Annotated in this window: 29 protein-coding genes and 9 pseudogenes; 18 read left to right on the forward strand and 20 right to left on the reverse strand. The window is 69.0% G+C overall.

Annotated features, from left to right (window positions below; translation table 11 throughout):
* Positions 1-306 precede the first annotated feature (306 nt).
* Complete coding sequence (locus ABZ904_RS38870) at positions 307-1,080, forward strand: class I SAM-dependent methyltransferase (RefSeq protein WP_361001539.1); 774 nt, start codon at positions 307-309, stop codon at positions 1,078-1,080.
* Between the two features lie 70 nt (positions 1,081-1,150).
* Here ABZ904_RS38870 and ABZ904_RS38875 read toward each other — a convergent pair.
* Positions 1,151-1,890, reverse strand: a pseudogene (locus ABZ904_RS38875) (IS5 family transposase); the annotation flags it as partial.
* A gap of 309 nt (positions 1,891-2,199) precedes the next feature.
* On the opposite strand from ABZ904_RS38875, the gene ABZ904_RS38880 reads away from it, so the two are divergent.
* The 5 genes from ABZ904_RS38880 to ABZ904_RS38900 all read left to right on the forward strand — a co-directional run bounded on the left by ABZ904_RS38880 (position 2,200) and on the right by ABZ904_RS38900 (position 7,791).
* Positions 2,200-2,403 carry a cold-shock protein gene (locus ABZ904_RS38880; protein ID WP_071365560.1) on the forward strand — a complete coding sequence of 68 codons (204 nt, stop codon included), beginning with the start codon at positions 2,200-2,202 and terminating at the stop codon, positions 2,401-2,403.
* An 86-nt stretch (positions 2,404-2,489) separates the two neighbouring features.
* Complete coding sequence (locus ABZ904_RS38885; protein ID WP_361001543.1) at positions 2,490-4,223, forward strand: DEAD/DEAH box helicase; 1,734 nt, start codon at positions 2,490-2,492, stop codon at positions 4,221-4,223.
* Between the two features lie 512 nt (positions 4,224-4,735).
* Positions 4,736-5,506 carry a hypothetical protein gene (locus ABZ904_RS38890; protein ID WP_361828863.1) on the forward strand — a complete coding sequence of 257 codons (771 nt, stop codon included), beginning with the start codon at positions 4,736-4,738 and terminating at the stop codon, positions 5,504-5,506.
* Between the two features lie 588 nt (positions 5,507-6,094).
* Positions 6,095-7,102 (forward strand): NucA/NucB deoxyribonuclease domain-containing protein, encoded by a 1,008-nt coding sequence (locus ABZ904_RS38895; RefSeq protein WP_361828865.1) that lies wholly within the window; start codon positions 6,095-6,097, stop codon positions 7,100-7,102.
* Between the two features lie 95 nt (positions 7,103-7,197).
* Positions 7,198-7,791, forward strand: a complete 594-nt coding sequence (locus ABZ904_RS38900; protein ID WP_359410511.1) for a hypothetical protein — start codon at positions 7,198-7,200, stop codon at positions 7,789-7,791.
* A 619-nt stretch (positions 7,792-8,410) separates the two neighbouring features.
* Here ABZ904_RS38900 and ABZ904_RS38905 read toward each other — a convergent pair.
* Positions 8,411-8,611 (reverse strand): annotated as a pseudogene (locus ABZ904_RS38905) (transposase); the annotation flags it as partial.
* Here ABZ904_RS38905 and ABZ904_RS38910 point away from each other — a divergent pair.
* Positions 8,587-8,748: pseudogene (locus ABZ904_RS38910) on the forward strand (glycerophosphodiester phosphodiesterase family protein); the annotation flags it as partial. The pseudogenes ABZ904_RS38905 and ABZ904_RS38910 overlap by 25 nt on opposite strands.
* Before the next feature lie 37 nt (positions 8,749-8,785).
* Here the strand turns inward: ABZ904_RS38910 and ABZ904_RS38915 are convergent.
* Positions 8,786-9,313, reverse strand: coding sequence for a hypothetical protein (locus tag ABZ904_RS38915; RefSeq protein WP_359410512.1), 528 nt, complete (start codon positions 9,311-9,313; stop codon positions 8,786-8,788).
* 149 nt (positions 9,314-9,462) lie between these two features.
* On the opposite strand from ABZ904_RS38915, the pseudogene ABZ904_RS38920 reads away from it, so the two are divergent.
* The 3 genes and pseudogenes from ABZ904_RS38920 to ABZ904_RS38930 all read left to right on the forward strand — a co-directional run.
* Positions 9,463-9,902: pseudogene (locus tag ABZ904_RS38920) on the forward strand (IS5 family transposase); the annotation flags it as partial.
* Between the two features lie 675 nt (positions 9,903-10,577).
* Complete coding sequence (locus ABZ904_RS38925; RefSeq protein ID WP_361001555.1) at positions 10,578-11,162, forward strand: hypothetical protein; 585 nt, start codon at positions 10,578-10,580, stop codon at positions 11,160-11,162.
* A 480-nt stretch (positions 11,163-11,642) separates the two neighbouring features.
* Positions 11,643-12,794: a hypothetical protein gene (locus tag ABZ904_RS38930; RefSeq protein ID WP_361828868.1), complete on the forward strand. Its 1,152-nt coding sequence runs from the start codon at positions 11,643-11,645 to the stop codon at positions 12,792-12,794.
* Between the two features lie 57 nt (positions 12,795-12,851).
* Here ABZ904_RS38930 and ABZ904_RS38935 read toward each other — a convergent pair.
* A pseudogene (locus ABZ904_RS38935) lies at positions 12,852-13,147 on the reverse strand (transposase family protein); the annotation flags it as partial.
* Between the two features lie 374 nt (positions 13,148-13,521).
* Here ABZ904_RS38935 and ABZ904_RS38940 point away from each other — a divergent pair.
* Together ABZ904_RS38940 and ABZ904_RS38945 are read left to right on the forward strand one after the other, a co-directional pair.
* Positions 13,522-14,283 carry an SDR family oxidoreductase gene (locus ABZ904_RS38940; RefSeq protein WP_359407380.1) on the forward strand — a complete coding sequence of 254 codons (762 nt, stop codon included), beginning with the start codon at positions 13,522-13,524 and terminating at the stop codon, positions 14,281-14,283.
* A 320-nt stretch (positions 14,284-14,603) separates the two neighbouring features.
* Entirely contained in the window at positions 14,604-15,911 is a 1,308-nt protein-coding gene (locus tag ABZ904_RS38945; protein WP_361001562.1) for a vanadium-dependent haloperoxidase, read from the forward strand.
* Between the two features lie 151 nt (positions 15,912-16,062).
* On the opposite strand, the gene ABZ904_RS38950 is transcribed toward ABZ904_RS38945, so the two are convergent.
* The 4 genes and pseudogenes from ABZ904_RS38950 to ABZ904_RS38965 all read right to left on the reverse strand — a co-directional run bounded on the left by ABZ904_RS38950 (position 16,063) and on the right by ABZ904_RS38965 (position 17,418).
* Positions 16,063-16,476, reverse strand: a complete 414-nt coding sequence (locus ABZ904_RS38950; protein ID WP_361001565.1) for a cytidine deaminase — start codon at positions 16,474-16,476, stop codon at positions 16,063-16,065.
* A gap of 21 nt (positions 16,477-16,497) precedes the next feature.
* A pseudogene (locus ABZ904_RS38955) lies at positions 16,498-16,659 on the reverse strand (transposase); the annotation flags it as partial.
* A 249-nt stretch (positions 16,660-16,908) separates the two neighbouring features.
* A pseudogene (locus ABZ904_RS38960) lies at positions 16,909-17,013 on the reverse strand (CGNR zinc finger domain-containing protein); the annotation flags it as partial.
* Between the two features lie 9 nt (positions 17,014-17,022).
* A complete protein-coding gene (locus ABZ904_RS38965; RefSeq protein WP_359407368.1) occupies positions 17,023-17,418 on the reverse strand; it encodes a hypothetical protein in 396 nt (131 codons plus the stop codon).
* Positions 17,419-17,455: 37 nt separating this feature from the next.
* Here ABZ904_RS38965 and ABZ904_RS38970 point away from each other — a divergent pair, with 37 nt between their 5' ends.
* Positions 17,456-18,157, forward strand: coding sequence for a hypothetical protein (locus tag ABZ904_RS38970; RefSeq protein WP_361001572.1), 702 nt, complete (start codon positions 17,456-17,458; stop codon positions 18,155-18,157).
* Positions 18,158-18,790: 633 nt separating this feature from the next.
* Here the strand turns inward: ABZ904_RS38970 and ABZ904_RS38975 are convergent.
* From ABZ904_RS38975 to ABZ904_RS39005, 7 genes are all read right to left on the reverse strand, one after another.
* Positions 18,791-19,759, reverse strand: a complete 969-nt coding sequence (locus tag ABZ904_RS38975) for an NAD(P)-dependent oxidoreductase (RefSeq protein ID WP_361001575.1) — start codon at positions 19,757-19,759, stop codon at positions 18,791-18,793.
* Positions 19,756-20,895, reverse strand: a complete 1,140-nt coding sequence (locus ABZ904_RS38980; RefSeq protein WP_361001578.1) for a Glu/Leu/Phe/Val dehydrogenase dimerization domain-containing protein — start codon at positions 20,893-20,895, stop codon at positions 19,756-19,758. Before ABZ904_RS38980 ends, ABZ904_RS38975 begins: the two co-directional genes overlap by 4 nt.
* Before the next feature lie 112 nt (positions 20,896-21,007).
* Positions 21,008-26,428 (reverse strand): amino acid adenylation domain-containing protein, encoded by a 5,421-nt coding sequence (locus ABZ904_RS38985; protein ID WP_361828872.1) that lies wholly within the window; start codon positions 26,426-26,428, stop codon positions 21,008-21,010.
* Positions 26,425-28,371 carry a condensation domain-containing protein gene (locus tag ABZ904_RS38990; RefSeq protein ID WP_361828878.1) on the reverse strand — a complete coding sequence of 649 codons (1,947 nt, stop codon included), beginning with the start codon at positions 28,369-28,371 and terminating at the stop codon, positions 26,425-26,427. The genes ABZ904_RS38985 and ABZ904_RS38990 overlap by 4 nt, the downstream gene beginning before the upstream one ends.
* On the reverse strand, positions 28,275-29,765 hold the full coding sequence (locus ABZ904_RS38995; protein WP_361001584.1) for an amino acid adenylation domain-containing protein: 1,491 nt from the start codon (positions 29,763-29,765) through the stop codon (positions 28,275-28,277). Before ABZ904_RS38995 ends, ABZ904_RS38990 begins: the two co-directional genes overlap by 97 nt.
* Positions 29,766-30,145: 380 nt before the next feature.
* Positions 30,146-30,844, reverse strand: coding sequence for an FkbM family methyltransferase (locus tag ABZ904_RS39000; protein WP_361001587.1), 699 nt, complete (start codon positions 30,842-30,844; stop codon positions 30,146-30,148).
* Between the two features lie 67 nt (positions 30,845-30,911).
* The gene (locus ABZ904_RS39005; RefSeq protein WP_361828874.1) at positions 30,912-32,651 is read right to left on the reverse strand and encodes an amino acid adenylation domain-containing protein; all 1,740 of its coding nucleotides are present in this window, start codon (positions 32,649-32,651) and stop codon (positions 30,912-30,914) included.
* Between the two features lie 475 nt (positions 32,652-33,126).
* Between ABZ904_RS39005 and ABZ904_RS39010 the strand changes: the two genes are divergently transcribed.
* Positions 33,127-33,543, forward strand: coding sequence for an ANTAR domain-containing protein (locus ABZ904_RS39010; RefSeq protein ID WP_361001593.1), 417 nt, complete (start codon positions 33,127-33,129; stop codon positions 33,541-33,543).
* A 116-nt stretch (positions 33,544-33,659) separates the two neighbouring features.
* On the opposite strand, the pseudogene ABZ904_RS39015 reads toward ABZ904_RS39010, so the two are convergent.
* From ABZ904_RS39015 to ABZ904_RS39035, 5 genes and pseudogenes are all read right to left on the reverse strand, one after another.
* A pseudogene (locus ABZ904_RS39015) lies at positions 33,660-33,788 on the reverse strand (aldo/keto reductase); the annotation flags it as partial.
* A gap of 566 nt (positions 33,789-34,354) precedes the next feature.
* The gene (locus ABZ904_RS39020; RefSeq protein WP_359407344.1) at positions 34,355-35,227 is read right to left on the reverse strand and encodes a carbohydrate ABC transporter permease; all 873 of its coding nucleotides are present in this window, start codon (positions 35,225-35,227) and stop codon (positions 34,355-34,357) included.
* Positions 35,228-35,239: 12 nt separating this feature from the next.
* A complete protein-coding gene (locus ABZ904_RS39025) occupies positions 35,240-36,187 on the reverse strand; it encodes a sugar ABC transporter permease (protein WP_361001597.1) in 948 nt (315 codons plus the stop codon).
* A gap of 12 nt (positions 36,188-36,199) precedes the next feature.
* Positions 36,200-37,543 (reverse strand): extracellular solute-binding protein, encoded by a 1,344-nt coding sequence (locus ABZ904_RS39030; RefSeq protein ID WP_359407337.1) that lies wholly within the window; start codon positions 37,541-37,543, stop codon positions 36,200-36,202.
* Positions 37,544-37,775: 232 nt separating this feature from the next.
* Positions 37,776-38,837 carry a LacI family DNA-binding transcriptional regulator gene (locus ABZ904_RS39035; RefSeq protein ID WP_361001600.1) on the reverse strand — a complete coding sequence of 354 codons (1,062 nt, stop codon included), beginning with the start codon at positions 38,835-38,837 and terminating at the stop codon, positions 37,776-37,778.
* A 185-nt stretch (positions 38,838-39,022) separates the two neighbouring features.
* Between ABZ904_RS39035 and ABZ904_RS39040 the strand changes: the two genes are divergently transcribed.
* From ABZ904_RS39040 to ABZ904_RS39055, 4 genes and pseudogenes are all read left to right on the forward strand, one after another.
* The gene (locus ABZ904_RS39040; RefSeq protein WP_361001603.1) at positions 39,023-40,855 is read left to right on the forward strand and encodes a glycoside hydrolase family 2 TIM barrel-domain containing protein; all 1,833 of its coding nucleotides are present in this window, start codon (positions 39,023-39,025) and stop codon (positions 40,853-40,855) included.
* An 892-nt stretch (positions 40,856-41,747) separates the two neighbouring features.
* On the forward strand, positions 41,748-41,966 hold the full coding sequence (locus ABZ904_RS39045) for a hypothetical protein (protein ID WP_361001606.1): 219 nt from the start codon (positions 41,748-41,750) through the stop codon (positions 41,964-41,966).
* A 221-nt stretch (positions 41,967-42,187) separates the two neighbouring features.
* Positions 42,188-42,406: a hypothetical protein gene (locus ABZ904_RS39050; protein ID WP_361001609.1), complete on the forward strand. Its 219-nt coding sequence runs from the start codon at positions 42,188-42,190 to the stop codon at positions 42,404-42,406.
* 379 nt (positions 42,407-42,785) lie between these two features.
* Positions 42,786-42,878 (forward strand): annotated as a pseudogene (locus ABZ904_RS39055) (phosphate transport system regulatory protein PhoU); the annotation flags it as partial.

Below are 42,878 nucleotides of genomic sequence, written 5' to 3' on the forward strand. Positions count from 1 at the left end.
CCGGTAGCCAGCGAAGTTATCAGCCGTCCCGCCTTGTTCCCGTGGTGCGCGGTGTGGTGGGGCGCATTTACCACCCTGTCGGTCGACCCCGCTGGGGGTGTACGTCACCTCGCATACCGAGGTGACCGCCCTGCCCGGGACACTCGCGGCGTTCGGACTCGCGGGCGCCGTGTGTTGCTCGCAGCGAGCGCCGCGCCGGGTGGTCGACGAGCTCAACTTCCCAGTGGGGCCGGTGGGCGAGTGCCTTCCGGCCCGAGTCACACCTGGGTTCTGTCCGGCGGATCATGTGACTACTAGGCTGCGACGATGGAACGCGTAACCGACGTGCCCGAGAGTCTCGCCACGTCCGCAGATCGGGCCCAGGTCAATGACTACGACACCTTCGCCGAGGCGTACTCGGCGGAGAACGAGAACAACCTCCTGAACGCGTACTACGAGCGGCCCGCGATGCTGGCTCTCGCCGGAGACGTGGCCGGCCGTCGGATCCTGGACGCCGGCTGCGGCTCAGGCCCCCTGTTCGCTGCACTGCGCGACCGCGGTGCCGTCGTCACCGGCATCGACGCCAGCGCCGGGATGCTGGCGCTGGCCAGGCGGCGGCTGGGCGAGGACGCGGCCCTGCACGTGGTCGACCTGGGCGCCCCTTTGCCCTTCCCCGACGGTGCGTTCGACGACGTGGTCGCGTCGCTGGTGCTGCACTACCTGGAGGACTGGGGGCCGACGCTGGCCGAGATACGGCGCGTGCTCAGGCCCGGTGGTCGGCTGATCGCGTCGCTGGACCACCCTTTCGTGGCCTACACGATCACGGATCCTCGGCCCGACTACTTCGCGACCACCAGCTATACCTTCGACTGGACGTTCAACGGGCAGTCCTTCCCGATGAGGTTCTGGCGCAAGCCGTTGCACGCGATGATCGATGCCTTCACCACCGCCGGCTTCCGCGTTTCCGTCATCAGCGAGCCGCAGCCCGCCCCGGCCGCCCGCGAGCTGTTTCCCGACGACTTCCAGAACCTTTCGACCAAGACCTGCTTCCTGTTCTTCGTCGTCGAGGTACCGCCGCAGGCTGCGGGCTCGGACGACTAGCCAGTCGCGGATCACGAGCGGAGCGAGAGTCGGATCGAGGCTTTCGTTCCTTGTAGATCGTGTTGCCGACGCCCGCGGGTCGGCCGCCCCTGCTGCCGCGGGTCTGCGGGTCGGACCGCTGGGTTCTTCGGCTGGGGGATGGTGTGCTCGTTCAGACGTCGTCGCAGGTAGCGGCGGTTGCGGCGGGACGAGTACTCCTTATCGCCGCCGAGGTGGTCGGGCCGGGTGCGCGGGTGTCTGCCGCCCGGCTGGCCGAGGCGGATGCGTTCCATGATCGTGATGAGCTGTGGGGCATCGCCGCACTGGCTCCGGGTGACCAGCAGGGCCAGCGGGCGGCGCCCGCCCTCACCGACGAGATGGATCTTGTAGGTCGGGCTGCCCCGGGAGCGTCCGAGTCCCTCGTGGGGGCGGTGCTGCCGGGGTGCGTGTCCTTTCCCGACGCTCGCGGAACGCTCCTGCGGGCCGCGGAGGCGTGCTGGTGGGCCCCGGCAGGTGGTCGAGTCGAAGCTCACCATCGACCAGTCGATCCGGCCTTCAGCGTCGGCGTCGGCCAGGACGGCCGCGAAGATCTTCGCCCACGGTGCCGGCTGCAGACCAGCGTCTGCGCCGCTCGTGCATGGTCTTCCACGGACCGAAACGCGCAAGAAGGTCCCGCCCTGGCATTCCGGTGCGCATCCGGTACAACATCCCGTTGATGAGCCTGCGGTGACTGGCCCAACGGCCACCGTGCTGCACGGATCTCGGCAGATGTGGTCTGAGCCGAACCCACTCTGCGTTCGTCAGATCTCCCCCGCCCCGTGGCCATGCCAACGACCCGAGACCACGGCGGTCACAAGATCCGCCTGACAGGCCCCAGCCCGGTCCGCTTGGCTTCCTTCACTGCCTCCGGAGCCACGGTCACGTCTGTCATCAGGCGCAGTTGGGCAGCCCGGCTGTGAGAGGAGTCCGGCGCGTGCGATGTTGATCCACCACGGGCGGCCGGGCTGTGCTAGGGTTTCCGAGTTGCAGTTGTGGTACCCATGAACCTATGTGCGCCTGACGGGAATGTTTCTCCTTCAGGCGCATATTTTGTTTTCCGGCATCTCCGGATGGGGCCTCTGCCTACAGAAGAGGAAAGTCATGGCACAGGGAACCGTGAAGTGGTTCAACGCCGAAAAGGGTTTTGGCTTCATCCAGCAGGACGGCGGCGGCCCCGACGTCTTCGCCCACTACTCGAACATCGCGACCCAGGGGTTCCGTGAGCTCCAGGAGGGCCAGCGGGTCTCCTTCGACGTCACGCAGGGCCAGAAGGGCCCGCAGGCGGAGAACATCATCCCCGCCTGATCGCCCGGCGCATATCCGCTCACCGGGGTCCGCACCTTAATGGTGCAGGCCCCGGTTGTGCTGTTTCCAGGAAGGTAAGCAACCGCATGTCCCGCAGGCCCCAGAAGCCGAATCGGCGCGCCTTGTCACCCTCACCCCCCGCGACGTCGCCAAGAGAGTTCCGGCTACCGGAAAGCACGACACCCGCCCTTCCCGCCGTCGCGGACTTCGCTGATCTGGACATGCCCGCGGGACTGCTGAAGACCCTCACCGCGCAGGGCGTGACCACGCCCTTCCCCATCCAGGCCGCCACCCTGCCCAACTCACTTGCCGGCCGTGACCTCCTGGGACGGGGACGTACCGGCTCCGGCAAGACCCTGGCGTTCGGGCTTGCGCTCCTGGCCCGCACGGCCGGACTCCGGGCCGAGCCCAAGGCGCCCCTGGCCCTGGTGCTGGTTCCGACCCGTGAACTCGCCCAGCAGGTGGCGGACGCGCTGACCCCCTACGCGACGGCGGTGAACCTCCGGCTGACCACCGTGGTCGGCGGTCTGTCCATCACCAAGCAGGCCGCTGCGCTCCGGCGGGGCGTCGAGGTGCTCGTGGCGAGTCCCGGCAGGCTCAACGACCTCGTGGAACGCGGGGACTGCGTGCTCGACAGCGTGCGCATCACGGTGCTGGACGAAGCCGACCAGATGACCGACATGGGCTTCCTGCCGCAGATCACCAAGCTGATCCAGCAGGTGCGGCCCGACGGACAGCGCATGCTCTTCTCGGCCACCCTGGACAGCAACATCGACCGCCTCGTGCAGCGGTTCTTGACCGACCCCGTGGTGCACTCCGTGGACCCGTCCGCAGGAGCGGTGACCACCATGGAGCACCACGTGCTCCACGTCCTGGACGAGACCGACAAGAAGGCCGTCACCACGCGCATCGCCGCCCGTGACGGCCGGGTCATCCTCTTCCTCGACACCAAGAGGTCCGCCGACCGGCTCACCAAGCGGCTCCTGGCGGTCGGGGTCCGCGCGGCGGCCCTGCACGGCGGCCGCTCCCAGCCGCAGCGCAACCGCACCCTGGAACAGTTCAAGAACGGCCAGGTCACCGCGCTGGTGGCGACGAATGTCGCGGCGCGGGGCATACACATCGACAACCTCGACCTCGTCGTGAACGTCGATCCCCCCACCGACCACAAGGACTACCTCCACCGGGGCGGCCGGACGGCCCGCGCCGGCGGCTCCGGCAGCGTGGTCACGCTGGTCCTGCCCGACCAGAAGCGCGATGTCACCCGGCTCATGTCGGATGCGAGTATCCGCCCCCGGACGGCCCGCATCACCTCCAGCGACGTGGAACTGGCCACCATCACCGGCGCCCGCGAGCCTTCCGGCGTGCCCGTCACCATCGAGGTCCCCCAGCCGGCAACACCGACGACGTCCCCGTCCCGCCCGGACCGGAAGACCGGCACCGAGCCTGGCAAGCGGTCCGGCGGCCGCCGTCGCAACGGCGGCGGAGCGGGGGCGGCGACAGGTGCGACCCCCGCGACGGGAGGGCGGAGCTCCGGCCGCCGGGCCGCAGCCGGAGCGGCAGCGACGGGTGGCACCTCCGCAACCGGCGGACGCAGCTCTGCCCGCCGGGCGGCAGGCGGCAAGGCCGCGGGCGGTGCCGCCGGTGCGGGCGGCCGCAGTGCCGACCGCCGGGCCGGAGCCGGTGCGGGTACCGGCGCTGCCGCCGGGAAGGCAGGCCGTCCATCCGGCCGTCGCGCGGCGACCGGCGGCGCCACGGGCGGTGCCGGCAGCGGCGGCCGCGGCTCCGACCGCCGAGGCGGCCGCCGCATCTCTGGGACATAGGCGGCACCAGGCCGTTCGCCCTGTTGATCACCCCGCGGAGGCGGCGGCGTGGGTGTTCCTCATGATGATGTAGTGGCCGAGGAGCATGCCGCCCTGCTCCTATGGCAGGCGCGGGCGGCACGTCCGCACGGTCGAGGGCGAAGCGGCCCGCCGGTACCCGCAGCGTCTCGCCGGCATTTCGCCCAGGCCCCCGCCGGCAGCGACCTGCATCAAGTGCGGTGCCCGCCGCGGCCGGCAGTAGCTACAGGATGCTGCCGGCCTGCTGATCCATCAGGACTCCCGCACGGTCTGTACCGAGCTCATCCCCGGGGACGGCTGCTGGTACAGGTCGCCGTCCTGCACCAGTGGCTTGTGGAAACCGGACGTATTCGCGTAGACGTCCCGATTATTCAGCGCGAAGGCCTCACCTGGTGCCCAGGATGCCGCAGCCAGCCGCTGCTGCCGGCGGAGGCTGGTGGAACTTGTACTCGATGCCCATTGCCGGGTGGCACGGCTTGCGCCGGGAGGGAACCGTGGCTCTGGGTGGGCTCGTGTCCGAATACGGGTGGAAGGGAAACCGGGCGAGGTTCGCGGGGGGAATCATGCAGATTATCGAGGTGACCGGGTTTGCCGTTCGATCCGCTGTGATCACCATGAGGCGGAGAGGGACGCCACTCGAATTCGTGATCTTCCCGATGGTGCACGTGGCTTCGCCGACGTTCTACTCCCAGGTTCGCATCAGGTTGAGGGAATGCGACCTCATAGTCATGGAGGGAATTCGAGGGAAGTCGGCCGGGGTGAGTGCCCTCACGCTCGCGTATCGGTTCGCCCCACGCCGACGGCGTAACGGACTGCAGGAGCAGCGCGAGGAGCTGCTGCTTCCCAAGGACGTGCCGGTCATCAACCCGGATGTGACCGCGGCGGAGGCGATCGCGGACCTGAAGGCGCTGCCGCGGTGGATGTACCTGTTGCTCATGGTCGCGGCTCCCGTGATGGGCCTGGTGTTCGCGCTGCGTGGTCCGCGCGCCTTCCTTGATGAGGACCAGGTAGTCGAGGATCTGCCGTCGACGCTGCGGGCGGAGATGATGGCCGACGATCCTGTGGGGCAGGCGATGACGGGTCGGCGCGACCAGCGGTTGCTCGACGCGCTCGGCGAGATCCACGCGGAACGCAGCGACGAGTCGATCCGCGTGGCCGTCGTCTACGGAGCCGGCCACGTCCCGGCGATCGTCTCGGGGCTGAGGGACCGTTACGGGTACCGACCGCGTGAAGCGGAATGGCTTACCGTCCTCATCCCCGCGTAGATCGTCGGGCGAAACCGGTTCTGCGGGGTCCGGGAGACGGCAAAGCGGACTCCGATCTGCAGGATCGGTTCCTGGGGTTCGGACGCCATGTACTGGTTGCCATTGGGAACCCGTCCCAACCTGAGGCCACCGAGCGCCAGGCTGCCCGAGCCGCCCGGTCACCCATCAAACCGAAACTTTCACGACAACGGCCGCAGTCCTGGGGGTCCGGCGAGGAAGTGGGCCGCCGAGTTGTCGAGGTGAATGGCGATCGCCGGAATCCGGCGATCCTCCCCTGCGCGGGCGGGCTCCAGTGCCGGAGTCGGTGACGGTTGGCGCCCGGCGGATGCCTGCGACCGAGTCAGAGTGCTCCTCGACCCGGAGGCGCAGCAGGACCCGGCCTGGCCTGCTGACTTCGGCCTTGCCCGCGTGACACCGCTCATCTACGGCTGAAAACAGTCGAATTGGTGTGCCATCTGTGCGCTGCCCGTGTTTGGATGGCGGTCAACGCGACGGGGAAGCAAGAGAGTTGACCGTTGTGCCCCCGTCGTCTGCGACCAACACAGGGGGAATAACTTGACAGTGCGAAAGCTTCTCACCACGGGGGCTGTGGGACTGGGACTGCTCGTCACGGTCGCTGCGCCGTCAGCTTTGGCGGACCAGCCGAGTGACGGAATGCTGCGCGTCACCGTCGGCTCGCCCCGGCACCCGGCAGGCGCGCTCGCCGGCCCGGCCGTCAATGCGACCTGCACCATCAACCGCATCACCGTGAACCGCTTCAGCGAGTGCGAGTGGGTCACTGTCCATCTCGACGTCGTCAAGGTCGTCAACGGGCGTCCGGTCGTCGAGGGCACCGCCGACTTCGACGTGAAGCACCAGATGACCCTGAAGACCAACTCCGCCAACTGGAGTGAGAAGTTCAGCATCTCCAAGGCGAGGACCACCGGCCAAGGCAGGGGCGTTGCCGTCAATCTCGCCGCCGCCTCCGGAGGCGGTACCAGGGCCGCCGTTCACTTCCAGCAGGGTCATACCCTCGACAGCGCGGCGAGCGGCACCGTCGGCTACACGACCACCATCGCCCCGAAGAAGATCAAGCCCAAGGCGAAGACCACCTACAACTACACCTTCACCAAAGCCGGCTACAGCCCGGGCAGCGTCTCCTACGCCTCCGCCGTGTACCGGTGCGACAACTACTACGGCAGCACCCGAACCAACCGCTCCGGCTGCGCGATACCCCAAGTACCCACCGGCGTGAGCATGGTCGGCCTGGCCCGCATCGACGAAGGAATACGCAAGCTCCGCGCCCGCGGCGGCCACTACGGCGACCCCAACGGCGGCAAGCCCCTGCATTGGATGATCAACAAGACGCAGGAGAACGCCAACAGGACCGCGGTGTGCCCGCGGACCGCACCGCCGGACATGCGGCGCGCCGGCCGCACCTCGTGCGACGAGTACCCCTTCGCTTCCACCAAAGAGGGTGGCACTCACCTTCCTGCCAACCAGCGGGAGATCACCTGGGTCAAGACCCAGGAGAACAAGTCCCAGGGCGGACGCATCACCGCATGGCGCGGCCAGATGCACGTCATGGACGGCGACCCGTTCTATGTGATCGCCTGAGCCGCGACTACACTCCCCGCCAAGTCAGACAGGGTGCCCCCTCCCGCTTCGCCCGGGAGGGGGCACCCTGCCCCGTTCAAGGAGGCTCCCTCCCCATGCTGGTCAGCGCATCGTCGTTCACCGTCGAGCTCGGCGAAAACGGCTACCTCATCGGCTTCACCGACGACTACGCATACCCCTCCGAGATGCCCTTCGGCTGGCGCTGCGGCCCGGCCGCCGACGCCAACGCCGTCGTCCTGACCACCACCGACACAGGCCCTCTCCAGATCACCATCGAGGTCCACGACACCCCACCGGCACCCGAGACGGGCGGCGAATGGGAGCCCGCGGAGGAACTCAGCCTGCGCACCGACCTCCCCACCCTCTACCTCGCCACCCTCGAACAAGGCGACATCCTGGACGCGTGGCCGGAGGAGGAACCCACCCTCGAGGCCCCGTCCTCTTCTGACAGCCATGGCTGGATGCGGATGCGCCTGTACTGCCACGCCGACGACCCCGAACCCGGGATCGGCGACCACGGAGAACGCCACCTCGTTCAACTCTGGCCCGCACCCCAGACGCCACCCCTCCACCCCGACATCACCGAGGAAGACCGCCAGGCACGCGCCGAGTACGCCGCGGACATGGCCACGCCGGTGGAGGACTACACGGTCACATACACCTCCACGCACGGCGGCGAAGAAGACTGACACCTGCTGTGCCAGAGCCAAGGCCCCTCTAGGGCCTGTCCGATGGGTCACTGTGCCGTCGGCTGCATATCCCGATTCTTGAGCTACCCGCCCGGTCAGCCGGCAATGAGCTGCCGCCAACTTGAACTCGCAGCTCATGAGCCCCCCGGGACCAGGTCCCGGGGGCGCTCGGCGTGGTGGGGTGAGGGCGGTCACTCAAGCGCGGGAGGTGAGGCGCTTGACGAGGCGGACGACGAGACCGACCAGCATGGCTCTTCTCCTTATCGATGCGGGGAGTGTCAGGGACGGGTGGGGCAGGGCTGCGCTGGGAGTCAGCCGCGGCGCTTGAGCGCCTTGACGAGGCGTACGAGGAGACCGGTCAGCATCGCTGAACTCGCTTTTGGCGAGGGGTGGTGGGGTGACCGACTGGGTTCACGCTAGGCGTGCGGCCAAGGCCGCCGCGTCAGCCCGGCGGTGGAGCGCGGGTGGAGAAGTGGGTGGAGAGTGGGTTGATGTGGTTGATGCCGCCGGTGCCCACAGCGTGCGGGGCACGTCAGGCCCGCACGCCTGCCCCGATCCGACCCCGACCGCAGGAAGCGGGAGCGCGGGAGCAAAGTCCCGCGGCCGCGGCCCATGGCTTTCCATCCGCCGACCAGCGGCGATGCCTGTCGTATACCGTCTTCCACTTCCCGAATCGAGCCGGCAGATCCCGCCACGGGACGCCAGTCCTCAGCCGGAACAGGACTCCGTTGATCACCTGACGACGGTTCTTCCAACGCCCGCCCCGGCCGACGTTCTTCGGTAAACAGGGCTTGCCTGGTCGAGCGGGACCTCGCGGCACGTGTGCACCGGGGCGGCCATCTGCTGTCGGTGTGGACCCCGGACACACGCCGCTCCATGCGGCGTCTGCTCGGCCCGGGCGTGGACTCGATCACCACCAACCGTCTCGACGCGCTGCACGCGCTGCGCGGGCGCTGAGGCGGGTGGCGGTCCCGGGCCGTTCGGTCGCCGGGGGTCACGCTGCCGCGGGGGCCGGCCGGGTGACCCCGGCCATCAGCTCCTCCAGCAGCTTGATCTTCTTCCGGACGACATACAGCGGGACGATCCCGAACACCCCGAACGACATGTCGATCACCGTCCACCAGAACGGGATCCCGCGGATCGGACCGCAGATCAGGGCGAGCGGGATGATGCCCGCGCAGGCGATCATCCCGAACTCGACGACCCAGATGTTGCGGACGGGATCGCGGTAGGGCCCGTAGAAGGCCACCGCGATCACCAGGTGCGCGAACGCCAGCCAGTCCGTGCCGTAGAGGACGAAGGGCTGTTCGGCGTCGGTGGCGTCGAGTCCGCGGCGCACCCGCTCGATCCAGTCCATGAGGGCGGGCAGGTGCTCAGGTACGGACAGGGACCGCAGCAGATCCTCGGTCCAGCGCAGTTCGTGGACCAGGGGAAAGGCCGTGGCACCGCTGAGTACCAGGCAGACGACGAAGAAGACCAGCCACGCGCGGATGCCCCTCGACAGGGCCGCTCTGTCGCTCATGGCAGGAGCGTACCCCTCGAAATGAACATGTTCAAAAGTGGTTCGATGCCGACCTCGCCGCCCGCGTACAGGGGGTTGGGACACGAGAACGCCCTAGGTCCTGCCCGATGGGTCGCGTGACTCGCCTGGTGACGGATCGTTCGGTCGATGTGGGGCGGGGTGATCTTTCTCATGACGAGTGGCTCGGCTGGAACCGCATCTGACGAGGAACCGAGGGCGGGGCGGTCGTTGGCAGTGCCACCGCAGAGTGATCAACGGGATTTTGTTTCGGCAGCGGACCGGCCTGCCGTGGCGAGATCTTCCGCCGCGTTTTGGGAAGTGGAAGACGGTTCATGACCGTCATCGCAGGTGGTCGGCGGATGGCACGTGGGAGAAGATCCTCGGGGCTGTCCAGACCGACGCTGACGCCGACGGCCGGATCGACTGGAGCATGGTCAGCGTGGACTCCACCTCTTGCCGCGCTCATCAGCACGCGGCCGGGGCTCACACATGTCCACCGAGGGTCCCCGGCAGGCGTCGGCGACCGCGCCGACACCGCTCCGACGAGGGCCTGGGACGTTCGAGGGGCGGGCTGAACTGCAAGATTCATCGGGTTCCGGCAGTGACAGGACTTGGTTCTGGCATGCGGCGGCGTGGTGCCACGGCTTACTCGGCCGGCTTGGACTGCTGCTCCTCCGCGGCCAGTGTGGCCGTCTGCTCGGCCGCGCGGGTGCGAAGTAGTAGGTCGTACTCGATACTTGTCGCCGGGGCACCCAGCACATGTGGCCTGAACGCCCCGGGGAGTTGATGGGGTCAACCGAATTCCGGTGACCTGGAGGGCCGTGGTCCAGTGGCTCTTGATGGCGCTGCGGGCGGCGGACAGGGTGATGGTGCCGGCGCAGACGGCGTTCTTCAGCTTCGTTTCGACGCCGTCCTTGGAGTGCACGGCCTTGGGAGCCGGAGTAGGGCTGGGCCACGGGTCGCCGGGGTCACGGGGCGCGCCGGAACTGGCTGGAGGGGTTGGTCGACGAGCCGCGTCCGTGCCGGCCACGCACGGTCGGCGACCACGAAGTCGAGCAGGCGGTGGTCGACACGCTGGAGTCGATGCCGCCGAGGACGGGTTTCAGTGCAGTTCCTGCACCTCATCTACTCACACCCGGATTCGTGGGGCCAATAGCCTTGTGCCATGGTCGACGGGCATCGGTTACCGGCTGACGACGCGGATCGAATACGCAACGGGGCGGCGAACGGTGCACCGTCTCGCCGGTGGTACCGAGATCCGGCCGTGGTCGTGCCAGCAGTAGTAGCGATTGTCTCGGCGCTCATCGGGCTCGTTCCGTACTTCTTCCCCCAACAGCAGCCCGACAAGTTCAAGAAGTATGTCGACCCCGAAGAATGCTTGACGACTGCCTGGCCCGGACCTGGCACGGCGGTGCCACAGAAGGTTCAGGCCGGCAAGAACGTGGCCGGGTACGCGATCCTTCGACAGACACCCTGTTGGCGTGCACCGAAATCGCAACCGTCCACCCCCTTCAACCCCGCAGCCGGGATCTCGGTGTTGTGCTGGGTCAACGCCGACGACGTCTTCGACACCTCGAAGGTGCCCCGTTACAAGTGGTACTTGGTGGCTGACCCTGCCCACCCGGGCAAGACGATCGGCTGGACACCCCAGTGGCCCTACGGGGCACCTGCACAGCCTGTTCCGATATGCGGTCAGCACCCACAGCGGTCGCTGTCCCCTGTCTCCCTTGTCGCTGCCGCTCTGGCAATGATGGCAGTGATATCTCTGATCATCCTGGCAATCAGGCGCAGGCGTCGAAACGTGCCGCATCCCGAAGAGCCGCCTGACACCGATAACGAACAGCCGTAAATGGCAACTCAGTGGCGGATGTGCCAGTCAGGGTGCGTCCGCGCGATGCTGAGTGTGTTCTCAGCCAGGTCGTGCAGCCGAGGCGGGCGGGTAGGTCTGGGGTGAGACGGGCAGGCCGCGCAAGACGCACTGGCAGATCCGCAGGTCCGTGGATCAGCGAACACCTGCATCGGCACCTCGAGCCAAGCCTCCACGGCGTCCTGCGATGCGTCCAGTTCGGGGTCGCGAGTTCCGTCCGGGGCGTAGGCCCGGCGACCGGTCCGCGTGAAGCGGAAGATGCGACCGGTACCAGGCATGGACTGCGCCTGCGCGCTCGGTGGCGGTGCACGACCCTCGGCGAGGGTCGCCATCGCTCACAGCAGGGGTGCATGACAGGATTTCACCATGCACTGTGACGTCTGCGATCACGAGATGACGAAGTGGGATCGTCCGCCGTCGCGGTGGTGTCGTGAGCTCTGGATTTGCACATGGTGCTATGCGGTGACCCAGATCGGGACTCCGGACTACGAGATCAGCCGCCCCGGACACTGCCCCTGGGACATCCGGTGGGAAGCGGCATGGACGGACATGCTGCCGGACGCCGGTCGGCACGCATATGGCTACTTCCACAAGACGCTCTGCGGGATCGAGAAGCCGGACATGACCGGCTCGCAGTTCGGCATGTGGGGCGGCGCATACAGCGATGAATGCCCTGACTGCACGGCTGCGGCCCTCGCCATCGACGCGCGGTGGCCCGAGGAGCGACGTGACGGCTTCCGAGTGAGCGCCCCGGCCGTGCCCCAGCCCCGTCCCGAGGACGACGCCGGTTACGTCCAGCCAGTAGACGAACTCGGCCGACTGGACATCCGGCTACCGCAGACGCCGACGGGGCCGGAGACGCGCGTTCTTGCGGGTTCCCCTGCGAATGCGCCCGCCGAAGACGGATTCCGACAGATCGGCGATGGCCCTGAGGCGGTGTGCCTTCCGGCGTTCTGGGCCGGACATGGGATCGGACCCTACCGGCCGTACGACGAACAAGGGCGCACCTTCGCATGGTTCCAGGCATATCCCCTTGAGACGATTCCGCCGTTGGACGAGGAGTCCTTCGTAGGCGACTTCGCCTGGTTCGGCGAAGTCGGTGATCCGCTCGACTACCGCACGGCCGTGACGGATCCGATCGCAGCCGATCTGGCGAGAGACGGTCTCCCACTGCCCGCCGACTTCGTGGCGTTGATCACCCGAGCCAACCTGCACCGCTGCCTTGACCGCGTGGGCGGTGGTTCCTGGACCGATGTGACCGGCCCACTGCCCAGCCCTGTCGATCCGGCCGACCGCATGGTGCTCTTCTTCCGCGATCAGCAAAGCTGCATCATGTGGTACCTCTACCTGCACCACAGCGGGCAGTCCGGCGTCGTCTGCTCCGATTGGGATTTCACCCTGGAACCAGAGCTCAGGTACGGACCCGACGACGAGATCGTCCTACCGCGCCGCGAGATCTTCTGGACCGCCCCGAGCGTTGAGATCTTCGCCTACCGGTTTCTGGCCGAGGCGAGACTGGTGCTCGCGATCCACGACAAGAAGCGGGCCATCGAGCTCGATCCGGAGCTCCTTGCCTACCTCGCGCACTACGTGCCCGGTTCGAGCAGTGAGTGAGGGCTATCACGCAAGTGATCTCTGCGAGGGCTTGGACGCCTCGGAGAGTCGCAATGTTCAACCCGCCTGGACGAGGTTGTGAGGTCGGGCGATCCCGAGGACAGCATCGTGCACGCCATCTCCCTTGAGTCCGTAGTCGCGCAAGATCTTCCAGGTCTTCATCCAGGCGAAGACATCTCAACGCGGGCTCGGACTTGGTTGTGAGAACGGTTGTGCTCTCGCTTCCCACCTCAGAGCCCGCCGCCGGCGGGACGGCGGTGCGGGATCAGGAGACCGGTGCCACGGTAGGCGCCGTGAGCAATGGTTACGATCATTCCGGCTCCATTCCTCGCTCCGGATTCCGCCCACGCCTTGCGTCTCCTAGGGGTCCGAGCCGGCCTCACGCCTGGCGACGTACCCCTGTTCGGAGCAGGCGCCCCGGCTGCCCGCGGCTCAGGAGACACCAGGCCCAGTCCACCAGGCAGGACACGGGCGCCTGGACTGCCACCAGACCCACAGCCCCCGCTGCGGCGAGGCCGGAAAGCGCCCCCGCGACACCGTGTGTTCGCGACACGAGCCGCGCGGTGCCGGCCGGTCGTCCTCGCGGGCGGCGATAGGTGCCCGGCGGGCGGTGGGAGGCCCGAGGGACGACACTGGGAGCAAGGGCTGATACCCGGGAGGTACGGATGACGTGCGGCACACAGGACGATGCCTATGACGTGATCGTTCTCAGCCGAGGCGCTCGGTCGTGACCGCCGTACCCGGCGATTCCGGTGCCGGTCGCCGTCCCGTCCTTGCCGGTCAGACCGTCGTGCTGATCGGTGGCAGCGCGGGCATCGGACTCGAGACCGCCCGCCAGGTGCGCGCGGAGGGCGGCCAGGTGGTCCTGGCCGGCCGTGATCCCGAACGGTTGCGGCAGGCCGCGCTCGAACTCCGACCGCTGAGCACAGCGGCGCTGGACGCGACCGACACCGACCGCCTTGAGCAGTTCTTCCGGGAACTGCCCGGCCCGGTCGACCATGTGATGGTCACAGCCGGCGGCCCGGCCTACATGCCTTTGGCGGACATGGACCTCGCCGCCGCCCGGCGTGCGATCGACGAGCGCTTCGCCACGACGCTCGGGGTCGCCCTCTACAGCCGTGACAAGGTACGGGCCGGAGGCACGCTGCTGTTCATGGGGGGCACCGGAGCCCGCCGGCCCGGTGTCGGCATGGCCGTCACGTCCGCCCTCACCGCCGCTACGCCCGCGCTCATCGCCAACCTGGCGCTGGAACTGGCACCCATCCGGGTCAACGTCATCGCCGCCGGATTCGTCGATACGCCCCTGTCCGCCTCGCTGCTCGGCGATCAGCTCGATGCCCGGCGCGAGGAGCTGCGCGCCACGCTGCCCATCCGACGGGTCGTCGGCCCGGAGGACGTCGCCGCACTGGCCGTCCACCTCATGTGGAACGAGGCGCTCACCGGCGGAACGTACGACATCGACGGCGGTCAGCAGCTCATTTCCCGCTGACGCTCAGTAGCTCCCCGCCGCGGCTCCTGAGGCCTCGTCATCCGGGTGGTTGCCTCCCAGGAGGCGACTTCGAGCTGCTGGTGAAGGGGCAGGTCCCGCCAGCTCCCACCGGTGTTGCCGTGCGAGTTGGGCCCGGATGCAGGCAGGGGCGTCGGGTCGCTCATCGGGGGCCCGCCACGGGCCACGCTGTTGGCGCCCGGTTTGCGCCCCGGCGGCGTCAGCACCGGGGAACCGCATCTGCGTGACCATCCGGCCGTGTGACGGTTGTGTCGGTTATGCATGCCTCCACTCCGGGCAGACCGGCTGCCGTAGGCGCCGTCATGTCACTTCTCCTTCTGCTCGTTGCAGTCCTGAACGGCCCCCCGGCCACCGCCGGCGGCCACGCGCCGCCCGCGGCGGACCCGGACGTGATCCGTGAATGGAACACGATCGCCACCGACACCATCGGCACCAACCTCGGCGCCACCCGCCCCTCGGGCCAGGTGATCATCTGGCACGGGTTCGTCTCGGCTGCCGTCTACAACGCCGTGGTGGGCATCCAGGGCGACTACGCCCCCTACAAGTGGCAGGTGCGTGGCCCCTCCACCGTGTCGCCCGAGGCGGCAGCCGTGGCCGCCGCCCACCGCGTACTGGTCACCTATTTCCCCGCTTCCCAGGCGCCGCTCGACGCCGCCTACGCCGAATCCCTCGCCAGGATCCCCGCGAGCAGCGCCAAGACGCAGGGCGTGGCCTTCGGGGAGCGGGCCGCCGAGCACCTCATCGACCTGCGCGAAGGCGACGGCCGGGGTGCACCAGTGCAGTTCACCGCCCAGCCGGCGCCAGGCGTCTGGCGGCCCACCCCACCCAGCTACCAGCCCTTCATCGACCCGTGGCTCGGCGGACTGCGCCCGATACTGCTCGCCTCCCCGGCCCAGTTCCGTCCCGGGGCCCCACCCGCGCTGTCCTCGGCCCGCTATGCCCGGGACGTGAACGAGGTGAGGACCATGGGGGCGAAGACCGGGTCGCCCCGCACCGCGTTCCAGACCGAGACCGCCCTGTTCTTCGGGGGCAATCTGGGCGTGCAGATCCAGGGGGCGCTTCGGGACTACACGGCTCGGCACCACCTGGGGATCGCTGAGACGGCACGGCTGTTCGCCGCGGCGAACACCTCGGCCACCGACGCCGTCGTCGCTGCCTGGGACGCCAAACTCCACTACGGACGCTGGAGGCCGATGACCGCCATCCAGCTGGCAGACACCGACGGCAACCCCGCGACCCCGGCCGACCCGCAGTGGCAGCCGCTGCTCGTCACGCCACCGCACCCTGACTACATCAGCGGCCATGCCGCGGTCGCCGGCGCCGTGACCCGGACCCTGAGCGGGCTCCTTCGCACCATGCGCCTCGACCTCACCCTCTTCTCCGAGGCCACGGGCACCACACGGCACTACGAATACGCCGACCGGCTCAACGAGGACATGATCAACGCCCGCGTCTGGGCCGGGATCCACTTCCGCTCCGCGGATGTGGCCGGGTGCCAGGCCGGCAGCCGCATCGGCGTCTGGGCGGTCACCCACTACTTCCGTCCCCTGCGTTCGGCGCAGGCCGCGCCGACGGCACTTCCCACGTGCCCGCAGACCAGTACGCGCTGAGGCCCTGACACCTGCCCGGCCAGGACCGTCGGCGGGTGCGTGCCGAGGCGTGCACCCGCCGACGGTCCCGTCCCTCGTGCCGGGTAGTGCCACATCAGACACGTTCGCCCTGTTGGCCGGCTGGCGGTGTCAGCCCTGTTGAGTGTGCGGTCTACTCGGCCTCGAGTTGGTGGTCGGCCCAGATGTAGCTTTCAGGCAGCAAGTCGGTGATAGGGACCGTTCGGGTGCGGTCGCCTTTGCCGACAATGACCTTGAGGGCGGGGAAATAGTCGAGAAGCACCTGACGGCACCGGCCGCACGGGGGAACAACCCCGCGATCGCGGTCGCCCACCGCGACGATGGTGTCCAGCTCGTAGGCGCCCTGCGCGGCTGCTGCGCCGACAAGGACCAGCTCAGCGCAGGGGCCTCCTGTGAAGTGGTAGGCGTTCACCGCGGTGATGATCCGGCCGTCCTGGGCGCGGGCAGCTGCTGCCATGGTGTGGTTGTCGCCCCGGCAGCGCGTGCGAGCGACGTGCGCTGCAGCCTGGACGAGTTCGAAGTCGACGTGGTGGGGCTGCGTGGTCATCTTCTCTGCCTTCGTCGGGTGTCAGGCGACGTTTACCCGCGTGACCAGGGTGCGCAAGCGAATATCGGCGGTGTGCTTGTTCCGCCAGATGATGTGGCGGCGGATCATGCTGCCCTGCTCCTTGTGGCCGGCATGGTCGGTGCCGTCCGGGGTGAAGCAGCGCGGGGCGGTGAACTGGCCTTGATGCGACTCTTGGGCGTCCTGGTCCGTTGGCTGCATCGCTGCGACACCCTGGTGCCACCGCTCCAGCCGCGGACAGTGCAGTCCCATCGCCTACGAGAGGGCACTCGACACTCCGGCAACTACCCAGCCGTATGGCCCGTGTCCAGGGTTCCGGGTCAAAGCTTCCCTTGCCGTTCCGGCGATTTCGCTGCTGGCTGTCGGCCATTCGAGGTGGCAGGCGGAGTGGTCGTGGCTGGCGGCCTCTTCCGATCAGCCAACGGCCTTGCGGCGCGCGCGGTATGCGGCGACGGTGGTCCGGCTGGCGCAGGCGTTGGAGCAGAACCGCCGGGTACGGTTGCGGGAGTCATCGACGTAGTAGCGTCCTCAGGTGGTGGCGCGGCAGCGGCCGATCGTCACGGCCGGGTCACCGGAGACGACGTGCGCGAGTGCGGCGGCACAGCTTCGCCCGAGCCAGCGCACGGGGTCTTCGCCGTTCGGAGCGAAGTGCAGGTGCGGAGAGCCTTCGCCGTCATGGTCGTCGACCCGGATCAGCGGTGGGTGCTCTTCCAGCAGTGCGTTCACGGCGTAGATCGGCCCAATGTGGGAGGCGGCCTCGACGGCATCGCGCAGCCCGGGCAGGAAGGCAGCGAGCCGCTCGGCGTCCGGCTCTGCGATCCGGTGCTGGCGGAACATCTCCTGGCGCAGCTCGCTCGGGGCGTCACCGTTGACGAATTCGACCGCGAGGCGGGTCAGGTTCCCGATGTAGTCGGCGTAGTGCACTTGACCACCTACCTCCCGCACTCGAAGAGCAGGCACCATGACCACTGATGCCACCTACATGATGGACCGTGGACCCGCAGTCGCGCGAATGCTGCATCGCGTCGGCCGGTGGGACGAGGCGCTCGCCGTGCTGCCCACCGACGCGCTCGCGGAGCGGGCCGAGATCCTGGTGGACCGCTACTGGTGGCGGCTGGACGGCGCCGCGGCGGCCGCGAAGGCGGTCAGGGCGCTGTCGCCGGACGACCCCGTGCTCGCTGGATATTTGGGCGCACAGGTTCGCTACACCCGGTTGCTGTTCAGCCTGGGCCCACTTCCCGAAGACCTGCAGCAGGCCCGCGAGGCCTTCGCCACCGCCACGGCCGACGCCCGACTGGCCGGTTGGTCCACGTTCTGGCTCGGGGTGCTCGCCGACAACATCGACGGCGACAGCGCTGCGGCGCGACCTGCCTACCAGCAGGCACTTGGACAGGCCCGCGAGCAAGGTGACGCGCTGCTGGAGTCGTACGCCACCCGCCACATCGGCGCTCATCTCCTGGAACAGGATCGGGAGCAGGGCATCACCCTGCTGCGTCGGTCATACCACCTGCGGGCATCCCTCGGCGCTCGTCCGCAGACCGCGGCAGCAGCCCTCACTCTTGCCGGCGAGCTGCCTCCTGGAGCCGAGGCCGACCAACTCCGCGAGACAGCCGGTCTGACTGCCCGTGAGCTGGAACTGACCTGGCTGCTAAGCGCATTCTGACGTGGGTTCCCCGGCGGGCCCGGCGGCCGTCGGCTCCGGCACGTGGCTTCGCAGTCGCTCGTGCCATTGATTCGTCGGCACACTCAGCGGGCGAACCACGCAGCTCGCCAAGACGGAAAGATCCGCCGGACAGGCCCTGGACCGGTAGCGCTCCGCAATACGGGACCAAGAGCGCCGTGAAACTGACCCGATACCAGCGGACAGCGGCCCGCAGGAAACCCGCGAAAGGGGCGAGCCCCTCGAATTTCTTCTTGCACCTGGGCATGCCGGGGTTGCGGTGCAGCGGCAGCCGGTCCTTGATGTCCTCGAGCACCTTGGCGCGGGACTTGCCGAGTTCGCGTGTGCCCTGCTGCTGGGGTACGGCGCCCTCCCCGAGTCAGGGGACGGCACCCTCACCCGATGACCGTTGTGGCCCGCATTCGCCTCACGAGGTGGATGCCGAATCGCCCTCGCGGCGATTCGACCGAGTCCGGTCCTGCTGCGCAGGAGTCCGGTTCTCCTCGGCCGGCAAGGCCGGGGGCTCCTCGGGGGAATCCGGTGCACCGATCCGGGGTCGGTGAAGGCTCGGCGCGTTGACCCCGGCCGCCGGTTGGGGCCGGTGCCGAACGTAGTGGTTGAGCGGTGACGTCTTGGTCAGGAATCCGATTCGTCGCGGTTGACGGCAATGACGTCACGCGGCAGCCGGTCCGCGCGCAGGTCCGCCAGGTTGTCCAGGAACGTCTGCCCGACCGCGGCTGGTTCTCCGGGGAAGGCGAAGGCACGATGCGGTGAGACGACGAGATTCGGTACCGTCCACACGGGATCGTCCGACGGAAGCGGTTCGACCCGGTGCACGTCGAGAAAGGCGCCGCGCAACCCACCCGAACGCAAGGCCTCGTGCAGTGCCGCGTCCTCCACCGTGGATGCCCGTCCGACGTTGACCAGCACCGCGTGCGGAGGCAACACGGCCAGGACGTCCTTGTCCACGAGGTTCGCCGTCTCGGCGGTGCCCGGAAGGCAGCACACGACGTGGTCGGCACTCGCGGTGGCCTCGATCAAAGCATCGACGCCCACGGTCCGTTCGGCGTTCTCCACGGGGACCGCACCGGTCCGCGTGACCGCGACGCAGTGGGCGCCCAGCGCGGCAAGCCTGTGCACGACGGCTTGCCCGATCCGTCCCGCCCCCACGACGAGGACTGTCGAACCGTGCAGCATCGATGCCTGCGACGTGTACCAAGGGCGTTGTTGCGGACGCTCGGACAGCGCCGAGAAGTCCTTGAGCAGCATGAGCAATGCGGACACGGCGTACTCGGCAACGGACTTCACCGGCACCCGCGCCGAACCCGTCACCAGCAGCCCCGGCGCCGGACCCGCAGCGGGCAGGTGGTCCGTGCCGGTGCCGGTGAGATGCAGCCACCGCAGATTCGGCAGCAGTGCCAGAGCACCGGGCGGGAACTGGTAGCCGATCAGGACGTCTACGCCTCCTCGCACGTCCTCGGGCAGGTCGGCGATGGACTCGCCATGCAGCGTCGGGACTTCCTGATCGATGTATGGCACCAGCTTCGGTGCCATCTTCGTGTGCGCGACGAGCACTTTTGGATGCGTCCAGTCGACGGCGTTCACAGGGCGATGTTCCGGTCGGTCAGCAGTTCCGCGACCGGATCCGGGCTGCCTGAGGCGCTCAGTTCCTGGATGAGCGCACAGTTCTTCTTGATCTTGCTGGCGATCCAGTCCCGCAGCCATGCCGAGAGCTGCGTCGTGGTGAGCCCGGACGGTGCGATGCCGGTGATGACCGTTCCGGTGAGGGCGGCTCCGCCGACGTTCACGACGACGTCCGGGAGCACGATGTGGCCCGCCTCGCGCAGCATGCTGCGGGCCGGCTTGCTGATACTCATGTTCCCGCCTTCGACCACGATGCCCGTACGCACTGAGGACACCGCGGACTCGTCGATCGCGTCCGCGTTCGCGGCGAGCACCAACAAGTCCGCCCCGACCTTCAGCCACGCGCGGTCTCCGTCGTGGATGCGGACCGAGGACGGCAGCTTGCCGCGGTCGATGGTGCCGTCGGTACCGGTGCACTCGATCAGTTGTTGCACCGGCAGACCGGCCGGATCCTCGATCGTGCCCAGCACGTCGGCGACCGCGACGACCTGGTGGCCGGCGGCCACGAGGTGCAGCGCCGCTGCTCGGCCAACCGCCCCGAAACCCTGCAGGACGACATGTTGCGGGGTGCGGACCCCTTGTGCGTCCAGCGTGGCCAGCGCGGCCGTGGCCACACCGAACCCGGTGATGTCGGACATGGTCCGGTAGAACTGGCTCCATTCCACGTCGAGCCGGGTCGCCCCCGGCACACCGGCGATGTCGTAGCCGGCCGCGGCGAAGAACGTGTCCCGGTCGGCCTGGGTCGTCCCCTGGTCACACCCCAGGTACACACCTCCCTGCATCAGCGGTCGGGCCACTTGACCGAACGTCCGCATCAGGGCGTCGCGATCGCCGACCGTGCCTCGGGGGCGGATGCCCGCCTTCGCACCGCCGATCGGCAGGTCGGCCAGGGCCAGTTTGTGGGTCATCGCCCGTGCCAGGCCCGCGAGTTCGGCCGGGTCTACCGTGGCGGTCATCCGTGTGCCGCCCATGGCCAGGCCATTGACCGTGCTGTCCACGACCACCCATGCATCGGCGTCGCAGCCAGGCAGGGACAGCGTGGTGGTGAACAAAGGCGACGGCGCCTGCGTGGGATCGCTGTGCAGTAGCTGAGTCATGTCTTGCTGTCCTTCGTGGGTGTGAAGTGTGTTGGTCACGGCGTCGGCGGGCGGCGGGACGGTCGTCGTAGGGCCGATGCGGCCGCCGAGGGCGTCTCACGTCTGCAGGGCATCACGGGTGGTGAGCGGAGCCGGCTCGGTCTTGCAGAGCGTCCGCCTCGTCCTGGAGGGCATCGAGGTCCTCCGCGACGACGCCGGCGGTGGGAATGTCGGGAAGTCTGTCCTCGATGTGGCGCAGGGGGCGGTAGCGCAGCCCGAGGATGCCCCAGCAGGACAGCAGCAGTCCTCCGACCACCATGAGCAGGCCCATGCCGCGGCCCTGTCCCGTACCGCCCATGATCCACTGGAGGAAGTGGCTGCCGGCGACCCACGGCCCGAACACGTGGTTGTACAGCAGGGGGGTGAGCAGGAAGCCGAGCGGCATCAGTCCGGTGGCGAGCATCTGGTTGGTCGCCACGACGCGGCCTTGCAGTTCCAGGCCGACCTTCGCCTGCAGGATGGCGAGCCAGTGCGCGTTGAGGATGGCGGTGCAGACCCACCACAGGAAGAGCCCGACGCCCATGAGCACGGGTACGGGCCGCAGCCCGATCAGCGCGGTCGCCAGCCCCATCCCGATGGTCGTGCCGATCATGCCGTCGGCACGGCGCCGGGTGCCACCCCAGAGCGCCATGCTGAGGCCGCCGACGGCAGCGCCCAGTCCGCCGGCGGCCACGACCAGACCCAGCACCGCTGCACTGCTCGTGGAGAGCACCAGCGGCGCGGTGAGCACGGTCGTGGTGGCGGTGATGTAGTTGACGACGACGAAGAAGACCACCATCGCCACCATCGGGGGGCGGCGCACGATGAAGCGCCAGCCGCCCGTGATCGCCGAGGCGAAGGTCTCCCGTCGCTTGCGGAACAGCCGGTTCGGGAAGCGCACCACGAGCAATACGCTCGCGCCCATGAGTACGGCGACCAAGTCGACGTACACCACGCCGTTCAGTCCGGTCAGGGTGATCAAGGCGCCGCCGAGCATCGGTGCGATCAGCGTGCTGATGGCGGTGCCCACTTGGATGATGCCGTTGGCCTGTGCGAGGTAGGGCTTGGGTACCAGTTGGGCGACCGAGGCGAGGTATGCCGGCCGCTGGAAGGCGGCCGTCACCGAGGTCAGTCCGGTGAAGAGGGCGACTTCCCAGATCTGCAGGCTCCCGGTGGCCGCCGCGGCGATCAGCCCGGACAGGGTGATGCCGTAGACCGCGGTACAGCCCAGCAGTACGCGGCGTCGGTCGTACCGGTCGGCGACCGCGCCGCCCAGGGGGGCGGCGAAGAACGCGGGCGTCAGCGCCAGCATGGTGATCAGTGAGTAGTAGCCGACCTGGTGGGTGCGTTGGTAGACCCATACGCCCAGGCCGAACGCGGTGAGTGCGGCGCCGGTCATCGAGGCCGTCTGGCCCAGCGCAAGCATCGCGAACAGGCGCAGGTCGCGCAGATCCCGACGGGCCGGACGGGCCGGTCGGGGGGACGGGCCGGCAGCGTCGGCAGACGCGGTGTCCCTGGACGGCGCGGCGGCGGGGCCGCCGCCGGCCAGTCGGCCGGAGATCAGCTCGGCCAGTTCGACGGCCTGGTGTTTGAGGAAGTAGTGACCGGCTCCGGATATCCGGGCGAGCTCGACCTCGTCGGCGAAGGCGTGCCACTCCTGGTACCGCTCCTCGAAGAGCTCCGTGGTGCGGTCTCGGTCTCCGACGACGCACAGGACCGGTGTCCGCAGCCGCGCGGCGTCGGTCGCCTCGAGCTGCGAGCTGAACCAGTCGATGGCCTGGCGCGCGTCGTGCCGCACGGCGCCGATCATCGCTTCCTGGGTCTCTTCCTCCAGTTGTCCGCCGAGGGCCTGCAGTACTTCGCGGTAGGCGCGGTCGGAGGTCCAGCGGTCGCTGGGGAACCAGCGCTGTACGAGGGAGGAGAGCCGTCCGGGAAGCCTGGCAGTGGGGAACGATGCTCCGAGCACCACCCCGGCCAGTTCGCCGCCCTGGGCCTCCAGCTCCAGTGCCAGGGCGACCGCGGCCGCGGTACCGACGCAGTGCCCGTAGACCAGCACCGGTCCTGCACCGCGCTGCGCAAGCTCGTTGCGACAGCCGTCCACCATCTCGGGCAACGTGAGCATGGTCTCGTCCGAGCGTGCGGGGTCGTGGCCGGGCAGCTCCACGGCCAGGATCTCCGCATCGGGGTGACGTGACGTGAGTTCTTTCGCCAGCGGCTGGTACGAGGCCGCAGAGCCGCCTCCATAGGGGACGCAGAGCACCGTCACGCTGGGCGTGGTCCCCTCCGGGGGACCTGCCAGCCGCTGGAGCAGCCCGGAATCGGGTTCGGCGGGCTGGTCCAGGAAGGCCGCCAGTTCACGCACGGTGGGACGGGTGAACAGGTTGATCACCCGTAGGGCCGGGTCGATGGCCCGGGCGGCCCGCAGGGCGCGCAACGAGTCGCCGCCGAGGGAGAAGAAGTCCTCGTCGATGTCGAACTCCGCGTCGGGGAGTTCAAGGATCTCCTGCCAGACGGCGGCTATGCGGCGCTCGGTGTCGGTCCGGGGGGTTGTCCGGTCCGCACGGTCCTCCGCCTCGGGCTGGGGGAGTGCTGCCCGGTCCACCTTGCCGTTGGGCGTCAGCGGGATGCTCGGCACGCTGACCAACGCCGACGGCACCATGTGGGTGGGCAGCACGGCACGCAACGCGGTCCGCGCGGCCCGGGTGTCCAGCGGTTCGCCATCCGAGGGTACGAGCCAGGCCACGAGCCGCCGCTGGTGGGCTTCGCCGACGGCCAGGACGACGGCCTCGCGCACCTGGGGCAGGGCACGGCAGGCGGCGGCGACCTCGCCGAGTTCCACGCGGTAGCCGCGTACCTTGACTTGGTCGTCGAGGCGGCCGAGGAACTCGATCAGGCCGTCGGCGCGCACGCGAACCCGGTCGCCCGTGCGGTAGCAGCGGTGGGTGCCCTCCAGGGGGTCGGTCACGAAAGCGCGCCGGGTGGAGTCGGCATTGTTGAAGTAGCCGCGGGAGACTCCGGGGCCGGCGATCAGCAGTTCGCCCGGCACCGTGGGCGGCAGCAGCCGCCCGGCCGGGTCCACCACGTAGCAGACAGCGTTGGGGAAGGGGGTGCCCAGCGGTGCGACCGCACCGCCCCGGCCCTCCGTCGCGCCGGCCTGTGTCAGGTCGCATCCCAGGACGGAAACGGTGGTCTCGGTCGGGCCGTAGTGGTTGTGCACCGTCAGGTCGGGTCGGGCCGCGCGGACGCGGTCGAACAGCTGCCACGGGCACGCCTCACCTGCCAGCACCAGGGTGCGGCGCGGCAGCACCGCCGCCAGGTCGCCGTGTGCGGCCAGCAACTCCAGGTGGCTGGGCACCATTTTGACGACGTCCACCGAGTGGGTGGCGAAGTACTCGGCCAGCCGCTCCGGATCGGTGGCCGTCTCGCGCTCCACCAGATGCAGCGTGCCCCCGCTCGCCAGAGCCCCGAAGAGGGACAGATACCCGAGGTCGGCTGCGGCGGTGGACAGCAGTGCGAAGGACTGCCCGTGCCCGGAGATGCGCTCGAGGCCGCCGTGCAGATAGTGCACGAGGCTGCGGTGCTCCACCGCGATGCCCTTGGGCGTCCCGGTCGATCCCGACGTGAAGATCACGTAGGCGAGCTGGTCCCGGCTCACCCGTATCGCGGGCCGTGTGGTGGGCAACCCGCTGTCGGCGGCCGTCTCCTCGATGACCGCGACGTGGCCTGCCTGCACCCGGCCCGCCAAGTCCCGCTGCGCCAGCACGATGTCCGCGCCGACCGCCGCCAGGGTCCCCGCCAGCCGGTCGTCCGGGTAGGACGGTTCCAGCGGCACGAACGCCGCCCCGGCTTTGAGGACACCCAGCAGGGCGACTGCCAGGTCCAGGCTTCGGTCGGCCAGCACAGCCACCGGCGCCTCGGTGCGCACTCCGGCGGCAAGCAGCCGGTGGGCGACCCGGTTGGCCCGCCGGTCCAGCTCCGCGTAGGATAGTGTGCCGTCCCATGCGGTCACCGCGACGGAGTCGGGCGTGGCGTCCGCCCTGTCCTCCACCAGGGTCGTCAGAGGGCGCTCCAGTGGGTAGTCGCGCACGGGCCCGCGCAGTACCCCCGCGCTGGGCTCGGCCAGGGGCAGCGCCCCCACCGGCTGGTCCGGGTCGGCCAGCAGACCGTCCAGCATGCGCAGGTACCAGTCGGCGATGCGCTGCGCGCTGTCCCGGGTGAACCGCTCGGCGCGGAACTGCAGGACACCGCTCAGCGGGCCGCCGTCCTCGCGCTCGAAGCAGTGCAGGGCGAGGTCTGTCTTGACGGAACCGGTGCTGATCTCGGCGTACTCGGCCACCAGGCCCACGAAGAGCCCTGAGATGTCCGGGCGGCGGTAGAGGTTCGCCATGGTGTCGAACAGCGGGCTGACGCCTGTGGTGCGCTGTGGGCGCACCCGCTGCACCACCCGGTCGAAGGGCACGTCGGCGTGGCCGAGCGCGTCCAGAACGGTAGTCCGTACCCGCTGCAGCAGCTGCCGCCCGGTGGGATCCCCGGAGAGATCGGAGCGCATCACCACCGTGTTGACGAACAAGCCCACCGCCCGGTCGCTGCCCGGCACGCGGCGTCCGCCGTCCGGCACGCCCACGGCGATGTCGTTGCTGCCGGAGATGCGCGCCAGCAGCGCCTGCCAGACGGCGAGCAGCACCATGAAGGGCGTACCGCCCGACTGGGCGGCCAGCGCCCGCAGCCGTGCGGCCAACTCAACGGGGAACGCCAGGGGCACGTTGCCGCCGGTATCGGAGGGCACCGAGCGCTGCGGGTGGTCCGCCGGCAGGTCCAGCGCTCCGGTGGAGCCGCGAAGCCGCTCCTGCCACCAGTCGAGGTGGCGGGACTCCAGCTCGTCGGGCAGCGGTTCGACGGTCGCGGCGTACTGCGGTGGTGCCGGCGGAAGGGGGCCAAGGCCCAGCCGGGCGCTGTACAGAGCGGCCAAATCGGCCACCAGCAGTCCGGTGGACCAGGCGTCGGTGGCGATGTGGTGCACCACCAGCAGCAGCGCGTGGTCCTCCTCGCCCAAGGCGAAGCACACGACCCGCAGCGGGCACTCACGCTCCAGCGCGAAGGGCCGGCGCACGTGCTCACGCACCTGACGCTCCAGCTCGGCCTCCGGGTCCTGGAACGAGCCGAGCTCCACGGTGTCCAGCGGCACGTCCTCGGCCGGCTTGGTCACCATGACCGGGTTCGGTCCTGAGGCGTCCACGACGCTGCGCAGCACGTGGTGCCGCTCGGCGAGGTGGCGCACCGCCCCCAGCATCGCGTCGCGGTCCAGTGCACCGCGCAGCCGCAGCAGTACCGGAACCAGGTAGGCGGGGCTGTCCGGCTGTAGCTGGGACTCGAACCACATGCGTTGTTGAGCGGCACTGAGCGGCACCGGACCGTTCTGCTCGGCGGGGCGTCGCGGGCCCACCGTCCGAGCGGACAGCAGTGCCCGCAGCCGGTCCTGGTCTCTGTCCGAGGAGCGGGTGGCGGGGACGGTCATTCGGTGCCGCCCTCCTCCGCGTCCAGAACGGCGAGGGCACGCCGTTCCACTTCAGCAGCCAGGTCGGCCAGCACAGGGAGTTCGAAGACGGTGTGCACGGCCACTTCGACGCCCAGCGCGTCCCAGATCTCCCTGGCCACCCGGATCGCCGTCAGCGAGGTACCGCCGTGTTCGAAGAAGGAGTCGGAAGCCGCAACGTTCTCCACGTGCAGCAGCCGCTCCCAGGTCTCCGCGAGAAACACCTCCACGACCGTGGCGGGCTCCACCCGCTTCCGTTCCACCGCGGTCCGCGGCGAGGCCTCCTGCCGCGGCGGCACCGACAGTGCGATGGCCAAGCAGGCATAGTCGGGCGCGGAGGTGCCCTCCGTGAGGACCTGGAAGAAGCCGTCCAGAAGTGCCTCGGCAGCGGTTTCGTCAAAGCGCTCCACGTCGTAGGACAGCTGCACTTCGGTGCCGGAGGCGGTTTCGTTGACGAGGAAGGTGACTTCGTAGCGGGCCGCACCGGTGTCCAACTCGCCCAGTGACCGCAGCTCCACCTCACCCGCCGACGCACGGACCGGAGCCCCGGACGGGTGCACCGAGAGCGCCACCGGGGTCAGCGGCACTCCGGCCAGCCGCGCCACACCGGCTGCGTCGGCCGCCTCCGAGAGGGCAGCCGCGGGCAGGTCGGTGTGTGCCAGCATGCGGTTGCGCGCCAGCGCCGCGAGTGCGGCCACCGAGCGGAAGCTCTGCTCGGGCTCCCACCGCACCCGGACCGGGAGGACCGAGATCAGCGGGCCGACCACCCGGTCGAGTTCCACCAACTCGCGTCGCGCCGCCGGAACCCCGACGACAACGTCGTGGGTGCCGGTCCAGCGGGCGAGCAGCACATCCAGCGCCGCCAGGTACAAGGAAAATTCGCTCAGTCCGGTGGTTGTGCCCAACCTGTGCACGGCCTCGGCCGTCTCCGTCGGCAGCGGGCGGACCAGTCGCGCTCCCCGGTACTTCGGGGGGCCGCTGCGAGGGCGGCGGGCCACGTCGTACGGCGGTTGTGCGCCCGCCAGTTCCTCGGTCCAGAACGCCTGGTCGGCACTCGAGGAGGCAGCGAACAGCTTCTCCTCCCAGCGGGCCACGTCACCCAGTTGCACGGCGGGGTCCGCGAGCTGGTGCCCGGCATCGGCAAGGTGCGCGGCGAGCTCGTCCAGGACGATGCCGCCGGACCAGCCGTCGAAGGACATGTGGTCGACGGCCATCACCAAGGTGGCCGCGTCCTGCGCGGTGCGCAGCAACACGGCGCGCAGCGGCGGTATGTCGTGGTCGGACGCGAAGGTCTGCCGGGCCGCCTGGTCGACCAGCGCACGGATCTCCGTTTCGGTCATCGTCCGTGCGTCGTACTCGGTGAAGGGCACGCGGGCCGGGGCAAGCACCTCGCCCATCGGCCCGTGCTCGCCCTCCCGCACCACGGTGCGCAGCGCCTCGTGCCGGACGACGAGAGCGTCCAGGGCAGCGGTCAGCGCGGCCGAGCTGACAGGGCCGATGATGCCGATCGCGAATGCCTCGGTGGTGACCCCGGGGAAGCCACTGACCTGGCGCGTCGTCCACAGTTGGCGCTGTATGTCGGTCAGCGGCACCTCTGCGGCTGGCAGCCTGGTCGGCGGCGGTACCGGCGCTACGGCGCCGGCGAGTCGGCGGGCCAGTCCCGCCGCGGTGGGCTCGGCCAGGAAGTCTCCCAGCTGTACGGTGGCACCCAACTCCGCGCGGACGCGTGCGACAACTCGCGCGGCGGCCAGCGAGTGGCCGCCGAGAGCGTCGAAGCGGTCCGTGCTGCCCACTCGGGGAAGACCCAGGACATCCGCGATGATGGCTGTCACCTGTCCCTCAGCGCCGTCGCGCGGCGCCTCGTAGGTGTCGTCGCCGTCGGTGCCGTTGGTGAGGGGGATCGCGGGCAGTGCGGCCCGGTCCACCTTGCCGTTCGTGTTCCGTGGCAGTTTCTCCAGCACCAGGATGCGCGCCGGCACCAGGTAGTGGGGCAGTCGCTCGCGCAGGTGGTCCCGGAGTTCGGCCTCGCCGCCGCGGACTCCACGTAGGCGTGCAGTACGCGGGTTCCGTCGGTGTCAGCCGGGGCGATGGCCACGGCGTGCCGCACAGCCGGGTGCGCGGCCAAGGCGGACTCGACCTCACCGAATTCGATCCGGAAGCCGCGCACCTTGACCTGATCGTCGAGGCGGCCGAGGTAGTACAGGAGTCCGTCCTTGCGGCGGACGAGGTCGCCGGTGCGGTAGCGCCGGCCGCCGGGGGAGGCAGGGTCCTCGACGAATCGCTCGACCGTCAGTTCGGGCGTGCCGAGATAGCCCCGGCCGACAAGCGGTCCCGCCACCCACAGCTCGCCCGGCGTCCCGTCGTCCACCACCCGCTGGCCGGTGTCACGCACGGTCAGCTCGCAGTCGGCGACCGCCGTTCCGATGGGCGGATTGCCGATCTCGTCGCGGGCGATGACGTGTGTGGCGCAGAAGACGGTGCACTCGGTCGGCCCGTAGAGGTTGACGACGGTCTCCACACCCGGCTGCGCGTAAAGGCGGTCGACCAGTGGGCGGGTGACCGCCTCGGCGCCGACGTTGACCCGGCGCACGCTGCTGGGCAGCGGCTGTTCCAACAGGGCGGCCAGCGACGAGGGGGGTGCGCTGATCATGGTGACCTCGTCGCGGGCGGGCAGCGTCGGCAGCGCGAGGATGTCGTCCGCCAGGACGACGCAACCTCCGGCGCTCAGAGGTCCGAAGATCTGGTGGACGGACGCGTCGAAGGAGATCGACGCCGTGGCCAGTCCGGCCCGCAGGTGCCCGGGGTCGATGGTCCGGCCCATCCATCTCAGCAGGGCGACCACGGAGGAGTGTTCAATCACCACACCCTTGGGGGTGCCGGTGGAACCGGACGTGAACAGCACGTACGCGACACCGCTGCCCGCCCTGGCCGGAGCCTCTGCACCGTCGTCCGGGCCGTCGATCAGTACGGGCTGTGCGCCGGTCGCGGCGACGGTCGGGGCCAGTTCACGTGTGGTCAGGATCTGCTGGAGCCCCGCCTGTCGGACCATTCCGGTGAGGCGGGGCACCGGCAGATGCGGGTCGAGTGGGACGTAGCCGCAGCCTGTCCGCCACACCGCCAGCAGCCCGGCCACCAGGCGCTCGTCGCGGCCGAGGCACACACCGACCAGGCCCCCGGACGGCTCGGTCAGCCGCCGCGCGAAGCCGGCGGCCAGCCTGTCCAGTTCTCGGTGGCTGGTTCGGCGATCACCGACGATGACCGCGGTCGCGTCGGGGACGCGTTCGACCTGAGCGGCGACAAGGTCGTACACACTCGTCATGGGGACTCTTTCTCATTACTCGAAGGGGGCTGCTCATGCGACGGACAGCCCCCGTCCACATGAAGCGGTGCTCCAGTGATTCATCACGCCGCTGAGCTGGGCTGGAACCGGACCATGGACGCGATGTCCCGCGGTATGCCCAGGTGCTTCAGCGGCAGGCAGTGGTGCGCTGAGTGAAGCCCTGGTCCGGATGGGTTCCGGGGGTGCCCAGCGTGTGCTCGGTCGCACCTTGGGTCAGCACGGGTCTGGGCCGTGGTGTTGACGTGGATGCGGTGACGGGGGCAGACGGGTGTCGCCCCCGTCGGATCGGGGGATGGTCCGTCCGCGCGCGCTCTCGCGACTGCTCCCGGCCCGCCGCTGTCCGAGGGCAGCGGCGGGTCTCAGAGCCGCGTGGCCATCAGCGTGTGGAGGTTGGTGTCGGCCAACCAGGGTTCCTGCTGGTGGGAGACGGTGAATCCGGCCTCCGCAAGGAGGTTCGAGCAGATGGCCAGACGGCCGTCGATGTCCTGCACCTCGACGACGACCGACCGAATACGGTGCCAGTCGTCGTCCGCGATCCCGCGGAGCACATCCAGTTCGGCCCGTTCGACGTCGATCTTGAGGAGCGCCACCCGGTCCACGTGGTTGTCCGCGAGAATGTCGGAGATGGTGACGACTTCGACGGTCGCGTATTCCGGGGCATGAATTCCTTCACAGACCTTCGCCGCCTCTTCTTCGTCAAGACCTCGGTTGCGCAGGTAGGCGATGGTCAGTTGATCGTCGATGCGTGGGTCTGCATAGAGCCCGGACTGGCTCGGCGTCAGCGGGTAGTAACCGAAGGTGCGTTGCCCCTTCTGATCGGCAACCGCGTACGGGAACGCCTGCGCCGCACTGCTGTGCCGGGTCAGGTTCTCGACCAGACACCCGAAGACATCCGTGGCCGGCTCGAAGGCGAGCACCCGCACGTCATCGGCCTGTTCGGCGAAGTACATCGCCGAGATACCGATGTTCGCCCCCACATCGAGCACCGTCTCTCCCCGAGCGATGCCTTTTGCCGCCTCCGCGTAGACCCCGGATTCGAAGATCTCCCGCCACAACATGTGCGCGTCGGTTGCCTGAGGACAGCGCACCGTTCGTCCGTCGGGCAGCGGAACATCCATAGCCGTCTTACTCGTCCCGACGGACTCCGCTCCTGCCCGGCCTGGGTTTCCAGGCCGGTGCGGCCCCTCGGGCACCGCCGCGACCGGCTCGGCGCCACTGCTGTCCGCGGCCTGCTTCACCGCTGCGCGCAACGGCGCGGGCGTGGGGTCCTGACGGGTGACATGTTTGCGTTCCCGCAGGAGTTCGCGCAGCAGCGGGCGTTCGACACTCACCTCGCGCGACGGAGCCGGTGTGGGTCGTCCGTCGGTCAGCCGTTCTCCGGCGCGCCGGCGCAACAGCGCTCGATCCAGTTTTCCGCTGGTGGTCAAGGGAGTCTCGTCCATGATCAAGAACCTCGTCGGCACTCGCGGGCTGCGCCCAGGCGACGAGTTCCACGTCCTCAGCGACCTTGCCCGCAACCACCGCGGCCCCGTTCAGCTCGGTATGCGCGGCGAGGTGGTGCTCGATCTCCTGTGGTTCGATGCGCTGACCTCGGATCTTGACTTGATCGTCGACGCGTCCCAAGTACTCCAGCTCGCCGTCGACCAACCGCACCCGATCGCCGGTCCGGTACAGCCTTTTCACCGAAGACCCCTCCGGGGCACCCACGAACGCCTTCGCGGTCAGGTCCGGCCTGTTCAGATAACCCAACGCCAGCGGCACGCCACCGATATGCAGCTCGCCCTCGTGGCCAGGCGGTACCGGCAGCCCGTTTTCGTCCAGCACCGTCAGCACACAGTTGTCGATCGGTCGTCCAATGCAGACGACGTCGATATCCGCCGCTGCCGCCGGACAGCTCCAGTGACTGACGTCGATGGCCGCCTCAGTGGGACCATAAAGGTTGTGCAGAGCAGCGGTCAGGGTGCTCACGAAGTCTCTGGCCACCTCCACCGGGAGCTGTTCGCCGCTGCAGAACACGTGCCGCAGCGACGTGCACCGCGCGGCGTCCGGCCACCGGAGAAACTCACGCAGCATGGAGGGCACGAAATGGCAGACCGTGATCTGCTGCTCCACGACGGCCCGCGCCACCAGTACCGGATCGCGATGCTCCTCCAGGGAAAGCAGGACACAGGTGGCCCCGGAGATCAACGGCAGCCACAGTTCCCAGCCGGACACATCGAAAGTCACGGGCGTCTTCTGCAGGATGCGGTCCGTGAGACTGATCCGGTAGGCGTCCCGCATCCACAACAGGCGGTTGACCAAAGCTGCGTTCGGCACCACGACACCCTTGGGCGCCCCCGTTGAACCCGAGGTGAACAACACATATGCGGGCTGTTCGGCAGCGGCCTCGAGCAGCGGTTCGGGTTCGCCCTCGACTGCTCCGGCAGCAAGCGAGGAGATCTCGATCGTGTGCAATCCCTGCGCGGCCATCATGGACTCGGTGGCGGCGGTCACCAGTGCCGTTGTGCTACCGGCGACTTCGAGCACCTGACGCACCCGGGCGGGCGGATCCTGCGCCTCGACGGGCAGATACGGCAGTCCTGCCTTGAGTACTCCCAGCAACGCGACCAGCAACTCGTTGCTCCGGGGCACCACCACCACGACGGGCAGACCAGGCGTCGCGCAGTCTCGCAATGCCTGAGCGACCGCGTCGGACCGTACCTCCAGTTGCCGGTATGTCATCGTCCGCGCCCCGGCCTGGGCGGCGACGGCCGTCGGGTTCAACCGCGACACCGCCCTGACCAGCCCTGGAACGCCATGAACAGTTTCGCTGTCCACCTTGCGGCCAACCAGCTCACCGCGAGTGACAGCCTCTTCTTGCCGCACGGAAACCCCACTTGTACGCACCGAGTTGCCACGCGAACGTACGTACGCGATTGCCTGATGGGCAACGCTCCTTGACGACGTCCTAACTCAGCGTCTCGTCAGGGGGCGGTCGTAGTGTCGGTTTCCTGCTTTAAGTCCGGTTTGCTGGGTGGGGGTTGCGTCGACCCGCCAAGCGGGTTCGGGGCATGATGATCTTCCGGTTCTGTGCCGGGGTTCTGCGCAGGGCGCCGGCCTGAGGACTCTGCCGAGGAAGGTGTACATCGGGCTGGCTGACTGCGAGGACGAGGGTGACGAGGTGGTGTACGTGGGCGCCACCGAGTGGAATACAGGGGAAGAACCTCGCCTGGCACCGGATCACAGTGGGCATACGGTGACAATCCGGTCTACAGGTAAGGGTTCAGTATGGAAGAAACTAGCCCAATACAGATGGGGTAGCAGACCAGAGTCCCGCCCCCGTTCGACTCCGGATGATCTGATGTGCTCCTTCGCAGTCTCCACACGCCGCCCGTCGGAATCGCTGTCCGCCACCAATGTCGCGACCGAGAATGAACGGCTCCAAGCGGAAAAGGAGCAGCTGAAGCAGGCGGTAACCTCGCACGCTATCGTCGACCAGGCCATAGGCGCCCTGGTTGTTCTCGGACAGGTTCCACCCGAAGAGGCATTTGAAGCCCTGCGGGATGTATCGCAGCGCACCAATACAAAGCTGCGCGTTGTTGCCGAAGAGGTGTTGCAATTTGCGCTAGGGGGCACTTTGCCGGACCCCCAACTCACCGAACTACGGCGAGCGCTGGCGCGTTTGAGAGGCGAGTGCGTTCGTGCAAGGGGAGGCTCCCCGCTGCCCGAAGGCCACGGGGGGCGGGTGCCAGTGGGCGAGGAACTCGACGACGTGTGAGGCGATCACTCGCACCGCGCCGGCCGTACGCCACCGCCAACTCTTGACCTCCTCGACTGGAGTCGACGTAGCCGCCGTAGGCGCGCACGGCGCCGCCGGTAGCAGTCGCTGCACGTGGGGATCTGGAAGTTCGAGACGCCGACGGCGCGGGCATGCCCGTCGGCGAGGATCTTCTCCAGCGCCTTGTAGCTCTCCAGGTACAGGTCCCAGGCCGTGGTGGGCCAGTGGATGAGGTAAAGGTCGACCGCCGCTGGTCGGGCGGCGGAAAGGCAGGCGAGGGCCTCGGCTCAAGCCGGGCGGGCCGCCTCACTACGGCCGTCATCCGGCTCCGCATCCGCCGGGCGAACCGTTTCTTCCACTTTCTGCCGCGGCCACTTCTTCGCCACAGCCATCGCAGCAGCCGCACGAGCCAACTGCGCTTGCACTTGGTCGAACGCTCGAGACCGTGACCGCTTTCGTCGGTGACTTCCGCTCATACTCGCACAACGCGCCACCGCGCTGCCCGTAACCGCAATTCCGCCAAATGGAGCAAGCGGATGTACCGACGCCAGTGAGTTCGCCCCTGTGTCCATTACGCCAAGCCTGCACGCGAGGGTGCCTACCGCCGCTGCCGCGCGCGGAGAGCCGGGTTGCCTGACAAAAGGCCCCGGCCGGTGGGCCGGGGCCTTTCGTCCTGCCGGGTCCCAGCTGCCCGCCGTGGCAAAGAGGAAAGGGGCCCCCGGCTGCGGCGGCCGGCTGCGGTCCCGTGTCCCTTCGCAGTCGGGCCCGCGCCGGCCCAGGCTCAGCCGAGCCTGGGCCGGCGCGGGCCCCGTTACTTGATCCCCGTCGTCGCGATGCCCTGGACGATCTGCCGCTGGAAGACCAGGAAGACGGCGACGAGCGGCAGGAAGCCCAGGACGGAGGAGGCCATGACCTCGGCGTACTGGATGTTGCTGTTGTTGACCAGGGAGGCCAGGCCGACGGGGATGGTCTGGGACTTGGTCTGGTTGAGGACGAGCAGGGGCCACAGGAAGGAGTTCCAGGAGGTGATGAAGGTGAGGATGGCGACCGTGGACAGGGCCGGCCGGCAGATGGGCATGCAGACCGTTGCGTAAACCCGCCACCAACTCGCCCCGTCGATGCGGGCGGCCTCGATCAGCGGCATGGGGATGCCGCGGAAGAATGCCTGGAAGACGAAGACGGACACTGGTGCGGCGACCGAGGGCAGGATCAAGGCCCAGAAGGTGCCCAGCAGGTGGAGCGATCGGTACTCGATGAACTGCGGCAGCACCAGGGCCTCGGTCGGCAGCATCAGCCCCGCCGCGATCAGGCTCATCACCACGGTCCGGCCGCGGTAGCGGAGGAACGCCAGCGCGAAGCCCGCCATCGAGCAGAAGGTCACCGTGAAGACCACGGCGAGGGTCGAGATGACCAGGCTGTTGAGGTACCAGGTGCCGATCGGGTAGTTGTCCCACGCGTAGGAGTACGCGTGCAGGGACCAGCCGCCGGCGAACGGTGAGGTCGGATCCTGTGTGATCGATCCGTCGGAGCGAAGCGAGGTGATCAGTGCCCAGGCGAAGGGCACCAGCCAGATCAGGGCGAACAGGGTCAGGCACACGCCGCAGAGCCGGTTGAAGAGTTTCGCGCCGTCGACCGCGGGCGCGGCCGTCGTCGCGGCGGGCCGCGGCTGGGTGATGGTGGTCATGGTGTCCTCCACTCAGGCCGCGGTGCTGGTCGCGCGCCGGCGCCGCAGCCCGTACCAGGCCGCCGATATCGCGACGATGATGACGAAATAGACCATGGTGGCGGCAGCGCCGTAGCCGCCCCGGTAGGAGGTGAAGCCGGTGTCGTAGACGTATTCGATGACCGGCCGGGTGGACTGATTGGGCCCGCCGCTCAGAAGCAGGTAGATCTGGTCGAAGACCTTGAGCGAGGCGAGGATCTGGAGGATCACCACCAGGCTTGTGGTCCGGCCGAGCAGCGGCACCGTGATGAAGCGGATCTGCTGCCAGGGGCTCGCCCCGTCGATTGCCGCAGCCTCGTAGACGTCCGGTGGGACGTCTTGGATCGCTGCGGTGTAGAGGACGAAGTTGAAGCCGAAGGTCCACCACAGAGTCATCAGCGTCACGGCGGTCCAGCCGCCCGAGGTGCTGCCGATGAAGTCGGGCACCGGCAGTCCGACGGCGCCGAAGAGCTTGGGGAGCAATCCGATCTGCGGGGTGTACATCCACAGGAAGATCAGCGCGACCACGGAGGACGGCACGACGTACGGCGCGAAGAAGGCCAGGCGGTAGAAGACCCGGCCGCGCGGCATACGGGCGGCGAGGATGGCGAAGACCAGCGCGAGGACGACCAGCGGCGGTGTGGTGAACAGGGTGAAGAGCACCGAGTGCCACATGGCGTTCCAGAACAGCGGGTCGCCGACCACATCGGAGTAGTTCGACAGGCCCACCCAGTCGCCCAGCCCGTTCTTGACGGTGGTGGTGTTGAAGAAGCTCAGCACCACACCCACAAGCAGCGGGCCGACGAGGAACACCAGATAGATCACGAGGAAGGGCGCGCTGAGCAGCACACCGGCCCTTCGTTCGGAGCGGGGCGGCCGGTCGAGCGGCAGGGGCTTCGCGAGCGCCGTGGGTGCCGGTCGCGTCGAGACGAGGGTCGTCATGGTGGCTGCCTCCTACTTCATCGTGACCGGCGGTCGGGCCGTGGTGAACCGCTTCAGGCCGGAGCGCATGCTGGAGACCGCGCCCCGAGGGGTGAGCCGCCCGGAGATGGCGTCGATGATCGTCGCGCCCACGGTGTTCTGGAAGTCCGAGCCCGCGCCGGTGTACCAGGCGACGGGGTCGTACTGGGCGTTGAAGGCGGCCTGCACGTAGTTGCGCTGTGGTGACTGGTCGAGGAATGCCTTGCTGTGCTGGGTCGGCAGCCACGCGGGGATGTGCCCGCCCTGCGCCCATACGGAGCTGTTGTCGAGCAGGGACTTGATGAACCGCGCCGCGTCCCGGGTGCGGGCGGCGGAACGTTGGGCGTTGCGTGGGATGACCAGTGCGTGCGAGTCGGCGTACGCCACCGGCTTCGGACCGAGCAGCGCCGGGAAGGGGACGACGTTGAAGTGGAGGCTCTTGACCTGCCGGTACGAGGGGATCTGCCACTCGCCGTCGAAGAGGAACCCGGACTTGCCGGTGCTGAACAGGGCGTTCGCGCCAGAGCCGTTGAGGCTCTTCGGCATCAGGCCCCCCGCGGTGAGGCTCTGGATGAAGGCGAATGTCTCCTGCATCGCCTCGTTGTCGATGGCGATCCGGGTGCCGGAGTGGGTGACGATCGGTCCGGCCAGCCCGGAGTAGATCATGCAGAAGTATCGCCACGCCGTGGAGGGATCCGCGGTGATCGACATCACCGCCCCGTACTGCGCGCCGCCCGCTTCCTTCATCGCCTTGACGGCGGCCAGGAAGTCCTCCTTGCCCTTGAGCGGGGTGAGGCCGTCGCCGGCGGGATTGAGGAGGCCGGCTTTGCGAGCCAGGTCCACGTTGTAGTAGAGGACGAAGGGGTGCGTGTCCAGGGGCACCGCGTACACCGTCCCGTCCACGGTGGCTTTCTGCCAGGCGGCAGGGGTGAACTTGTCGTTGGTGACGCCCAGTTCCCCGATCCCGGTCTGTGTGATCGGTTCCAGCAGGTCGGACGCGGCCAGTAGCGGAAGCCGTGACAGATGGGAGATGGCGACGTCCGGGGGAGTGCCGCTCGCCGTCGCCAGTGCCAGTTTCGTGTAGTAGGGGCTGCCCCAGCCCAGGATGGTCGCCTCGACCGAGGTGTTGGGGTTGGCTTTCCGGAACGCGTCCTCCATCAGCACCATGTTGGCGCCGTCACCGCCGGTGAAAAGGTTCCAGAAGATGACGTCCGCAGTGTTCGGCTGCGAGCCTGTCAGGCCGGAGGCGAGCGGGGAGGTGCACGCCGCGAGCCCTCCGGTCAGGGCGAGACCGCCGCCAAGGGCCAGGAACCGTCGGCGCGCCAGCGCTCCGCTCATGGGGGTCTTCACCTCGTCACTCCGATGTGAACTGGATGGCGCAGACCCTGACACACGATTTGCAACGATGCAATAGGTCGGTACGAAGAGGCCCTCGAGCGCAGGCTCCGAGGCACGTCGAGGGCAAGCGGCCCCTACGGAACGTGTGACTCCTGTGGGCTGTGGCCGCCGCTGCGAATCGCCCGGTCCGGGGCGGCCGACCGCGGGGACCGCCGCGCGGCGCGGACGGCACTCACGGTGCCGCGGGCCGCCGACAGGAGGACTCGCGGACCACCAGCCGGAAGGGCGTCGCCTCGTGCGGCACTGTCGCAGGCCCGGTCTGAGGCTCCTGGGGCGGTGCGGCCTCCTCCGGCCCGGCGGGGCGCTGCATCTGCTCCTCCAGCAGGGTGAGCGCACGCTCGGCGATGACGTCCAGGTCAGGGGCGATCGAGGTGAGCGGCGGGTGGGTGTAAGCCGACTCCTGAATGGCATCGATGCCGGCCACCGCGACGTCCTCGGGCACCCGCACACCGGAGGCGTCCAGCGCCCGCAGCGCTCCGACGGCCAGCGCGTCGTTGAAGGCGAAGATCGCGTCCGGCAGCGGGCCGTCACCCTCCAGCAGCTCCCGCACGGCCGCGTAGCCTTGATCCCTGCTCCAGTCCTCGACCGGCACGACCAGCCAGTTCACCCGCCGGACCCGGGCCGCCGACATCGCCTGTCGGTAGCCCTCCGTGCGTTGGCGACCGTTCTCGCTGCTGTTCTGGCCGAGCGCGACGATCCTGTGGCAGCCCTGGTCCAGCAGGTGCTCAACCGCGGTGCGGGCGGCCGCCACGTTGTCGATCCCGACCCGCGGGAACTGGTCGCCGACGCTGTGCTCACCCAGCAGGACCAGCGGAAAGTCGGGTTTCGTCGCGGCGACATCGGCCGCCGGCACCGTCAGGGCGCTGAGCAGCACGCCGTCGGCGACGTTGGTCAGGCCGCCCTCGAGGATCCTCCGCTCCACCTCGCTGTCGCCCGCGGTTGCCTCGACCAGCACCGTGATCCCGCGCCGGCCCGCGGCCCGGATGAGGGCCTGGGCGAGCTCGGCGAAGTAGGGCTCGGCGAGGTAGGGCACCGCGAGGGCGATGAAACCGGTGCGGCCCGACCGCAGGCCGCGAGCCAGGTAGTCCATCCGGTAGCCCAGCTCGTCCAGCGAGCGCTGCACCCGGGCTCGGGTCTCCGGCCTGACATGTGCGTAGCCACTGACCACATTTGACACCGTCCGCACCGACACTCCGGCGTGCTCGGCCACGTCTCGCATCCGCACTCTGACCACTGGGCGGCCTCCTTCCCGTCGAGTCGGCTCTCAAAGTCTGCCGCACCGGCGACGCCGCCCGGCCGCCACGCTGCCGCAGAGCTCCGGATGGGCCTTGCATCGTTGCAAACGATCACTCATGATGATGGACGTCGATTATAGGAACGCTGGTGCCGGGCATACCGGAGAAGGCAGAAGGAGGGCTCGTGAGGGCGACCGAGCGGGACGGGACGTATCCGAGGCCGATCCTGCAGCGGCAGCGGTGGCACAGCCTGGACGGCGTCTGGGAGTTCGGGTACGACGACGCCGACGCGGGCGAGCGCGACGCATGGTTCGCCGAGGAGGGGGCCGGTGGCTTCGACCGGGAGATCACCGTCCCGTTTCCGCCCGAAGCCCCCGCCTCCGGAGTCGGCGACACCCGGCCGCACCGGGTGGTCTGGTACCGCTGCCGCATACCGCACGAGGTCCTCGCAGTCAGCGGTGGCGACCGGGCACTGGTGCACTTCGGAGCCGTCGACCATCGGGCGAAGGTATGGCTGGACGGCCACATGGTGGCCGAACACGTCGGCGGGCAGACCCCGTTCACCGCCGACGTGACCGGCGCGATGAGGCCCGGCGTTGGCGAACATGTGCTCGTCGTCCGCGCTGAGGACGACCCGGCCGACCTGGCGCAACCGCGAGGCAAGCAGGACTGGCAGGAACGGCCGCACGCGGTCTGGTACGAGCGGACCACCGGCATCTGGCAGACCGTATGGACCGAGACGGTGGCGGCCCAGCACATCACCGACCTGGCCTGGATCCCCGACCCCACGCGCGGCGTCCTGACCGAGATCACCCTGGCCACGGCGCCGACCGCCCCGCTGACGGTGGAGGTCGTGCTGAGGCTCGACGGCGAGGATCTGGCCGAGAGCACCACTGCGGTCAAGACGCCGCGCAGCCGGATCGACCTCGTCATCCCCGCACTGCGCAACGGGATCGACCGCGAGGACCTGCTGTGGAGCCCCGAGCGGCCGACCCTCCTCGACGCACGGGTGACCGTGCGCGACGCCGGGACCTCCGTGGTCCTCGACACGGTGGACAGCTACGTGGGTCTGCGCAGCGTCGGCGTCGGCGGCGGCGCCTTCCTGTTGAACAGCCACCCCTATTACGTGCGCTCGGTGCTCAACCAGGGCTACCGCGCCGACACCCTGATCGCGAACGCCGGGACCGATGAGCTGCGCAGCGAGGTTGAGCTGATCAAGGCGATGGGGTTCAACGCGGTTCGCATCCACCAGAAGGCCGAGGACCCCCGCTTCCTGTACTGGGCCGACCGGCTCGGCCTCCTGGTGTGGGGCGAGACCGCGGCCGCCTACGAGTTCAACACCGAGGCGGTGGAGTTGCTCACCCGCGAGTGGCTGGACCTGGTGCGGCGCGACCGCAGCCACCCGTCGATCGTCACCTGGGTGCCGATCAACGAGAGTTGGGGAGCGTCGGACATTCCGCGTGATCCCGCGCAGCGGCACTACTCCATCGCCCTGGCGAATCTCACCCGGGCCGTCGACCCGACCCGTCCGGTGGTGTCGAACGAGGGGTGGGAGCACACCGACAGCGACATCCTCGGTGTCCACGACTACTCCGCCGACCCCGAGGAGCTCACCCGGCGCTACGGTGACGCCGCAGCCTTCGAAGCCGTGCTGGCCGGTCCGGGCCCGCAGGGGCGGGCGCTGGCGGTCACCTCCCAGCAGGTCGAGCGGTACGCCGCGGGCGACGCCCCGCTGATGATCACCGAGTTCGGCGGCCTCTCGCTGCGGGCCGACGACGGCGACTTCTCCTACACCCGGACCAGTTCCGACACGCAGTACGCCGCGCTGTTGGGCGACCTGTTCGGCGCGCTGCGGTCGAGCCCGGCCGTCGCGGGCTTCTGCTACACGCAGTTCATGGACACCGCGCAGGAGACCAACGGCCTGCTCTTCCCCGATGGTTCACCGAAGCTGCCGCTCGAGACGATCCGCCGCATCGTCACGGGGGAGAAGGACGAGACCCCGACGCCGGCCGTCTGACCGGGCGGTACCCGCCGAAGCCCCGCCCGCGACCGGTCCCGGGAGCTTCTGCACCGCACGGGGGCGTCAGGGTGCGGCGCCGTCGGACCCCACCAGGCCGCCGCACTCGCCGGCCTGGTGGCCCGGCCCCTCCCGCGGCAGTCGGCCCCGGGCCGCCCGGAACGGGCCCACAGACGATGGGGTCGGCGGCAGCAGGGCGAGATCAGCCGTGGCCGACGTCCCGCGCTACGTGCTGCAGCCGGCGTCGGTGGCTCTCCCACCAAGCCTCATCTCCTGGTGGCATGGTGCCGTTGCTCTTCAAGTACCCAACGCTTTCGTCGAGGAGTTCTTGCACGATGTCGGCGTGGCGTTTCAACGGAGCTGCTCGGGATGTGGTCGGATCCGTGGGCCGTGGTGACCGAAGTCGGTCGAGTGCAGTGGTGTTACGAACCGATCGAAAACGTCGACGCTTTGCGCTTCGGCGTGAGTCAGAAGGAAGCAGTTGCCACGACCCAAGGGACGCTACGGGCCACGGGCCATTGCTGGGGTTGCTGGGTCACGTCCCGAAGTGGTGTATCGACGGCCACTCGGTGATCTCTTTTGTGGCTATGCGGTGAGTTCAGCGGGCAGGACGGCGTCGTCGGTTGCGGAGTACAGCAACCACGGCAGCCGGATCCGACCATCAATGGCTCTTGAGGACCTCACGATCAGTGTCCTGGACCGTAATGGCAATGCGATGTGCTCAGGGACGCCGCCGAGCGCACGCCGGCTTCACTCACCTCGTTCGACCTTCCGATGAAGACCGTGATGCGGATGAACCCCGGAATCGAGAAGGCGGCCGCGGGCCACGGTGGTGGGTCCGTCGTTATCCGGGAGACGCCCACCACCGCAACTATCGAGAGGAGTGGCGGCGATGGCCACTGAGCGCGCACTCGTCCGTCTCTTGCTGTTGTTCGGAGACCAGATCGAGGTGGTCGCGGTTGCGCCGCCAGGAGAGTGCGCCAAGCTGGAGCGTTACCCGGCTTCCGAGATCGCCGATGCCCTCGGTGTCCGGGTGCGTGATCTGTCGGGTGCCCGGCTGACCGCCGAGGTCGGTGAGGACAGTCGGCTGTCCGGCTGGCGGTTGGCCTGACCAGCCGACAAGCACATCACCCGAAACGGGGTCGGCGCAGCCGCACCTACCTTGCCAGGCGCGCCTTGCGTGTCACCGGGGGCGTCGTTGCTTGAACTCGACATCTGTCGGGTCCTTCAGGCGGCCCGCCTCGCCCGCACCCTCATCGGGTGGGGCGGGCCACGTGCCGCAGAAGGCCCTCTCTGCATGCGCGCCGGCGCGGGACGAGTGACGCTGATGGCATGGCCGAACGTCGCGTGATCGTGTACCCGCCCGACGAGGCCGGCGGTCGGCATGTCCGGGTGGATGGCGAGACGCTCGGGAGGGCGTACAGAGTGCACAACCTGAGCGTGTTCTTGGAGCGGGTCGGCATGGAGGGCCTGGATGAGGTCGATGTGGCCGACTCGCCTCTGATCGAGTGGCACGGCGGAGGGCCCGGGGTCTGGCCGGCGATGCCGTGAGAACCGCCCGTCGCGGGGCGAGCCACCGTGGGTTGAGATCCCACCCCGACCGAGCAGTTGAACGGGCCCCTGAACACGCGCCACAGGCAGGGGCCGTTGCCCTGAGCGGTGGCCGCTTGGCACCGTGGTTTTCCGCAGGACCGGACACGGATGGGGCACGGACGCGTTCTGATCCAAGACTCTGACAGCGACGACGTCGCCCTCCTCCTCCGTCCCATGCACTCCTCGGGCGACCGTGATCGACGGTGGTAGAGGCCGCAGCTGTGGCCAGGCTGACACCTTGCTGACACAGACGATGACGCCGCCTGTACGCCGGGTGTGCGAGTCTGACGGCGAGCACAGGCGCGAGCGGAGTCAGAAGCGGGCGTGGAGGCGCCCGATGCGGGAGACGTATCACGGGGAGCTGGCGTCCATCGGGGATGGCCTGGTGGAGATGGCACGACTGGCCGGCTCGGCGATGAGCCGGGCCACC

The sequence above is a fragment of the Streptomyces sp. NPDC046900 genome (assembly GCF_040644975.1).
GTDB lineage: Bacteria > Actinomycetota > Actinomycetes > Streptomycetales > Streptomycetaceae > Streptomyces.

Excerpts from the sequence above, each read along its gene's own strand:
- ABZ904_RS39030 (WP_359407337.1), bottom strand. The coding sequence starts at position 37,543 with ATGAGCGGAGCGCTGGCGCGCCGACGGTTCCTGGCCCTTGGCGGCGGT.
- ABZ904_RS38980 (WP_361001578.1), bottom strand. The coding sequence starts at position 20,895 with ATGACTCAGCTACTGCACAGCGATCCCACGCAGGCGCCGTCGCCTTTG.
- ABZ904_RS38915 (WP_359410512.1), bottom strand. The coding sequence starts at position 9,313 with ATGAGCGACAGAGCGGCCCTGTCGAGGGGCATCCGCGCGTGGCTGGTC.
- ABZ904_RS38885 (WP_361001543.1), top strand. The coding sequence starts at position 2,490 with ATGTCCCGCAGGCCCCAGAAGCCGAATCGGCGCGCCTTGTCACCCTCA.
- ABZ904_RS38970 (WP_361001572.1), top strand. The coding sequence starts at position 17,456 with ATGACCACTGATGCCACCTACATGATGGACCGTGGACCCGCAGTCGCG.
- ABZ904_RS38995 (WP_361001584.1), bottom strand. The coding sequence starts at position 29,765 with ATGACGAGTGTGTACGACCTTGTCGCCGCTCAGGTCGAACGCGTCCCC.
- ABZ904_RS39000 (WP_361001587.1), bottom strand. The coding sequence starts at position 30,844 with ATGTTGTGGCGGGAGATCTTCGAATCCGGGGTCTACGCGGAGGCGGCA.
- ABZ904_RS38870 (WP_361001539.1), top strand. The coding sequence starts at position 307 with ATGGAACGCGTAACCGACGTGCCCGAGAGTCTCGCCACGTCCGCAGAT.
- ABZ904_RS39045 (WP_361001606.1), top strand. The coding sequence starts at position 41,748 with ATGGCCACTGAGCGCGCACTCGTCCGTCTCTTGCTGTTGTTCGGAGAC.
- ABZ904_RS38880 (WP_071365560.1), top strand. The coding sequence starts at position 2,200 with ATGGCACAGGGAACCGTGAAGTGGTTCAACGCCGAAAAGGGTTTTGGC.
- ABZ904_RS38900 (WP_359410511.1), top strand. The coding sequence starts at position 7,198 with ATGCTGGTCAGCGCATCGTCGTTCACCGTCGAGCTCGGCGAAAACGGC.
- ABZ904_RS38950 (WP_361001565.1), bottom strand. The coding sequence starts at position 16,476 with ATGACCACGCAGCCCCACCACGTCGACTTCGAACTCGTCCAGGCTGCA.
- ABZ904_RS39020 (WP_359407344.1), bottom strand. The coding sequence starts at position 35,227 with ATGACCACCATCACCCAGCCGCGGCCCGCCGCGACGACGGCCGCGCCC.
- ABZ904_RS39025 (WP_361001597.1), bottom strand. The coding sequence starts at position 36,187 with ATGACGACCCTCGTCTCGACGCGACCGGCACCCACGGCGCTCGCGAAG.
- ABZ904_RS39050 (WP_361001609.1), top strand. The coding sequence starts at position 42,188 with ATGGCCGAACGTCGCGTGATCGTGTACCCGCCCGACGAGGCCGGCGGT.
- ABZ904_RS39010 (WP_361001593.1), top strand. The coding sequence starts at position 33,127 with ATGTGCTCCTTCGCAGTCTCCACACGCCGCCCGTCGGAATCGCTGTCC.
- ABZ904_RS38985 (WP_361828872.1), bottom strand. The coding sequence starts at position 26,428 with ATGACCGTCCCCGCCACCCGCTCCTCGGACAGAGACCAGGACCGGCTG.
- ABZ904_RS38945 (WP_361001562.1), top strand. The coding sequence starts at position 14,604 with ATGTCACTTCTCCTTCTGCTCGTTGCAGTCCTGAACGGCCCCCCGGCC.